The following is a 57,671-nucleotide window of genomic DNA, read 5'->3' on the forward strand; positions in this document are numbered from 1 at the left end:
TGTTGTCGCCCGTTGACTTCGAAGCCAGACAGCAGAAACTGAAAGAGGCAGGTGTCTAGAAAACGTGGGGCATCTCAATGGAGAGACTAAAAAAATCACAAAAGACGATGGTTACTTCCCGAACTTAGTGTCAGTTGCCTTTAGCGTTTTTGACCCTTTCGACCTCCCAAAAGACGGAGATGATACCCATTACACATATATCGGCTTAACGGATTATGCGGATGAGGGCGGTGCCATCATCAAATCCAAGGATCAGGTTTTAGAGGAATTCGCAGCAGGAATCGTTTTTTGCTTTGAGAATGACTTGAGACGAAATCGTTGGGTCCATGCGATCGAAACTCTTCACAGTGATGAGAATTTTTTCGATATGCAGCTTTTGTCATTGGTAGATTTGCGCGACAAGGAGCTAAAAGAACGTGCGCTATTTTTGATTGGTAAGATGAGTTCAGGGCACGCAGTCGTAATCCTGACGATGACTCTCTTAGTGGCTAAGGTCGAGGAGAGGACACTGGTGCTGTTTGACGAACCAGAGACGCATCTCCACCCACCTCTACTTTCTGCTCTGATGCGAAGCTTAAGCCAGCTTTTGCACACGCGTAATGCAGTCGCCATAATTGCGACCCACTCCCCCGTTGTTTTGCAAGAAATTCCTAGTTCTTGTGTTTGGAAGGTCTGCCGGCGTAAGCTCGTATCAGAGAAAAAGCGCCCAGATACAGAGACTTTCGGTGAAAATGTGGGTGTCTTAACCCGGGAAGTGTTTGGCCTTGAAGTTTTTCGATCAGGATTCCACACCGTACTTTCCGAACTAGTTGGGCAAGGTGGAACTTACGATGAAATTATTGAGATTTTGGGCGGCAGTCTGGGTTATGAGGCTCGAGGAATGCTCAAGGCGATGATTATTAATCGCGACGAAGAGTCTATTAAAGAATGAGAAAATTAGACGCGCCACCTTATGATTCGATTTATTTGTACGATAAGATAACTTCAAGTCTAGCAGACCAGACGCTTAAATCAAAATTTTTTAATAATCGTGCAGACGTCGTTAAGGCATACGAAAGGTTTGATGAAAGTTCGCAGACAAAAACTTGGTGCAAGCTTCCAAGAGCCGCTCGCGGTCAACCACATGCGATCGTTTTGGGATCACTCTCAAAAGGGGAGTTGGTGAGCTTATACGACGAGGGTGTTGTGAAATCCAAAGATAAACCAAGAAAAATCTATGATCAGATTAAATTGTCCGCCCATGAAGAATGCCCATATTGTGGCGGTATCGGTGAAATGGGTGAATTTGGTGAGTTAGGTACAACTGATCACTTTTTGCCGAAGGCATATTTTCCAACATACGCTGTTCTACCCCTAAATTTGGTTCCCGCATGCCAAGTCTGCAACAAAGGGATGGGAGGCAGTTTTCCAACGGATGAGAACTTTCAGCCACTGCATCCGTACTTAGATGACGATCATTTTTTTCTTGAGAAATGGACTTCGGCATCCATTCGTGAAGAAATTCCAATGGTCGTTGATTTTGAAGTGAGACCGCCAGCTGCTTGGTCCGAGAAGGATAAACAACGTGTCAAGGCGCACTTTTGTGCCTGCAAACTTGCGTCACGTTACCGCACTCGCGTATGGGAGGAACTCACTCCCTTAATATCTTATCGCAAGTCCACGCTGAGCAACTTAAACTCTAAGCAGTTTCAAGAGCACCTTTTAGTAATAGCGGATGAGCCGAACTTACCAGTCAATGGTTGGAAGCGGACGCTGTATTCTGGGTTGGCTGCTTCGCAGTGGTTCTGTGAGGTGGATTTTACCTGACGCTTCTTTTGAGAGTTGTTAATATTTGACGCGATCTTCTTGTGGTTAATCCCCCCTGCAGTACTGTGGTAATCCCCCCATTAAAAATGGGGGGATTACCATGGGCCGCAAGGGCTTTGGCGGGCCTGACGAAATAAAAAACAGCGCAGATTTCATGAAAAGCGGGGGCATTGCATGACACCATTTCTGGGCGAAGTGATCGGCACGATGGTTCTCATCCTGTTCGGCGGCGGGGTTGTGGGCGGGGTTGTGCTCCGTCATTCCAAGGCCGAAGGGGCGGGTTGGATCGTCATCACGGCCGGTTGGGGCATGGGGGTGGCGGTTGCCGTTTATATGGTGGGCGGTATGTCCGGCGCGCATATCAATCCGGCGGTCACACTGGGTTTGGCCGTCTCCAATGCTTTTCCCTGGGCCGATGTGCCGCTTTATATCGCCGGGCAGCTTTTGGGGGCCTTCATCGGCGCGGTGCTGGTGTGGCTGCATTATTATCCCCATTGGGCGGCAACGCCCGACCCCGAGGCCAAGCGCGCCGTTTTCGCCACCGCGCCCGCCATTGCCCATGGGCCCGCCAATCTGTTGAGCGAGGTGCTGGGCAGCTTCATTCTGGTGCTGGGCGTTTTGGCCATTGGTGCCAACACATTCACCGAAGGCATGTTTCCGCTGGTGGTCGGTCTGCTGGTTTTTGCCATTGGGCTGTCTATGGGCGGCACGACCGGCTATGCGATCAATCCGGCGCGCGATCTGGGGCCGCGCATCGCCCATGCCCTGCTGCCCATTCCCGGAAAAGGGCCATCGGACTGGCGCTATGCCTGGGTGCCGGCGGTTGGCCCCTGTATCGGGGGGCTTTTGGGGGGCATTTTCTATCGAACGGTGTTCGTTGCCCCCAATCCTCTGGCCATTGGGGGCTTTTTGGCGCTGCTGATCGTGATCGTGGGGTTTTTCGCGCTGCAATCGCGCAAAGAACGCGCGCCCAAGCCGGAATAAGGCCGCTACGGCTTTTAAACATCATGCAACCAATATTGACTTGATGGGGCTTCGATGGTCATCTGCTTTGATGACCGGATTATCCATGAATTTCAGTTTTTTGCCCATGAGCGCTGATCCCCGGGCCGCAGCCGCTGCCTTAGCCGTATTCGCAGCCGCATCGGGGGTGCGGGCCTGATGCTTGCCTATGCGATCCGCCGCTTATTGGCGACGATCCCGGTGATGGTGATCGTTGCCATCATCGTGTTTTCCCTGCTCTATCTCACCCCGGGGGATCCCGCAGCGGTTCTGGCCGGTGAACAGGCAACGGCGGACGATATCGCCCGCCTGCGGCTGGCTCTGGGCCTTGATGATCCTTTTCTCGTGCGCTTTGGTCATTGGGTGGCGGGCGTATTGCGCGGCGATCTGGGCACCTCTGTTTTTTCCAATCGGCCGGTGCTGGATCTGATCGTGCAAAGGCTGGAGCCGACCGTGGCCCTGACGGCGGCATCGCTGTTCATCGCTGTTTTGATCGCCGTGCCTTTGGGGGTGGTGGCTGCCTGGCAATCCGGGCGCATTATCGATCGTTTGGCGATGGGCTTTGCGGTGCTGGGCTTTTCGATGCCGGTGTTCGTTTTGTCTTATCTTTTGATCATGCTGTTGTCTGTGGAATGGAATGTGCTGCCGGTGCAGGGCTATGTGCCGATCGCTTATGGATTTTGGCCCTGGGCGACGCATCTTTTGCTGCCGGCTTTGTCTTTGGGGATCGTCAATGCGGCCCTGATCGCCCGGATCACCCGGGCTTCGATGCTGGAAATTCTGGGTCAGGACTATATTCGCACGGCGCGGGCCAAGGGGTTGTCGGCCCCGGCGATCCTGATCCGCCATGCCCTTAAAAATGCTGCGGTGCCGATCATCACGGTGATCGGTATCAGCTTTGCCCTGCTCATCAGCGGGGTTGTCGTCACCGAAACGGTGTTCAATATTCCGGGCATGGGGCGCTTGGTGGTGGATGCCATTCTGCGCCGCGATTATCCGGTGATCCAGGGGATCATCCTGATTTTTTCCATGGCCTATGTTCTGATCAATCTGCTGGTTGATCTCAGCTATGGCCTGTTTGATCCACGGATCAGATATTGAGCCCGCGCCAATCCTTTGGGCGTTTGTGGCGCCGTCATCCCACCCTGATCATCGGGGGGCTTTTGCTGCTGCTGATGGGTTTGGCAGCGGTGGCCGCCCCTGTTCTGGGAACCATCGATCCCCAGAGGATTGCACCTTTCGATCGCCTTCGCCCCCCCGATGGGCAATTCTGGTTCGGCGGTGATCTGATCGGCCGGGATGTTTACAGCCGCACGGTTTATGGGGCGCGGATATCGCTGGCGGTGGGATTGGGGGTAGCGCTGTTCAGCATCGTCCTTGGGTTGGCTGTTGGTCTGCTGAGCGGTTTTGTGCGGCTGATCGATCAGATTCTGATGCGGGTGATGGATGGGATCATGGCGATTCCATCGATTCTTCTGGCGGTAGCCCTGATCGCCCTGACCGGTGCCAGCCTCACCAATGTCATCATCGCCATCACGGTGGCCGAAGTGCCCCGGGTGGCCCGGCTGGCGCGCAGTGTTGTGCTGTCATTGAAAGAACAGCCGTTTCTGGAAGCCGCAGTCACCGCTGGCACGCCTTTTCTGGCGATCCTGTGGCGTCATGTGCTGCCCAATATGCTGGCTCCCCTTTTGGTGCAGGGCACCTATATTTTTGCTTCAGCCGTGCTGACCGAGGCGATTTTGAGCTTCATCGGGGCGGGCACGCCGCCCGCCATCCCAAGCTGGGGCAATATCATCGCTGAAGGCCGAACGGTTTTTCATATCGCGCCCCATCTGGTTCTGCTGCCGGGGCTGGCCCTGTCGATCACCGTGTTGGCGGTCAATCTCGTTGGGGATGGCCTGCGCGATCATCTCGACCCCCGATTTGTGAGCCGCCTATGAACGCCGCTGTTCCTTTGCCCGCCGCGCCTTTGCTTGAATTGCGTGATCTGGATGTGTCCTTCCGCACCGAGGGCGGATGGCTGCAGGCGGTACAGGGCCTGTCATTCACCCTTGGGGCCGGTGAGACTTTAGCCATCGTAGGGGAATCGGGATCGGGCAAAAGTGTCAGCGCCCTATCGGTCATGCGCCTGATCCCCGATCCGCCGGGAAAAATTACCGGCGGCGATATTCTTTATCAGGGGCAATCCCTGCTTGGCTTCTCCGAACGCCAGATGCGGCAGCTGCGCGGGAATGATATTTCGATGATCTTTCAAGAGCCGATGACCAGCCTTAATCCCGTGCTCAGCATCGGCCAGCAGATTGGCGAGGCCATCAGGCTGCATCAGGGGGCCGATCGGCCCGAAGCCCGGGCGCGGGCGCTGGATATGCTGCGGCTGGTGCAGATCCCCGAAGCCGAAAAGCGCCTTGATGCTTATCCCCATGCGCTGTCTGGGGGCATGCGCCAGCGGGTGATGATTGCCATGGCTCTTGCTTGTGGGCCCCGCATTCTGATCGCCGATGAGCCGACAACAGCGCTGGATGTGACCATTCAGGCGCAGGTGCTGGATCTGATGCGGGATCTGAAGGATCGCACCAAAGCCGCCATTTTGCTGATCACCCATGATCTGGGGGTGGTGGCTGAAATGGCGGAACGGGTGATCGTGATCTATGCCGGGCGCAAAGTGGAAGAAGGCCCGGTGCGCGATCTGCTGCGCTGTCCCCGGCATCCCTACACCCGTGGCTTATTGGGGGCGGTGCCCAGATTGGGGACGAGCCTGAAAGCGGAAAAAGCCGGCCGATTGCTTGAAATCCCCGGCACCGTGCCGCGATTGGATCAGCCGATCATCGGCTGTGCCTTCGCCCCGCGCTGTGCATATGCCGTGGATCGCTGCCATCGGGAAAGGCCCCCTCTTGAAGCCCGCGATCCCGGCCATCTGGCGGCGTGCTGGCGTGCCCATGAAATGGAGCCGCTCTGATGGCCGACGATCCCCTTTTGCGCATCGCTGGGCTGGTCAAACATTATGATCTGGGCGGTGGCTTTATAAAACGCCTGCTGGGGGAGCCACGGCAATGGGTGCGGGCCGTGGATGGCATCGATCTGACCATCAACCGGGGCGAGACTTTGGGGCTGGTGGGGGAAAGCGGCTGTGGTAAATCAACCGTGGGCCGCGCCATCCTGCGCCTGACCGAGCCCACAGCGGGGGCTATCAGCCTTGCCGGACAACCCATGGGCGAGGCGAACCGCCGCCAGTTGCGGGCCATGCGGCGGGATTTGCAGGTCGTGTTCCAGGATCCTTTTGCCTCGCTCAATCCCCGCCGCACCATTGCCCAGGCGGTGGCCGAGCCGATCAGCAATTATGGTCTGGCCAAAGGCCAGGCGCTCCGCGCTGAGGTCATCGGCCTATTGGAACGGGTGGGCCTGCGGGCCGATCAGGCGGATCGCTATCCCCATGAATTTTCGGGCGGCCAGCGCCAGCGGATCGGCATTGCCCGGGCACTGGCCACACGCCCCAGGCTGATCATTCTGGATGAGCCGGTCTCGGCCCTCGATGTTTCGGTACAGGCGCAGGTGATCAATCTGCTGATGGATCTGCAGGCGGACTTTGGCATGGCCTATCTGTTCATCGCCCATGATCTGGCGGTGGTCGAGCATATCAGCGATCGGGTGGCGGTGATGTATCTGGGGAGGATTGTTGAAATCGCCCCCAAGCGCCGCTTGTTTGCAGCGCCGCATCATCCCTATACCAAGGCCCTGCTTTCGGCGGTGCCATCGGCTGATCCCGATGCGGTTTCGCACAGGATCGTTTTGAAAGGCGATATCCCAAGCCCGGTGGCCCCGCCATCGGGATGCCGCTTTCGCACCCGCTGCCCGATGGCCGAGGCCATTTGCGCTGCCGAAGACCCGCCTTTGCGGCCCCAAGGGGAAGACCATCAGGCCGCCTGTCATTTCGCGGCAGCCGGGCCCCTGCCGTCCCCTTGAGGCACAGGCCGCGTTCAATAAACCCGAGGGCCTTTTTCAATATTCCAAAAAACCGTGGTGCCCGGCACGCTCAGCACCCCCGAAAGGCGGGGGCTATAGGCCACCGGCACATGCCATTGGCCGATGGGCACATAAGGAACCGATTGATAGGCGCGGATCTGGATCTGATCGGCCAGGCTTTGGCGCTGCTTTGGGCTTTGCACATAAGGAAAGCGATCGATCATCGCCTGCAGCACAGGATCATCGGGCCAGCCGGGCCAGGCCTGATCGCCATTGGCCTGCAAGGGGATATTGCCAACCGGATCGGCAATATCATTGCCCGGCCAATAGGTAAGGCCGATATGCCAGCCCCCATTTTCGGGGGCGGCGCGATTGGTGCGGCGGCTGCTCATGGCGCCAAAATCCATGGCCTGCAGATCCACCGTCATGCCGATGGATTTCAGCGCTTCGCCCAGCACCAAAGTGGCGATATTCATGAATTGGATATCCGTGGGGTGCAAAATCACGATGGGGCGGCCATCATAGCCCGCCGCAGCCATCAGGGCTTTGGCTTTTTCACGATCGTGGCCGATGCCGGGCGGCACTCCCGCTTGGGTGGATAAAGGCGATCCGCAGCCAAAAAAGCTGTGGCAGGTTTCGGTGATATCGGGATTGCCGAACATGGCCTGCAGAAAATCCGCCTGATTGACCAGATGAAACAGCGCCTGGCGGGCGCGCGGATCATCAAAGGGCGGATGCAGATGGTTCATCCGCAACATGCCTTGAGTGCCCAGGGGATCGGTGCGCTCGATCCGCAGCCCCTCGCGCGCGAGCATGGGCAGAAATTCAGGGGCCGGATTTTCCACGAAATCGATCTCGCCATTGGCCAAAGCCAGCACCGCCGATTGCGGATCACGAATATTGAGCCATTCAATGGTGCCCACCCGCGCGATTTTGCCCCCGGCCATGCCATTGGGCGGTTCGGCGCGCGGGATATAGGCATCATTGCGGCGATAAACGACCTTGCTGCCGGGGATCCATTCTTCGGCAACGAACCGATAAGGGCCTGATCCCATTACCTCATGCAAGGGCGTTGTGGCCGGGGTTTGCGCCAATCGGGCGGGCATGATCGCGGGGACCGGCCCGCCGGTTTTCGACAAGGCATGCAGCATCAGCCCATAAGGCCGATCCAGCTGCCATGAAACCGTGCGCGCATCGATGGCCTCGAAAGTTCGGGTGATGGCAAAGATCTGCCGCCCATAGGCATCGCGCATCCCCCAACGCTTGAGGGAGGCCACCACATCGGCCGCCGTAACGGGGCTGCCATCATGAAAGGCAAGGCCATCGCGCAGATGAAAGCGCCATGAAAGCCCATCATCGCTGACCGACCATGTATCGACCATTTGCGGCTGCGGGTTTTGATCCCGATCCCGACCAAAGAGAAAATCATGAGTGAGAATACTGTGTCTTTGCACGATCCCGATGGTAGTGACCACCGGATCAATGGATTGCAGATCGGCATAGGGCACGACCCGCAGGATATCGCTGTCATCGATGGGGGTGCAGCCCCCCAGCATCAGGCTGCCGGCCCAGACCCCTGTCAGGCCGAAGCCTGACAGGATGGTGCGTCGGTTTGGGTGGAAATCCATCTTAAAAGGCAACCGATGCGCCCAGAAAAAACTGGGTGCCAAAAGCATCGAAGCTATCGGGGAAGGTATTGGCCCGGCGCTGATTGGCCCCCAAAAGCGGCGGACCATTATCCAGCACATTATTCGCCCCACCCCAAAGACTGATCCGCTCGCTCAGATCATAGGTGAAGGATAGATCGAGATAATGTTCCGAGCCAAAGCGGGTGACGGCAGGGAGGACCGCCGGGGCCGCTTCACCCCGACGCAGGGGCAGATTGACGACATCAAGACCGGTGCCATCGATCCAGCGATGACGGGCCGAAAGACCGATCTTGCCGCTGGTCCATGTCACCCGCGAGGTGGTGCGGAATTCAGCCTTGGGCTCGCCGCAGGTGGGGCCGAAAAGGCCGAGGCAATCATCGACATTGTCTGGCAGATCGGCAATCGGGGTTTGTTTGAAACTGTCGATCCAGGTGCCGTTCAGGGAGAAATCAAAGCTGCTGTCATGGCCAAACAGGCCCCAGTTTGCGGCAAGGCTGTAGGTGACCTGAAGATCCACCCCCGATGTTTCAAGACGGCCGATATTGGCATTGGCGGCATTCACCAGAAACGGGCTTTGGATGATGCCATTCTCGGGATTGCGGGCGATGGCCTGACAGGCCGGGCTGTTGATATCGCGGATCTGATTGAAGCACAGATCAAGGATATTGTTCACCCCACCGGCAAAGGGCGAAATGGCATCTTTCACCTCGATATCGAAATAATCGAGGCTGATGCGCAGGCCGGGGGCGAAATCGGGGGTGAGGATCGCCCCGAAGGTGATGGTATCGGACCGTTCTTCCTCCAGATCGGGATTGCCCCCAAACAGGCCCGGGATTTCAGGATTGGGCCGCACCGCTGCATTGCCCACCAGATTGGCGGGAACCCCGCTCGCAATGCACAGATCGCGCAAAGCGGCATCAGTGGCAGCGGCGGCGGTGGCGCAGGGATCAGTGGCATTGACCGGGAATTGCCGCTGACCGCCAAAGGCTTCCCCCACATTGGGGGCGCGGATGGCGCGCTGGAACTGGCCGCCAAAAGCGATCTGGCCATTCACCCGCCAATCCACCCCGCCCAGATAGGTCCAGACCGCGCCAACATTATCCAGATCATAATCGGAATAGCGAACGGCGCTGTTCAAATCGAGGGATTCAATAAGGGGGGCATCGCGCAGAATGGGGATACGGGCTTCGGCAAACAGCTCCCAGACCTCGATGGAGCCGGCGGTGGCGGTGATGGGGTTGAAGCCCGCGACATCGCCGATTTCCAGCAATCGATCAGGATTGAAATTGACCGAGCTCGACCGCCATTCCGCGCCGAATGAGGTGCGGACCACCCCGGCGGGCATCTCAAAAAGATCGGCTGTGAGGTTGGCCGAGGCGACCTGTAATTCGGTGACATCGATATTCACCGAATCAACGGCAATGAAATCGATCCCCGCCTGGCTGATATTGGGGCCAAAAGGATTGACGATGGGCGCCCCATCCGGTCCGCCCGAGCCCGACAGCACGCCTTCGCGGAAGGCAGACAGCGAGACATTCCCGATTTGGGTCTGGGTGTTTTCCGTACGTGCGAAGGAATAATAGAGGTCATAATCGATATTTTTCAGAACGCTGTCGCCGAGATCGGGAAGATCACCCCTCAATCCCACCACAACCCGCCACGCATCACGATTATCCTCATTGCGGCGCGGCCCCACTTCTGAAAGCCGCCGATTGGGGTTCAAAGCCACCAGACCATCATTGGCCGCTGCCCCGGCTTCAAAGGAATCAACGATCGACAAAACATTTCGCAGTTCAGGGCTCAGGAAGGGATTATCCACCTCAAAGGGCATGGACGCATTGATGAAGCTGGAAGCAAAGCCCACAGTGGTGCGATTATTGCTGAAATGGCCTTCCAGATAGCCGGTGGCATGATCGTTGAGATCATAATGGGCCATGCTGTTGATCGACCAGCGTTCCTGCGGCACTTGCAGGAAATTGTCGGCGGAATAATCAAACAGATCATCGGGTCTTGCGAAGGGGCGCACGGATTGGCCCTGATTGCCGGGAATGAAGCCATCGGCCCCCAGGCCCGATAGATTGGCAGCGGCCAGAGCCTCGGCCAATCCCGGCCTTGCCGCCAGCGCCGCATCCGTGAACGGAAGCCCCGAAAACCGGCCATTGGGAACGAAGGAACTGCCGCCCACGCCCAATTCCCGCTGGGCCTGTCCGGGGATGGTGACATCGCCCAGAACCCCATCGGAAAAGCTGCGTTCATCGGTCAGGATGGGGTCACGCTTGAAATAATTGACCGAAATCACCGCATTGCCCCGGCCATCGGCAAAATTGCCCCCGGCCGTAAGGGTAATGTCATTGGTGAAGCCATCGCCCCGGCTGTTGAGATTGCCCTGAGCGCGGGCTTCGATCCCCTCGAAATCATCCCGCAGGATGAAATTGACGACCCCGGCGATGGCATCCGAGCCATAAACCGCAGAAGAACCGCCCGTCACCACTTCGGTGCGTTCGATGAGGGCCGTGGGGATGGCATTGATATTGGTGACCTGACTGCCATCGAAAAAGACGAACCGCCGACCATTGACCAGAACCAGATTGCGGGTGGCCCCAAGGCCCCGCAGATCAAGAGTTGCCGCCCCGGTGCCGGTGGCGCTGGCCAGCGAATTCGATGCGGCCGTGGTCGCGGGCACGAATTGCGGCATGGTATTGAGCAGATCTTCGGCATTGAGCGCGCCGGCGAGCTTGTAATTCTGCTCGGTCACGGCGGCAATGGGGACCGATGCGGAGCGCGCGGATCGTGCCAATCGCGAGCCGGTGACGACGATTTCCTCGATCACGGTTTCTTCGCCGGTTGTTTCATTGGCTTGGGTCTGGGCATAAACCGTGCCAGAGCCTGTGGCGCTTACAATTGCAATTGCAAGCGCTGATGCGGATGTTTTCAGCATGTCATCATGTCCCCTTGTGCTGGATGGCTGCTTTTTCCAGCCAATGCGCTGTTCTCACCTGATTGACTTTTCTGCTCCCCGCAGATCCGTTCCGGCAGGTTTTTTTATCCTGAGCCGGTCATTTGGTTAATTGTTATAGATATCTAACTGAGTCAACTCAATATCAGACCATATGAAAAAAACAACAATTCATGGGAAAATTAAAAATCATGGGATCATTTAAAATCGGGCGGTGGTTTAATGTCATAGGGAAATCACAGATCCATGCGTTATATGGGTGCTTTGGGCCTGCATTTCAGCCTGTCGCCACGATAAATACAATAATATTAGTGAAACAGACGCAATAAAGATACTCAAGGCAAGGCACAATGGATCAGATCGAAGCATATTTATGGGCCACACCCAATTCCCGCCGGGTGACGATCCTGTTTGAGGAACTGGGTCTATCTTATCATATCCATGCGGTGAATATTCGGACGGGCGCGCAGTTTGCCCCTGAAATTCTGGCGCTCAACCCTTATGGCAAGCTGCCGATCGTCACCTGGATAGAGCCGGAATATGAGGCAGATCAGAAGGCTGGCCAGCGCCATGTCTTATGGGAATCCGGGGCGATCCTGATCCGCTTTGCTGAACGGTTCGGGCGCTTTTTGCCAGATGATGCGATGGCGCGTGATGCGGTCATGCAATGGCTGATGGTCGCCCTCACATCGGTGGGGCCGATGTCGGGTCAAGCCCATCACTGGACAGAACTGGCCGATGAAAAGCCTTTGGCCGCGATCCGGCATCATCAGGGCCTTGTGGCTCGGGTCTATCGGATGCTTGATGCTCATCTGGCGGATCGGCCCTATCTGGCAGCGGATTATTCGCTGGCGGATATCGCGGCTTTTCCGTGGATCGATGAAAGCGCATGGACGGGTTTGCGGCTCGCTGATTTTCCCCATCTTTTTACCTGGCATCAGCGGATCGGCGCCCGCCCGGCAGTGCAGCGGGCTATGCGCCTGCCCAAAGGGGCGCGGCTTGGCTGATCCGGGATGGGGGCGCGGCTTTTTTTGCTGCTTCCGCTCGCCTTGCGGCTCACATGAAGCGTGCTCAGGGCTTTATCGTCTGCTGCTTCCGCTCGCCTTGCGGCTCACATGAAGCGTGCTCAGGGCTGTTTTTGCGTCTTGCGTCCCGGGCCATAGCCCCTTATTCGCTATAGGGTGCTGTTTTTACCAAGCCGTCGAGAGGTGACATGACCATTTATCTGCATCATGGCGATGTGCCAAACGATATTGATTTCGGATCATCTGTTGCCATTGATACCGAAACCATGGGGCTGAAGCCGCATCGGGATCGTTTGTGTCTGGTGCAGCTTTCGGCCGGTGATGGAACCGCGCATCTGGTGAAATTTGATGGTCGGGGCTATGATGCACCCCGCTTGAGCGCCCTTTTGGCGGATCAGGCGGTCACCAAGCTGTTTCATTTTGGCCGCTTTGATCTGGCGGTTTTATATCATGCTTTAGGGGTGATGGCGGGCCCGGTTTATTGCACGAAAATCGCATCAAGATTGATCCGCACCTATACGGATCGCCATGGCCTGAAAGACCTGTGCCGCGAGCTTTTGGGGGTCGAGATTTCAAAAATTCAGCAAAGTTCGGATTGGGGGGCGGCAGAATTGAACGAGGCGCAGCAGGCCTATGCGGCTTCGGATGTTTTGCATCTTCATGCCTTGCGCGCGGCGCTCGATCCCCTGTTGGAACGCGAAGGGCGGATGGAGATTGCCCGCGCCGCATTCACTTTTCTGCCTACCCGCGCCCGGATCGATCTTTTGGCCGGAGAGGATTATGATCTCTTTGCCCATTCATGATCAACCCGGCCATGATCAGTCTGGCCCAAAATCTGATGATCAGGCGGCCGATGGCCGACGGTCGCGGGGGCGGGGCGGTCGGCGCTTGAAGCCGGATGGGGTGCGCCCCTATCGCCCGATCACCGCCTATGATCGCTATGTGCGGCTGATGAAGCCGCTGCTGATCTTTGTGGCCGTGCTGAGCGCGGGATTAAGCTTTTTATGGCCGCTGTTTGTGGATGAAAAATCCTCCTTTGTGTTCAATCGTGAAACCATGCCGCGCGGTGATCAGGAAGTGCGGGTGGTGGGGGCTACCTATCGCGGGACCGATGAACATAACCGTCTGTTTTTCATCAGCGCCCGGGAAGCCGTGCAATCCAGCCCCGATGCCCCCCGGGTCGCATTACAGGAATTGCGGGCCCAGATGACTTTGGAAGAAGGCCGCACCGCGGAAGTGGTGGCGGAAAGCGGGATCTATGATACCGCCTCCCAAAGCATCGAGGTGCCGGGCCTGATGCATATGGAAACCAGCGATGGCTATCGTCTCGATAGTTTTGGCGCGCGGCTTGATCTGGAAAAAAAGATCATCAGCAGTGATCGCCCGGTCGAGGGCACAGGGCCCCTTGGCAGCTTGCGGGCGGATAGCTTCACCCTCGATATCGATCAGCGGCTGATGAAATTGGATGGCAATATGCGGATGCGCACGGTGCCTGCGGCGCGCTCTGGTCAAAGCGCGGGTGATGCCCCATCCTCAGCAGATCCATCGTCACCAAATAGGAAGGATAACAGATGAACCATTGGCCTTCTTTGGCGCTTTGGGCGCCTATCGGGCGTGGCATGCGGGCCCCGGCTTTGCGTTTGGCCCCGGCTTTGCGTTTGGCTCTGGGTTTGTTTGTGGGTTTGTCTCTTTTTCTTTTTGTCGCCTCCGGGCCTGGCTCGGCGGCCATGGCGCAGGGTCTTTCGGCCTTAAAGGATCATGATATCGATCAGCCTATCGAATGGTCGGCGGATCGCTCGGAAATTCTCGGGCGCGAAGATGTCGCCCTGTTGATCGGTAATGTGCAGGTGGATCAGGGCTCTCTGAATCTGACATCTGAACGGATGCATGTGTTTTTCAAAAGCATCGATGGGCAAAATACCCCTGAAATGGAGCGGTTGGATGTAACCGGGGATGTTAAAATCACCAGCCCAAGCGAGGTGGCAACCGCGGAATGGGGGGTTTATGATATCCCCAATCGCACCATCACTTTGGGCGGTGGCGTGGTTTTGCTGCGGGGGGAAACCCGGCTGGCGGGAGAGCGGCTTCTGATCGATCTCAGAACAGGGGTGACCAAGCTTGATGGTGAAAATCAGCCGGGCGATGATGCCGGTGCCCGGGTGCGCGGGCGTTTTGTTTTGCCGGAAAACGATAAGGAACGCGGGACTGCGGGGGAAAACAAGCCCGGGCCAGAGCCGCAAGACAATGGAGGCGATCGCTGAAATGTGAGGATGGAGGCTGGCGACGGAGGGCGAACCAGCCTTCCGGGAAAATCTATGCAGGAAATGCGCCAGTTTTTACATTCAAGCCTTTTTTCCGGGGCGCGGCTCATCATTTATTAAGCATATCCCAGACATGATCGTGATCTTATGACCTTGCAAGAGATGGATAAACTTTCACCCGAAATCACCGAAGCCGCGGGTTCCGCCCTGCCGGAAAGCGGGCTGGTGGCGCGTGGGATCGGCAAAAGTTTTGGCGGTCGGCTGATTTTGCGGGATTTATCCCTGCATGTGCAGCGTGGCGAGGTGGTGGGCCTGCTTGGGCCCAATGGTGCCGGGAAAACCACCTGTTTTTATACGCTCGTGGGGCTTGTGGCCGGGGATCATGGCTCGATTCTCTTGGATGGCCGCGATATTTCAAAGCTGCCGATGTATCGCCGCGCCCGCCTTGGGATCGGCTATCTGCCGCAGGAAGCTTCGATCTTTCGGGGGATGACGGTCGAAGAAAATATTCTTGCGGTGCTGGAAGTGAACGAGCCTTCGCGCAAAAGACGCGATCAAAAGCTCGAAGAACTGCTCGATGAATTTTCCATTGCTCATTTGCGGCATTCCCCTTCGCTCGCCTTGTCCGGAGGGGAGCGGCGGCGTTGTGAAATTGCCCGCGCTTTGGCGTCTGAGCCGTCATTCGTGTTGCTTGATGAGCCTTTCGCCGGGATCGATCCCATCGCCATTGCCGATATTCGCTCGCTCACCGCGCATCTGAAGGATCGCGGGATCGGGGTTTTGATCACCGATCATAATGTGCGTGAAACCCTGGATATCATTGATCGCGCTTATATCATTCATGATGGCCGGGTGCTGATGGAAGGCAATGCCGAGGAAATATTGGCCAGCCCTGATGTGCGGCGTATTTATCTGGGGGAGGCTTTCAGTCTGTAGCTCATGGCCCTGACCCCGCGTCTCGATCTGCGACAAAGCCAGCAACTGGTGCTGACGCCTCAGCTTCAGCAGGCGATCAAGCTTTTGCAGATGGCCAATCTGGAATTATCCGGCTTTATCGAGCAGGAAATGGAACGCAATCCCCTGCTGGACCTGGCCACTCCCGAAATAAGTGGCACGGCCTCGGGCAATGAGGGGGCCGATGCTGCGGACGGAGACGCCCGGGCCGATCTATCGGGCTATGATCGTGATGATGGGGTTTATGGTGCCGATGCGGGCTTAGCCGGAGATGGCGTGGTGGCGGCCAATGATGCGCCCCTTGATGCCGATTTTTCGCTTAATGTTTTTGATGATGCCCCCCATGATGCTCCATATGATGCGGCTGGCGGTTCGGGCCAGCTTGGGCTTTCGGGCGGCGGCCAGACGGGTTCGGGCGGCTCTCTCGGCCATGATGATGGCTTTGAACAACGGACCAGCGCCGGGATCGATCTTAAAACCCACCTCACCAGCCAGATGCAAATGCTTTTATCCGATCCAGCCGATCGGCTGATCGCTGCCGAATTGATCGATATGATTGATGATGCGGGCTATCTGGTGGGGGATATCAGCGATCTTCCCGAACGATTGGGCAGCAGCCCGGAGGCGGTGGCGGATATTCTCAATCGTCTCAAAAACCTTGAGCCCACGGGTGTTTTTGCCAGCGATCTGGCGGAATGCCTGCGCCTGCAATTGATTGAACGGGATCGCTATGATCCTGCCATGGCCGCTTTGCTCCAAAATCTGTCGCTTCTGGCGCGGCACGATCTGGCGGCTTTGAAGCGTTTATGCGGCGTGGATGATGAAGATCTGGCCGAGATGATCGCCGAGATCAGGGAACTGGACCCCAAGCCGGGCCTGGCATTTGGCAGTGAAGAGGCGCAGCCGGTGGTGCCCGATGTGTTCATCAGACGGACCCATGATGGCCAATGGACTGTGGAGCTTAATAGCGACACCTTGCCCCGGGTTCTGGTCAATCAGCATTATTTCACCCAGTTGAGCAGCCGAAAAGGCAGCAAGGATGACAAGCAGTTTCTTTCGGATTGTTTATCCAGCGCCAATTGGCTGGTGAAGGCGCTGGATCAGCGGGCGCGGACGATCCTGAAGGTTTCCACCGAGATTTTGCGGCAGCAGGAAGGCTTTTTTACCCATGGTGTCCGGCATCTGAAGCCGCTCACCTTGCGCGATATTGCCGAAATCATCGATATGCATGAAAGCACCGTGAGCCGGGTGACCTCTGGCAAATATATGGCGACGAATCGCGGGGTGTTTGAATTAAAATATTTTTTCACCTCGGCGATCCAGTCTTCGGAAGGTGGCGATGCCTATTCCTCGGAATCGGTGCGTGATCGCATCCGCCAATTGATCGATGCCGAAGATGCCAAAAAGATTTTATCCGATGATCGGCTGGTCGAAATCCTAAAGGCCGAAGGGATCGATATTGCCCGGCGAACGGTGGCAAAATACCGGGAATCCCTGCGTATTCCTTCCAGTGTGCAGCGCCGCCGGGAAAAGCGGATGAGCGCCTGATCCCGGCTTTTTTGATAAGCCATCGCCGCAGTGTTTGCAGAATTGATCGCGGATGTGATTGCAGCCCCCATGGGGGTTTGTGCTAATATAGCCATGTCGTCGCATTTTATGTCTCAACCACCAGCGACAGATGCTTCTTTGGTTCAATCAAACGGATGGAAAGGCTGACAGGATGCAGATCAATGTTTCCGGGCGGAAAATTAATGTTGGTGATGCACTGAAAACCTATATCGATACTCGCCTTGAGGCGATGGTCGAGAAATATTTCAGTCGCTCGATCGAAGCCCATGTCACCCTTTCGAAAAACGGGCCTTTTTTCCATTTCGATTGTTCCTTGCATGTGCGCCATGGCATTCATATGCAAAGCAGCGCTGAAGCCGATGATGCCCATGCGGCTTTTGATCTGGCGCTGGATAAACTGGAAAAGCAGTTGCGTCGGCATAAACGACGCCTTAAAGATCGCCATACATCCGGTCGCGCCGGGATGGAAGAAGAAGTGGCGCTGATCGCTCAGGCTTATGTTTTGCAGCCTGATGAAGAAGATGCCGATGATGCGGCAGATTTGAATGGCGCCCATGGTGATGGCGATTTGGCAGATGATCAGCCGGTGATCGTGGCGGAAACGCGCACCGAAATTCCCCATGTCTCGGTTGGGGATGCGGTGATGCTGATGGATTTGTCCGATCAGCCGGCGTTGATGTTTCGCAATCGCAAAAATGGCCAGTTCAATGTTGTCTATCGCAGGCCGGATGGCAATATCGGTTGGGTTGATCCCGCTGAAACGAAGATTTAAGGATGCGCAGGCCTTTTTAAGGGCTGCACTCAGTGTTCAGACACAGGTTGGAGCGGGATGGAAATCGACGATCTGATCGGGCCCGCAAGCATTTTGCCGGGGCTCAAATCCAGAAGCAAAAGGCAGGTTCTGCAAGACTTGTCTGCACATGCGGCCGAGCTTATCGGAATGCCGGAGCGAACGATCTTCGACATTCTGACCGAGCGCGAGCGTTTGGGCACTACCGGTGTGGGCCAGGGCGTGGCGATTCCCCATGGGAAAGTGCCGGGTCTTGATAAGGTGTTTGGGCTGTTTGCGCGCACCAACGAGCCTATCGATTTTGAATCCATGGATGATCGGCCGGTTGATCTTTATTTTCTGCTGCTTGCCCCCGAAGGGGCAGGGGCCGATCATCTCAAGGCTTTGGCGCGGGTTTCCCGTTTGTTTCGGGATAAGGCCCTGTGTGAAAAATTACGTGGGGCGGAGGGCGGCGATGCCCTTCATGCCCTGCTTTTGCGCAAGGCGGCGGCGGCCTGATCATCGGCTGTCCGATGTTTGGGCTGATGTTTGGATCAAGGCCTGCCGTTCTTCCTGAAGATAGGCATTGAGCCCGGCCACCGCCTGTTCCAGCCTTTGCAGGCTGCTTTCGATATCCCGGCCGGGCACATCATCGCCATTATTCTGGCCGGCATAAAGGGTGACGCGGGCCGTATCGGTGGTGCGCCACAGGGCGGAAAGCCGGCTTTCCACTTGGCTCAAGCGTGAAAGCGCGACTTGGGCCGTGCGATAGCTCATGCCTTGTAATTGTGTATTCTCCTCAATTCTTATCGCTTGTTTGGCCTCTTCATAATAGCGGCGATTTTGGGCAGCGTCCCCGAGCAGGGCCTCAAGACGGGTCGGCAGTTCTGCAAGCACGGCCTTGGCTTCAAGGGGGCTTTGGCTTTGGCCGACAGGTGAAGGCGGTGGCATGGCAATGGTGGGCAGCAGGGTTACTTCGCTTGCGGGGGGATCTCCCGCCAATCGCGGCCAAGATCCCTCATTGGCAGAACAGCCAGCCACAAACAGCATGGCCATGAGCGGGATGCCCTTTTTTGTGGCGCTTATACGTCTGAAGCTTTTGGCGATGGTTATGATGCGCATGCGGATATCCCCTGATGAAAAGCGGCCATATCCTTATCGTGCCACAGAACTGTGATTTCTGTGAATAAAGGGCTTGCCAGCCTTCATGGATGTTTATATGGTCCGCCACCTCACCGCAATGCTGTGCGGCTGAAAATTGATGATGATCACGCGCTCGTAGCTCAGCTGGATAGAGCACCAGACTACGAATCTGGGGGTCGGGAGTTCGAATCTCTCCGAGCGCGCCATTTTCCCCCCATAAAATAATTCCTTTGGCGCTTTTAAGCAGCTTCTGTGGGCATCGGCTTTTCATCCGCGCTTGCGGATAAAATTATTTTATCATCGAACGCGGATATTGCTTTTTTATCCGCGTTCGCGTATATTGAATGGTGGAGGAACACCATGCCGATACGCGATCCCCAACAGCTCGGCGCAGCGCTTCAACGGGAGCGAAAGCGTCAGGGCCTGACCCAGACACAGCTCGCCGAAAAAGCCGGACTGCGTCAGCAGACGATTTCAGCCGTTGAGGGTGGCAAGCCGCGCTCCGAGCTTCAGGTTATCTTCGACATCATGGCCGCCCTTGGGCTTGAGGTGGCGCTCAGCCCGCGCGACGGCAAGACATCTCCAAGTCTTGAGGACTTGTTCTGATGGGCCGGAAACGCAAATCCGGCGTGCTCACCGTCGCGCTGAACGGGCGTGTTGTGGGCAGGCTTGGGCGCGCCGCCGATGGTGCGACGCGCTTCGGCTACGTCCAGGACTGGCTCGATTGGGAGTATGCAATCCCGGTCTCCCGCTCTATGCCGCTCGTAGACCGGCCCTTTACCGGCCTTGCCGTCAGGGCGGTCTTCGACAATTTGCTTCCCGACGATGATCGCATCCGGGCACGGATCGCGGCCAGAGTGGGTGCCGACGGGACCGATGCTTTCTCGATGCTCGCCGCGCTTGGCCGCGATTGCGTTGGCGCGCTTCAGTTTCTCCCGGAAGACATGCCGCCCGCACCGCCCGGCCCGCCGGAAGGCGAGCCCATCAGCGCAGAGGCAATCGCCGAGCGCATTCGCTCGCTCAGCGTCGCGCCTCTTGGCATGCGTGGCGGCGATGATAGCTTTCGGATTTCGCTGGCGGGCGCACAGGACAAAACCGCCCTTCTTTATCATGAGGGCAAGTGGATGATGCCGACCGGCACCACCCCGACCACCCATATCCTGAAGCCCCAGATCGGGAGGGTCCAAACCCCCGGTGGTGAGGTGGACCTCTCCGAAAGCGTGCAGAACGAGCATGTCTCTATGGCGCTTTGCAGCGCGCTCGGGCTGGCCGTGGCCCCGACTGAAATCCTTCAGCTTGACGATGATCTTCTTGTTCTCAGCATTGAGCGCTTTGATCGCCGCCTTGACGGCAAAGGGCGTCTCCTGCGGCTTCCTCAGGAAGATTTATGTCAGGCGCTCGGCATCCTGCCGACCGGCAAATATGAAAGCGACGGCGGCCCCGGCATCGAAAACTGCCTCGCCCTCTTGAAATCGAGCGATCACCCGGACGCCGACCGGCGCGCGTTCATGAAGGCCCAGATCATCTTTTGGCTGATCGGTGCGACCGACGGCCACGCGAAGAATTTTTCCCTGTTTCTGGAACCACAGGGGCGCTTCAGGATGACACCGCTCTACGACATTCTCTCGACCCAGTGGCAGCATGACTGCCGCCAGATATCCCGCAATGCATTCCGGCTTGCGATGGCGATCGGCGACAAGCGACGGTATAAGGTGACGGAAATTGCGCCACGCCATTTTGCGCAAACCGCAAAGCGCGCAGGCTTCCCGCTCGACGTGCTGCATGAGGCGATGGGCGAGATCGTGAGCGCGCTTCCACGTGCCTCAGAAGCCTTGACAGATCAATTGGACGCCCGTGTGTCAGCCGCCATGGCAGAGGCTATCTTGGCCGCCGCAAACACGAGAGCGCAGCAGATCGCAGCGTATTTGAATGGCTGATATCAGCCATGCTCTGTCATGCTCTGTGTATGGAGTCGGTGTGACAAGGGAACAGATCGGCGGTAATACCGGTTCCATGCCAGCGGCTTTTACGCATGGCTCATAAGCTCTCCGCCATGCGGTGGCTAGTGATGTGACCCGAGGCGGGTGTTGAGCGATTGCCGTTCATCGGTCGTCAACTGTTCATTCCGTTCGAGATACCAGAGCACCGAATTCCCCATGCTATCCACCGCCCCGCTATCGGCACCCGCTTCCAACAACAGCTCGATCAGCCCGGGCGATGCGTTTTCTGCCGCATAGATCAGCGGCGTGCGCCCATCTCGTTCCAGCTGATAGCATTCGTTCCGATCAACCGATGTGCGGGCAGAAGGGTCCGCCCCTTCAGAGAGAAGAAATTGCGTTGTCGGGAGATCGTTTCTTTGGGCCGCGTACATCAAGGGGGTTTTTTGGAACCAGTTGGTCGGTGCATTCACGTCGGCCCCGAGTGACAGGGCGAGTTCCATGAGGGGCCCATCCCCCAGTGCGGCGAGGAACAGTTCGTTCAGGTTTTCCATGCGCTTGTCTTTTGGTCGCCGGAAGCCTGCCTGTGAAATCGCCTGTTCCAGCCGCTCCAAGAGTTGGCGCACCCGCTCCGCCCCTTGCCGGGTGTAGGTGGCGGCCAGAACGGCATCGTGCCAAATACTATAGTCCCAAAGACCGTCGTCACTAAGCGGTTTGCCTGTTTCAGGCTCGGGTGAAAGCGCGAGCAGCGCATCAATGGCGGCGGCGGCAATATCCTTGGGGGCGCTTTCCCCAGTGATGTTGAAAGGGCCGTGCGCATCATCAATGACAGCCGTCAGGTGAAATGGATCGGACGAATGATTATAGATTAACCGGTCGGCGAGAAACCGGTAGCCCTGTTCCGCAAGGCGCTTTGCCTCGTCATCGCTTGAGGTGAAAAAGTGCCGGTAATAAGCCGTCATCTGCTGTATAAATCCAGCCCGACTTGCCTTATATGCCTCATAAATCGACCAGCTTGTCGGGTCGTCCAAACCCCATGCCAGAAATCGCACCTCCCGCGCGGCGTCGGCCTTGGCGGTTGCGATAACGGGTCTGCGCTCGAAAGCGGCCGCCATGGCATGAGGCCGATGAAACAGTGTCAGAAGGGGCAGTTCGAGGGGGTCGGCGGTCCACCCCATCGTGCCCCGGCATCGGTATTGGGGCACCCCATAGATCGGTTTCATTGCATGGAAGAAAGCCGATTGCGCGATAAAGGCTTCAACGCTGTCTATGCTTGGCAAAAGATCGATGCTGCAGACGGTTTCCGGCTTTCTGTCGTTGCTCAGCCGCAGGAGCGAGGCGCTTGTGGGGTGCGCAAGGTCATGGTGCGGCGCAGATGCGGTGTAAAGAGCGCCGTTGTGTTTGAAGATAGTGACGACATCGCTTGGGCCATAGCTGGCCAGCGCCTTTGGGGTCTCTCCGAGCGCGGCCACACTCGCCGCCGATAGCATATCCGAGCGGGGGTCAAGAAGCCGAAAGGGGCGATCAGATTGTTCGGCTTCATGCGCCGCCCATGCCTTGCGATAGGCATCCGCATCCTCCACCAGAAAAAGCCGCGCGCCGATATATCTCCAGCCCATTTCTGCGCCTTCAATGTGAAGGGTCTCGAAATTTCCGTCATCATCGATATCGATCGGCGCGAAATAGGATCGATCATATAATCCGCCATATCTGCCATAGGCGCGGGCATGGGTCTGCCTTTCGGGCGGAAAGCGGATGATCTCCGTTTCGGGAAAGGCCGGTTGAAGATCAAGCCAGGTTTCACCTATCGGCTTTTCCGATTGAAAAACATCGACCCACGCCGATGAGAAGGCGCGGCACAGCTCTTGATCCCTATTCTCAATCGGTGTTGGGGTGAAGGGCGAGACGGCAGGCATTTCTTCTTGCGCAAGGGCACTGAAAGCAAGGCCATTGAACGCAAGAGATGCGGCAATGAAGGCGAGAAAAAGGGACAATCGTCTCATCAGCCAAACTCCGGATATTTGTATAACTTAAGGAGAATAATGGAATAAAAACGACCATGTTGGGTAGTAAATTTAAAACATCTTAAAAACAGGCTCGGGCAGCGATTTTGCGAGGCGAGCGAGATGATCCCGGCATGGCCAGCCCGCCCCACAACAGGGGGAGCATTTGGATCTCGCGCTCATCCTTGCTTATATTGCGAGGGTGTGACGCCATTTTGCGCCTTGAAAGCACGTGTGAAGCTGCGAAAATCTGCGTAATTCAGTAAGTCTGCGATCTCGGCAAGATCATACCCAAGATGCAGCAGGATTTTTGCCCGGTCATCGAGCGCCCGCTGTTTCAGGCTGCGAAAATCCACACCCTCATTCGCAAGTCTGCGGCGCAGGGTTGCAACGCTCATTCCCAGCGCCCGCGCGATCAGGGATTGCTCGCTTATGCCATGTTCAAATTGTGCGCGAACCCGGTCGGTTATCGACATCCGCGTCGGCTGTTTCGGGCCACGCGCTTCGATCAGATCGACAATCTTGCGATAGACGGCATTTTCCGCAGGCAATCCGGTCGGACTGCCCGTCACAGATAGGCTGGCAGCAGAAACATCATAGCTCAGGGCATAGGTGCGCGCGTTCCATCGGATCGGAACACCAAGAAATTCCAGATGTGCCCTGTGTCCCTCGGGCCGTGGACGCCGCGTCCAGACCTTGCGCAGCTTGCCGTCCAACGCGTCGCCAGCGAGCAGCATGAGCGTGCAGTGCAGGAAAACCAGCACGCATTCCAGAAAGATATGGATATAGCCCTGTTCATCCTGCCGCATATAGGGAAAGCCGCGATCATCGATCAGATAGGTGATGCTGTCGGCATCTTCGCGCACGCCATTATAATGGCCGCCATGCAGCATGTTATAGGCCTGTGCCACTCGCTTCATCGCGGCGCGCAGTTCACCTTCGCCTGCCGCGCCCGACCAGACGAAATGCGTTGATCCCGGCATCAGCGAGCGCTGCGACAGCCTGCAGGTTTCGTCCCCGATTTCCAGCGATACCTGTTCCAGAACACGGAAATAATCAGCCAGATTGATCTCGTCTTCTGGCCCGGCACGTTCCAGATTTTGTGGCAGGCCCAGATCACGCATGATCCGCGCGACAATATCGCCCGATGCCGCTGTCATGATAGAGAGCGATTTCAGCGTCATGATCGGCACGGCATAACCACCGTCGAAGCCTAAGGTTCGGGCCATCTGATCCTCCCTTGCTGACGTAGTTTCGACGACATGAGCGAAATTGTACACCCTGTTTGATCCGGGCTGTCCTCGTCGCCGCCATATCCACCGGTTTATGATGTGTTTAATCACAGACGACCCTTCCGAGGGTCGCGCACATGAATGAGGGGAGGATGATATGAGATACAGCCCGGCGCAAGGCCATCTGGGCCACTGTGTTTTATCCGTGACGGGGTTGGCCTGCGCTGCCATAGCGCTTTTCCCGGTGATGGCAGAGGCGCAAGAGCAGGCGGGCTCTTCCGCGCGGCAGCCGGTTCTTGAGGAAATCATTGTCACTGCCCGGCGGCGTTCGGAAACGCTTCAGGACGTGCCGGGGGCGGTTTCCGCGTTTTCTGAAAATCTGATCGCGAACTTGCAGGCTGATGATCTCAGCGGTCTGCAATATGCCGTGCCCAATCTGTATCTCGAAGAAGGCGATGCATCGAATGCCGTTATTTTTCTGCGCGGTGTGGGGCAGAATGATTCCCTTGCTTTCGTCGAATCGGGCGTTGCAGTTTATGTGGATGATGTTTTCATTTCCCGAACGCAGGCCGCTTTTCTTGATCTGTTCGATGTGGAACGGGTGGAGGTTTTGCGCGGACCTCAGGGCACACTCTATGGCCGCAATTCACCCGGCGGTGCCATCAAGTTCATTTCCACCGTCCCGCCCGAAAGCTTTGAGGCCGATTTCGAGATCGGCGGCGGCCGTTTCGAATTTCTGACCCTGAAGGGCCGGGTTGGCGGCCCGATCATCAAGGACAAGCTGCATGCCAAGCTGGCGGTGGCGCTGACCAATCATGACGGGATCAACCGCAACAGTTTTACCGGGCGGCGTGACGGTGATACCGAATCCCTTGCCTGGCGCGGGGCGCTGACCTTCACGCCTCATGACGATCTGACCCTTAGCCTGACGACCGATGGCAAGCTGGATCGCCCCGATACATCGAAAAGCCCCATTCGCGAAACGCCCCTGCTGGCTTTTCCGGATTTCTTCAATGCACCGGACCAATCTGTCATTCTGCCGCCTAATGACGATCCCTTCGTGGTCGATACCAATGCCAACGGGTTGAATGATCTGACCAGTTTTGGCTTTACCTTGAAAGCCGACTGGCAGATTTCCGAAAGCTGGTCTCTGGAATCCATTTCGGCTTATCGGGAGATGGATTTCGATCTGACCCTCGATACCGATGGCTCACCCCTGCCGGTGCTGGATGTGTCATTGTTTCAAGATCAGTGGCAGGTCAGTCAGGAGTTTCGGGCCAGCTATGACAATGGCAGGGGCTTTACCTTCACCGGCGGCGTTTTTTACTTCCATGATTCTGACCTCACCTTATCGGGTTTTGATGCGCAGGCAGGGGCGCTGCCGGCTTTCGGATTGCCGCTGGCCCTGTTTGCCCCCAATAGCCAGCTCGCCGATACCGATCAGCGGACCGATTCCATCGCCGTATTTGGCCATTCCACCATCGATCTGAGCGACAGCCTCAGTTTGGAACTGGGATTGCGCTATACCTATGATGAAAAAAGCTCCCGCCGACGGTTCGAGCTGTTTGCGCCGGATATTCGGGTCGCGCAGGATTTTCCACCTTTCCTCGCGGGCGTTGGCACGCCGCTCAACACCATTTCGGGCAAGGAGGATTGGGATGCGCTGACACCGAAGATCGCCTTGTCCTATGCGCCAAGGGATGGGCTGCTCACTTACGCTTCGGTTTCACGCGGCTTCAAAAGCGGTGGATTTGACGGGCGGGGTTCGACGGAGTTCCAGTTCCAGCCCTTTTCTCCTGAGACAGTCTGGACCTTTGAGGGAGGTGTGAAGTCAAGCTGGCTGGAAAATCGGCTGGCTATGAACGCCACCTATTTTTACAGCCGTTATCGCGATTTGCAGGTGACGTCTTTCGGGCGGGATGCCGAGACCGGCTTTTTCCAGAGCCTGTTCAGCAACGCAGCCGCGGCCCGCATTCAGGGCGTGGAGTTTGAACTCGCGGCCAGACCCATGGATCGTCTTTCCATCAATGCCACAGTTGGCTTTCTGGATGCCGAATATAAAGAGTTCATCACATTGGTGAATGGTGTGCCGGAAGATGTCAGTGATCGTGACCTGATCAACTCACCGAAATGGAATGCCAGTTTGGGGGCAACATGGGAACAGCCGGTTGGCAATGGCCTGCTCGGCGTTTTTCATCTGGATGCCGCCTATCGCGGTGATGTGGCCAATGAAATCACCGATTCACCGACGCTGCGTCAGGACGAATATATTCTGCTCAATGCCTTTATTTCGGTGAAAACCGATGACGACAGATGGGAACTGCGCGCGGGCGGCAAGAATATCACCGGTCGGGAAATCCGCGTGCAGGGCTTTAATCTGGCGGAATTTCCGGGCGTGGAAACAGCATTTTTCAGCAATCGCCGGAGCTGGGATCTGCGGCTGTTTTATCACTTTTAGGGGCCAATAGATGACTTTGGATGATGATGCCGCGGCTTTTTTGCGGGAAATGAACGCGGCAGCGGCGGATGGGCCGAGCTTTGCCGAGCTTGGTATCGTGGCCGCGCGCGAGATGAGCCATGCTTTGTTTACCGGTTTGGTGTCGTCCAGGGTGCCAGCCTGTCAGAGTGAGGATCTGTCCCTGATGGGGCGCGATGGTCCGATCGGCGCCCGCTTTTATCGGCCTGCCGGTCCTGTGGCAACCGAGCGGGCGATTCCACTCGTCGTGTTTTTTCATGGTGGCGGCTGGGCGATGGGTGATCTTGACAGCTATCATGAACTGGCTGGTGATCTGTGCGACCGCAGCGGCGTTGCGCTGCTTTCGGTGGATTATCGCCTTGCGCCGGAGCACCCTTTTCCCGCCGGGCTTCATGATTGTATCGATAGCCTGCGTTGGGTGGTGCGCCATGCATCAATGCTTGGTATCGACCCGGCCCGGCTTGGGGTGATGGGCGATAGCGCCGGTGGCAATCTTGCCGCTGTGGTGGCGCATCGGCTGCATGGCGGTGGCGAATTGGCGCTCAGGGCGCAATATCTGATCTATCCAATGCTGGATATCAGCCGCCCGCATGAGGCCTATCCATCGCGCATGGATTGGGGCGGCGGCGGCTATCTTCTGGATCGGGATGCCATCGATACCACAGCGGATTGGTATGTGCCCGATGCCACCATCAGCCGCGCCGATCCGGCTCTTTCTCCCCTTTTTATCGAGGATGTGTCCGGTCTGCCGCCTACTTTTCTGATCGCTGCCGGGCATGATCCTTTGCGTTCCGAGAATGAAATTTTCGTCGCGCGCCTCAAACATGCCGGGGTGAAGACCCATGATCGCTGCTTTGAAGGGGCGATCCATGCCTTCCTCTCTTTCCATCAATTCAAGGCGGCTCAAGCGGCCCGTAGCTGGCTGGGAGAGGCGATGGCGCAATTGATCGATGATGAATTTTAGGTTCAGCCGGTTGCGCCTGTCAGCCTGAAAGCCCACGGGCATGGTGGATCAGGTGATCATCGATGAAGCTGGCTTGAGCGATTAAATATCGCCGCGGCGATAGGCTAATGACCTCTATCTATTGTGTTTTTTAAAAAATTTAAAACTTTTTGAAAACAGGATCGGGAGCGATTTTGCAAGGCGCGCGAGGTGAGCGAAATTGTACAGCCTGTTTGATCCGGGCTGTATTCGGTGCCGCCACATCCACCGGTCTATGATGTGCTTAATCACAGGCGGTTCTGATTGCGTATTTTATTCTTGCACCGCATAGAACAAAATGCGAACATGATATAAAGCTTTTAAAATCCGCTGGGACGATTTATGACAGAATGTCAATAAATGACACGGAGATATTGGCCATGAATGCTCCCACCGGCACGCATTTTTCCGCATTGATGAGCCATGCCGGCCTAGGCATCAGGGATGTAGCCGCGCTGCTGAGCATGAGCGAGCGATCCGTGCGACGCTATATGAAAGGTGAGGGCAAGCGGATCGATCCGCTTAAGCTTGAAAAATTGAGCAATATTGCGAATGCGCGGGGCTTTCAAGATCGCTCCTGTGGCTTTCGTTTCATTGATCTTTTTGCGGGCATAGGCGGAATTAGAATTCCGTTTGAAGAAATCGGTGGGCGCTGTGTATTTACGGCTGAATGGGATCGTTTCAGCCAAGAGACGTATAAGGCCAATTTTCCTGAACGGGCAGACAGCGAACATATTTGTGCGGGGGATGTGCGGCCATTTGCGGATAGTCCACAAAAAATTCCTAAGCATGATGTGCTGCTGGCTGGCTTTCCCTGCCAGCCTTTTTCTATTGCCGGGGTCAGCAAAAAAAATGCCTTGGGTCGTCCGCATGGCTTTCTTTGTGATACGCAGGGCACCCTTTTTTATGATCTCGCGAAAATCATTGCCTATCATCGCCCACCGGCATTCTTGCTGGAAAATGTAAAGAATCTGGAACGCCATGATGGCGGCAAGACATTTGCCACGATCATGAATGTTCTGGAAAATGAGTTGGGTTATCGCGTCTTTCATCGGGTTATCAGTTCGGCACCGTGGGTGCCACAAAAACGCGAGCGCATCTTTATTGTTGGGTTTAAAGATCAGCGGATGACTTTCGATTTCGACAGGCTTGCTATCCCCGAAGGAAATGGGCCCAAACTTGGTGCCATTTTGGATAAAGATGTTGATCCAAAATATACCTTGACCGAGAATCTGTGGACTTATCTTCAGGGCTATAAGGAAAAACATCGCAGCGCTGGGAATGGTTTTGGCTATTCACTTTTTGGCCCGAAGGATGTGGCGCGCACTTTGTCTGCCCGTTATTACAAGGATGGGTCGGAAATTCTGATCGCGCAGGAAAACAAACGTCCGCGTCGCTTGACGCCGCGAGAATGTGCCCGTCTCATGGGGTTTGAGAAGCCGGGCAAGGCAGATTGGCAGATTCCCGTTTCTGATACACAGGCCTATCGTCAGTTTGGCAATGCCGTTGTCGTGCCGGTCGTGCGGGCGGTTGCGCAATTGATGCAGCCCAGTATTTTTAATGCCATGGTGCTGGATGGGCGCGAGGTTCCGAGCAGTTTTCAAGGACAACTGCCCCTGCCAGAGCCTTTGATAGCGGCAGAATAATCCCCATTAATCAAAAGAATTTATAGGCCAAGCCAGATGATTGGAGGCATTCGTTTAAATGTGCCGCACCGATTGATAAAAATCTTTAACATACTACTTATAGAAAAGTTGTGGTAAAGGCATATAATCATCGGATTTTTCCATAAGTTGTATAAATCCGCTTTTTGTGACTGAGCTCTGATGATAGATTAAGGGAGAACAGACACGATGAAACGTGGGCAATTGGCTGACTATTTCGAAGGCGTGGGGGTGAAGCGGCTTTCGGCGGTGGATGCCGAGCCAAAGACTTCAAACCAGCATGAAATCGGCACGACCCAAAAGATGCGTCATGATTTTCTTGGCACAGAAGATCAGAAGACATTCGATGTGATCTATGTCTGGCTCGGCGAAGATCAGGATGGCATGACAATCGAAGGCTGGGCAACTCACTATGATGCGCGGCGAAACAAGCCCAGGGCGGGGGAATGGCGGCTTTACTACCCTTCCAATCCGGTCACCGAGATGATGCAGAGCGGAGATACTCTTTTTCTTGCAAAGGCCAGACAAAAAAATCGGCACCAAAACCAGCGCGATCTTTTGTGGTTCATTGTGGTGCCCGAGGGATCGACCAACGAGCAGCAGCTTTTCTGGCTGTTTGGTCTGCATCCCGGGGATCAGTCCTTCGTTTCCCGGGAATTTACTGACGCAGAGCCGGAGCTGGATTTCGCTGCCCGATATATCCTCGATGAGGTGGGGATCGAATTTGAAGAGCCGGAAGCCAACTCGCTTGACAGTATCATTGAAAAATTTGGTACCACCTTTCCGAAAACGTCTGAGTTTTCCCAGCTTGCCCGGCTAACCCTTCCTGAAGTTCGAGCTGAGGACGATCCTGATGGGGCCTTATTGGCATGGCTTGATCATGAAGAAGCGTTGTTTCGTCGCCTAGAACGGCGTGTCGTGGCTGAGCGCCTTGCGCAGGGCTTTGTCACGGCGGAGACTATTGATGTGGACGGGTTTCTCAGTTTTTCTTTGGGGGTGCAAAATCGTAGAAAATCACGTATGGGCCATTCCTTGGAACACCACATCGCTGCGGTGCTTGATGCTTATGGTATCGCCTATGTTCGGGGTGCAAAAACCGAACATAATCACAAGCCGGATTTTCTTTTCCCCAGCTTAGCGGCTTATCAGGCTGCCGCCTGTGATGAAGAAGGTTTGGTTATGCTGGCGGCGAAATCCAGCTGCAAAGATCGGTGGCGACAGGTTCTAACAGAAGCTGAGAAAATCCCGCGAAAGCACCTTCTCACTTTGCAGCCCAGCATAACAAAATCGCAAACGGATCAAATGCTGGCTGCACAACTTCACTTGGTAGTGCCAAAGGCGGTCCAAGTCACATACAGCCCGAGCCAGCATGACAGCCTCTTATCGGTGAAGGATTTTATCAATTTCATTCAAGCCCGGCAGAAAGCGGCGATCAGCTAATATTATAGTTAAGCTCCCATCAGGCTGCGGGCATGGTGGATCAGGTGATCATCGATGAAGCTGGCGATGAAATAATAGCTGTGATCATAGCCATCCAGTCGGCGCAAGGTCAGCGCCTGGCCTGCCTCGGTACAGGCCTGCTCAAACAGATGAGGCTGTAACTGGCTGTCGAGAAAATCATCAGCCAGCCCTTGATCGATCAGAATATGGGCCGTGCTTTTATAGGTGCCCACAAGGGCGCAGGCATCATAAGCGCGCCATTTCTCGCGATCCGCCCCCAGATAGGCGGTGAACGCCTTTTCCCCCCATGGCACCTGCGCGGGGGCGACGATGGGGGCAAAGGCAGAGACGGTTTTAAACAGATCGGGATGCCGGAAATGCAGCACCAGCGCCCCATGGCCGCCCATGGAATGGCCCGCAATGCCCATTTTGCCGCTGCCTTCCTGCGCTGATCCCAGCCCCAGTTCTTGTGCCAGCAAAGCCGGTAATTCCCGGGCGATATAGCGCTCCATCCGATAATGCCGGTCCCACGGCTTTTGGGTGGCATCCACATAAAAGCCCGCGCCCAAGCCCAGATCATAAGCGGCATCGGGCGCATCGGGCACAGCATCGCCGCGCGGGCTGGTATCGGGGGCCACAAGGATCATGCCCAGTTCCGCCGCCTTGCGCTGCGCCCCGGCTTTGGTGATGAAATTCTGCTCAGTGCAGGTCAGCCCCGAAAGCCAGATCAGGATCGGGGCGGTGGCGGCATCCACATCGGGCGGCACATAAAGGCCAAAGCGCATCTCGGTCCGGCAGGCCTCGCTTTCATGGAGATAAATGCGCTGATGGCCTTCAAACATCTTGTGATCGGAGAGAATCTGCATGTCAGCCTAACCCTTTGGCATCAATAAACAATGACGGAGCGGATGCTGTCGCCGCTGCGCATCAGATCAAAGGCGGTGTTGATCTCATCGAGCGGCATTTTATGGGTCACCAGATCATCGAGATTGATCCGCCCATCGAGATACATATCGACGATTTTCGGCACATCGGTGCGGCCCCGCGCCCCGCCGAAAGCCGAGCCGCGCCACACCCGCCCGGTCACAAGCTGGAAGGGCCGGGTGGAAATTTCCTCGCCCGCCCCGGCCACGCCGATGATCACGCTTTCGCCCCAGCCCTTGTGGCAGCATTCAAGGGCGGCGCGCATGGTGGCGGGCTTGCCGATACATTCAAAGCTGTAATCCGCCCCGCCGCCGGTCAATTCCACCAGATGGCCTACCAGATCGCCTTTGACCTCTTTGGGATTGACGAATTCGGTCATGCCGAATTGCTGCGCCAGCGCCTTTTTGGCGGGGTTGATATCCACCCCGATGATGCGTTTCGCCCCCACCATTTTCAGCCCCTGAATAACATTCAAGCCAATGCCCCCAAGGCCGAAAACGACGGCGGTGCTATCGGGCTCAACCTTGGCGGTATAGATCACCGCGCCAATGCCGGTGGTAACCCCACAGCCGATGGTGCAGACCTTATCAAAGGGCGCATCTTTGGAGATTTTGGCCAGGGCGATGTCTGGCAGCACGGTATAGTTGGCAAAGGTGGATGTGCCCATATAATGCAGGATCGGCTTGCCCTTATAGGAAAAGCGCGAGGTGCCATCGGGCATCAGCCCTTGCCCTTGGGTGCTGCGAATGGCCTGGCACAGATTGGTTTTGGGATTGAGGCAATAATCGCATTCCCGGCATTCCGGGGTATAAAGCGGGATCACATGATCGCCGGGCTTGAGACTCGTGACCCCGGGGCCGGTTTCTACCACTATCCCTGCGCCTTCGTGGCCCAAAATGGCCGGAAAGGCCCCTTCAGGGTCGGCCCCCGACAGGGTGAACTGATCGGTATGGCACACCCCGGTGGCTTTGATTTCCACCAGCACCTCACCCCTTTTGGGGCCTTCAAGCTGAACGGTTTCGATCTCCAAAGGCTTGCCGGCTTCAAAGGCGATTGCGGCCCTTACATCCATGGTCATTCTCTCCGTTTTTCATAGTCATGACAGGGGCTGATATCAGAATTGACTAAAATCGGGGCGCCGCTTCTGCGCAAAGGCCATAAAGGCTTCCCGCGCTTCGGGGGAGACGAGACGTTCGGCAAACAAGGCCCCCTCGCGGTCCATCTGCGCGGCGATCAACGCCCCATCGCGCATCAGCCTTTTGGTCAAAGCCAAAGCGCCGGGGGCTTTCTGGCTTAGCATATGGGCCTTTTCCCGCGCCGTGACAAGCACATGCGCCGCATCAAGGGCTTCATTGGCCAGCCCCAGTTCGGCGGCCTCGGCCCCCTCCATCACGGCACCACAGGCAAACATGGCATAGGCCCGGCGGGGGCCGATGATCTGGGGCAGCAAAAGGCTCGATGCGGCTTCCGGCACCAGCGCCAGATCCACAAAAGGCACCGAAAGCCGCGCATCTTTGGCCACATAAACAAGATCGCAATGTAAAAGCAAGGTGAGGCCGATGCCCACGGCCAACCCCTCGACAGCCGCAATCACAGGCTTTTCATAATGCGCCAAAATCCGCAAAAGCCGCATCACCTGCATATCTTTGGCATCTCGCTGGCCGGTGGCGATCAGGCTGAAATCATGAATATCATTGCCCGATGTGAAAACCCCGCCTTCGCCGCGAAAAAGCACGGCCCTGATCCCCTCATCATCGGCGGCGGCTTCAAGCTGATCGGCAATCTGGCGATACATGGCATCGGTCAGGGCGTTTTTCTTGGGCACGCGGTTGAAGGCGATTTCGAGGATGGTGGCATTTCGGGTGATAAGAATGTCTTCCGGGCTATCGGGCATCGGCTCTGGTCCCTTGATCAATTGGGCTTGAAGATCGCCATGTTTGGGCGGATTTTTGTGCTAAAGTGCTTGGCGTCCAACTATAACCTATGAACGAAGCAGAAAGGAATGTCGCTATGCCCGTCAAGAGAAGGAACGGCAAATCTCGCTTATCCTGCCTGATTGCGGGGGCTTTTATAATGGTCTCGGCTTTCCCTGCCATAGCACAAAAGGGCCAATCCAACGAAGCCCAACAAGAGATGCGCTCCCAACCCGAAAAGATGAAGGCCAATATGGCGGACATGCGCAAGGCGATGAATGCCCGCCACAAGGAAGAGCGTAAAACCATGAAGGGCGCATCGACAGATGAGCGCAAGGCGATGGAAGAACGGCATCAGCGCGAACGGGCCGAGATGATGGACAAGGCCGATCTCTCGGACAAGGCGGATAAGGCGGATAAGGCGGAAAAAGCTGGCAAGGCAAAAAAATCCAAAGTCGAAAAAGAGAAGGCTGAAAAAGACATGCCTGAAAAAGAGAGGGGCGCTAAAAAAATTGAACCGCCCAAATTCAGGAATTAGGCTATCAAAGCGTTGGTCCCCTGGCCCGGGCCATAGTGAATGACAAGGACCTTATCTGGGGGATAGTGATGAGCAGGAAAACGACGGCACTGATGGCGCTCGATCAGGGGACAACCTCGAGCCGGGCCATGATCTTTGACAAGGCGGGGCAGGTGGTGGCCGCCGATCAGATGGAGTTTGAGCAGCATTATCCGGCCGAGGGCTGGGTGGAGCATGATCCCGACGATCTGTGGTCGAGCAGCCTGAAGGTGGCGCGCCGGGCTTATGAACAGGCACAGGCGCGGGGCTATGAGGTGGCGGCCATCGGGATCACCAATCAGCGGGAAACCACGATCATCTGGGATCGCCAAAGCGGCAAGCCGATCCATAAGGCCATCGTGTGGCAGGATCGCCGCACCGCCCAAAGATGCCGCGATCTGAAGGCTGATGGGGTGGAAGAGATGTTCCGCGCCCGCACGGGGCTGTTGCTCGATCCCTATTTTTCGGTCAGCAAAATCGCCTGGCTGCTCGATCATGTGGATGGGGCGCGCAGGGCGGCAGAAAATGGCGATCTGGCCTTCGGCACGGTGGATAGCTTTTTGCTGTGGAATCTGACCGGCGGCAGAGAACATGCCACCGATGTGACCAATGCCGCCCGCACCGGGCTTTTGAATCTGGAAACCCTGGAATGGGATGAAGACCTGCTGCGGCTGTTTCGGATTCCGGCAGCGATCCTGCCCCGGATCAAGGATTGCGCCGATGATTTCGGGACCAGCGATCCCGCCCTTTTTGGAGCGTCTATCCCTATCTGCGGCGTGGCCGGGGATCAACAGGCAGCCAGCATTGGCCAGTGTTGTTTCGCCCCCGGATCGATCAAAAGCACCTATGGCACCGGCTGTTTCGTTCTGATGAATGCGGGCAGCCGTCCGCCGGTTTCACATAATCGGCTGCTGTCCACGGTTGCCTATCGCTTGAAAGGGCAAACCGCCTATGCCCTTGAAGGCTCGATCTTCATTGCCGGGGCGGCGGTGCAATGGCTGCGTGATGGCCTGAAGATCATCGACAGTGCTGCGGAAAGCGAAGCTTTGGCTTCAGGCCTTGCGGATAATTCCGGGGTGTATCTGGTACCCGCCTTCACCGGCCTTGGGGCGCCGCATTGGGATCCCGATGCCCGGGGCGCGCTTTTGGGGCTGACCCGGGCCACCGGTCCGGCGCAGATCGCCCGGGCGGCATTGGAAGCGGTGTGCTATCAAACCCATGATCTGTTGGCGGCCATGGAAAGCGATGGCCTTGCCCCGCAATCCCTGCGGGTGGATGGGGGCATGGTGGGCAATGATTGGGCCATGCAGTTTCTGGCCGATATTTTAAATATCACCGTCGAGCGGCCTGCCGTGCGGGAAACCACGGCTTTGGGGGCGGCCTATCTGGCTGGCCTGCAATGCGGGATTTATGAAAATCTGGCCGACATCGAACAGAATTGGGCTTTGGAACATCGCTTTACCCCAAAGATGGAGCCCGAGGCCCGCAAGGGGCTGATCCATGGCTGGCAAAATGCGGTGGACCGGGTAAAAACCTGCTGAGCGCGGCATTTTGGGGCCATGGCGGTTTTCTTTTGCGCCTGCCTCTTGCCCGATCCGCTTAAATCTATAGAAAGCAGGGAAACGGGCAGCATTCGATGCCGCCCATGATGATGGGCCAAATCGCAAGAGGATATCATGGCAGGGCATTCCAAATTTAAAAATATCATGCATCGCAAAGGCGCCCAGGATGCAAAGCGGGCCAAAATCTTTGCCAAGCTGGGGCGGGAAATCACCGTGGCGGCCAAGATGGGCCTGCCCGATCCCGATATGAACCCGCGTTTGCGCACGGCCATTCTGGCCGCCAAAACCCAATCCATGCCGAAAGATCGGATCGAGCGGGCCATTGCCTCATCCCAGGGTGGCGATGCGGAAAATTATGATGAATTGCGCTATGAAGGCTTTGGCCCCGGCGGCATCGCTTTGATCGTTGATGTGCTCACGGATAATAAAAATCGTTCAGCCTCCGATCTGCGCACTATTTTTTCCAAGAATGGCGGCAATCTGGGGGAAACCGGTTCGGCGAATTTCATGTTCGATCGGGTGGGCGCGATCAGCTTCAAGGCCGCAGTGGGATCGCCCGATGATCTGTTTGAAGCGGCGGTGGAAGCCGGTGCCGACAATGTGGAGAGCGATGACGACATCCATGAGGTGCTGACATCCCCCGAAGAGCTGCACGCCGTCGCCAAACAGCTTGAGGATCGCTTCGGCGCGCCGGAAAGCGCCAGGCTCATCTGGAAAGCAAAAGACCTGATCCCGGTATCGCAAGAGGATGCGGAAAAGCTTTTGAAGCTCCTTGATGCCCTTGATGATAATGATGATGTGCAGGAAGTGTTCGGCAATTACGAGATTTCCGATGACATCATGGCCAAGCTGGATGCGGCCTGATGCTCTGGCCATTGGGTTTGGGGTTTTCGGGGATGCGCCGGGATTGACCTGCAGAATGGGAGCATGATGCGGCTTTTAGGATTGGACCCGGGCCTTCGCCTTACCGGCTGGGGGATCATCGAAAGCGAGGGCACGGCCTTGCGCCATGTGGCCAATGGCGTGGTGCGCACCGATGCGGCCCGATCTTTGGCCGAACGATTGGTGGAATTGCATGATGGTTTGATGGCGGTGCTGGAAACATGGTCCCCCCATGAAGCGGCTGTTGAGGAAACCTTTGTCAATAAAAACCCACTATCGACCCTGAAGCTGGGGCAGGCGCGCGGCGTGGCTTTGCTGGTGCCCGCCCTGAAGGGGCTGGTGGTGGCGGAATATGCCCCCAATCATATCAAGAAATCGGTGGTGGGCGCGGGCCATGCCGCCAAAGAACAGATCCATGCCATGGTCACCGTTTTATTGCCGGGCGTTGCCATCTCAGGCGCCGATGCCGCCGATGCCTTGGCGGTGGCCATCTGCCATGCCCATCAGCGGGGCGGGGTGGCCATGCGCGCGGCGGAATGTGCGGCAGCGGCAGGGGAGCCGGGCGCGGTTCAAGGCGGGGCAGCCAGCCATAGCCGCATCGGGAGACGGCGATGATCGCGAAACTCAAAGGCCTTCTCGATCAAACGGGCAGCGATTGGCTGGTGATCGATGTGGGGGGTGTGGGCTATCTGGTCTTTGCCTCGGGTCGCACCCTTTCGGCCTTGCCCCGCTTAGGCGAGCCTTTGGCGCTGGTGGTGGAAACCCATGTGCGGGAAGATCATATTCATCTTTATGGTTTTTCCGATACCCATGAACGGGATATGTTTCGCCTGCTGATTTCGGTTTCCGGGGTGGGGGCGAAGGTGGCTTTGGCCATTTTATCGGTGATGGAGCCTCAGACGCTGGCCCATGCCATTGCCGCTCAGGATAAAGTGGCGGTGGCCCGGGCGCAGGGTGTGGGGCCGCGCCTTGCCCAAAGGGTGGTGACGGAATTAAAAGATAAAGTGGCGGGCGTGGCCTTTGCGGCGGTCACCGGGCTTTCGCCTGCCGATGGTGCGCAGGGTGGCTCGGCACTGATGGCAGGCCAAGGCTCGGCCGGTTCGGATGGTGGTTCGGGTGGAAGCGGGCCGGGGCGCGCCCCGGATGAGCGGGCCGCGCTGCTCGAAGATGCGATCAGCGCGCTGGTTAATCTGGGCTATGGGCGATCCGATGCTTTTGCTGCCCTTTCAGTGGTGGCGCAACAGGGCGATGAAACCCTCAGTTTACAAGGGTTGATCCGCGCGGGCCTGAAGGAACTGGCCCGATGACGGATCGGATCGTGACCCCCATGGAAAATGAGGCGGATGCCGGCAGCGGCGATCTGCGGCCCCAAAGGCTCGATGATTTCATCGGTCAGCGGCAGGCGCGGGAAAATCTGCGGGTGTTTATCGAAGCCGCCCGCACCCGGGCCGATGCCCTTGATCATGTGTTGCTATATGGCCCCCCCGGCCTTGGCAAAACCACTTTGGCCCAGATCGTGGCACGGGAATTGGGGGTCGGCTTTCGTGCCACATCCGGCCCGGTGATTGCCCGCGCCGGTGATCTCGCGGCGCTGCTCACCAATCTGGAAGCGCGCGATGTTTTGTTCATCGATGAGATCCATCGCCTTAATCCTGCCGTGGAAGAGATTTTATATCCTGCTATGGAAGATTATCAGCTTGATCTGATCATTGGCGAAGGTCCGGCGGCGCGATCGGTGAAGATCGATCTGCCGCCCTTTACCCTTGTGGGAGCCACCACCCGCATGGGGCTTTTGACCAATCCCTTGCGCGATCGCTTTGGCATTCCCACGCGCCTTGATTTTTATGATGTGGATGATCTGATCAAGGTGGTGCGGCGCGGGGCCCGGATTCTTGATCTGGCGCTCGATGAGGATGGTGCCCGGGAAATCGCCGCCCGATCACGGGGCACCCCCCGGATCGCCGGACGGCTTTTGCGCCGGGTGCGCGATTTTGCTTTGGTGGCGGGCCATGAACGGGTGGGGCGATTGGCGGCGGATGCGGCCCTCACCCGGCTCGAGGTGGATTCCTTCGGTCTGGATGCCATGGATCATCGCTATCTGCGTTTGATCGGGGTGTCTTATGGTGGCGGCCCGGTGGGGGTGGAAACACTGGCGGCGGCGCTGTCGGAGCCGCGCGATGCCATCGAGGATATTATCGAGCCCTATCTCATCCAGCGTGGGCTGGTGCAGCGCACCCCACGCGGGCGGATGCTGATGCCTGCGGCCTATGGCCATCTGGGGCTGACCCCACCCAGAGGTGGCCCGGCTGCCGGGATGGATCTTTTTTCAACCGATGAGCCAGACGCATGAGCGCCCCCGGCCCCGAAAGCGGATATCTGGATGCGGGTGCGCATTATCTGCCGCTCAGGGTTTATTATGAGGATACCGATGCCGGGGGGATCGTGTATCACGCCAATTATCTGCGCTATTTTGAACGGGCGCGCGGAGAAATGTTACGCCTGCTGGGGATTGATCATATTGCCGCTTGGGCAGGGCCAAGGGATGGGCCAAGGGATGGGCCAAGGGATGGGCCGGCGCATGGGCCGCGCATGGGCTTTGCAGTGCGCCATGTTTCCCTGGATTATCTGCGCCCGGCCCGGCTCGATGATGCCCTGCTGGTGCGCAGCACGGTGTTGCATGTGGGGGCGGCCTATGTTGATGCTGGGCAAAGCATCTGGCGTGCGGATGCGCAGTTGGTCTCGGCGCGTCTGCGGGTGGCTTTGGTCAATGATCAGGGTTTGCCCTGCCGCTTGCCGAAAGCGTGGCGGCGGATATTGAAAACTTTGGAAGGCGTGAGCCCATCCAAAGAGGCTTCAGGCTTTTAAAAGGAGTGGATATGGACGGACAGGTTGAAGAAGTGATGCTGGCGGGAAGTCGCGCCGACTTCTCTGTCTGGGGGATGTTTTCACAGGCCGATATTGTTGTGCAATCGGTGATGCTGGCGCTTATTTTGGCATCGCTTTGGAGCTGGACGGTTATATTTTCCACCTGGCTGCGGCTGCGCAAGGTCAATCGGGCGGCCGATGCCTTCGAAGATCGCTTCTGGTCGGGGGCTTCGCCCGAAGACCTTTATGAGGACCTGAAAAACCGCATCAGCCATCCTTTGGCGATGGTTTTTGTGGCGGCCATGCGCGAATGGCAGCGCTCCACCAAAAGCCCGGGCCGGGGCTTTGTGGAGCGGATGAGCGTGGAAGATCGGGTGGGGAAAGTGATCCGGGTCTCGATCTCAAGGGAGATGGAGCGGCTGGAAGGCCAGGTCGGTTTTCTGGCAACTTTGGGATCAGCCGCGCCCTTCATCGGATTGTTTGGAACCGTGTGGGGGATCATGAACAGCTTTCAATCCATCGCGCTCACCTCCAATACCAGTTTGGCGGTGGTGGCACCGGGCATTGCCGAAGCCCTGCTGGCCACGGCCCTTGGCCTTGTGGCGGCCATCCCTGCGGTGATTGCCTATAATAAACATGCCACCGATCTTTCGCGGTTTGCCGGGCGGCTCGAAGGCTTTTCGGATGAATTTTCAGCCATTTTATCCCGCCAGCTTGATGAACGGAGCGCCTGATGGCCGGAATGCAATTTCAGATGCGGAGCAAGGATCAGCGCGGGGTGACCCGCTATCGCCCCATGGCGGAAATCAATGTCACCCCCTTTGTGGATGTGATGCTGGTTTTGCTGATCGTGTTCATGGTCACCGCCCCCCTGTTGCAAACCGGGGTGCCGGTGGATCTGCCCAAAGCCGAAGCCCCGCAGCTTCAGCATGACAGCACACCGCTGACGATTTCACTGGATCAAACTGGTGCCATATTTATCGAGGATACTGAAATTACCCTGAATGAATTGGTGCCTCGCCTTGCGGCCATTGCCGAAACGCGGGACCTTCTGGAAACGCGGATCTATGTGCGGGGCGCCCGGCAATTGAATTATGGCCGGGTGATGGAGGTGATGTCGGCGGTGAATGGTGCGGGATTCACCAAGGTCGCGCTGGTTGCCGATCGTCCGGAATAGTCCGAGAATAGCTCAGGAACAGGCACAGCCATGCAAAAGATCTGTTTATATCAGGCCGGCCAGCATCAAATCATGCTTCATTGCAGGCGTTTGACCGGCCGGGCGCCAAGCGGATCAGGGGGGGCATATGCAATCTTATGCCATAGAGCGGCGTGAAAAAATTCTATGGTGAAGGCTTGGCGCTTTCGGCGCTGGTGCATCTGGGTTTGCTGGCGGTAATCATTTTTGGCCTGCCGCGCTTTTCCCGTCCACCGCCCGATATGGCTGAAATCGTGCCGGTGAGCTTTGTGGAAATTGCCGATGTCACCCGCACCGATGCGCCCCAGCCCGAACCCGAGCCGGAACCCGAACCCGCGCCCCAGCCCGAACCCGAGCAGGCCTTTGCCGCCAATGAGCCCGCCCCGGCCCCGGCTCCGGTGGATGCCGTGCCCTTACCGCAGGAAAAACCCGCGCCCGAGCCGGACTCAAAGCCCGAGATCAAGCCTGCGCCCGAGCCGAAACCAACGCCGCCCCGCGCCCGGATCGATGTGGCCCCAAGGGCAAAGCCGCGCCCGCCTTCGCGCTTTGATGCCTCAAAGGTGGCGGCTTTAATCGATCGCTCGATCAAGGAAGAAGCACCGCCACCGCAGCCGCAAAAAGACGATGCGGAAACGCAAAAAGAGGCGGAGCGGCAAAAAAGCATCACGGCCCTGTCGGATCGGGTGGCCACCGCAACCTTGCAAGCCGCGATCAGGCAAAGGGTGCAGGAATGCTGGTATCTGCCCAGCGGCGGTAAGGATGTGGCCGATATGCAGGTCAGTATTCGGATTTATCTGCGTCAGGATGGCCAATTGCTGCGGCCGCCGCAGTTCATCGATGCCGGGGATATGAGTGGACCGGGGCGGGAATTTTACCGGATTTTTGCGGAAAGCGCCCGCCGGGCCGTGCAGAATTGCGAGCCTTATGAAAATCTGCCGCTGGCGCAATATGATCTATGGCGTCAGATCGATTTCACCTTTGATGCCGCCGATATGCTGGGGGGCTGAGATGGGATGGCTTTTGACGATGGCTTTAAAGGAGACGGTGGCGTGAGGTTGATGATGAAGCAAGGGATTGTGGCGATTTTCAAAGGGCTTTTGGGCCTTGTCGTCTTTTTGGGTTTGATCGGCCCGGCGCTGGCGAACCTGAAGGTGGATGTCAATCGCGGTACGGTTGATCCTTTGCCCATTGCCGTGCCTGATTTCATTCCCCGGCGGGCGCTTGCCACCCCGGCCGGTTCGATGCAGGAAATCGGTGCCAATGTGGCGGCGGTGATTGCCGCTGATCTGCGCCGGTCGGGATTGTTCCGCCCCCTTGATCCGGCGGCCTTTATTTCAGAACCGCAATCGGCCGATGTGCGGCCACGCTTTGCCAATTGGCGGGCGATTGCCAGCCAGGCTTTGGTGACCGGGCAGGTGGATCAGCGCAGCGATGGGCTTTTGGTGGCGGAATTCCGGCTGTGGGATGTGTTGGCCGAAGCCCAGCTCACGGGCCTGCGCTATACCGCCCAGCCCGGCGATTGGCGGCGGATTGCCCACAAGATCGCCGATGCCATCTATGAAAGGCTGACTGGCGAGGCCGGTTATTTCGATAGCCGGGTGGTGTATATCGCTGAAAGCGGGAATAAGCTCAATCGTCGCAAGCGCTTGGCGATCATGGATCAGGATGGCCATAATCATATGTTCCTGAGCAATGGGGATGATCTGGTGCTCACCCCGCGCTTTTCCCCCAATCGGCAGGAAATCACCTATCTTGCCTATTATAATAATCAGCCAAGGGTGTATCTTTATAATCTTGATACCGGCAAGCATGAGGTTTTGGGCGATTTCCCCAACATGACCTTTGCGCCCCGCTTTTCCCCCGATGGCAATCGGGTGATCCTGTCGCTGGCGGAAAACGGCAATTCCGATATTTATGAAATGGATCTGCGCACGCGGGGTGTGCGGCGGCTGACCACCCATCCCGCCATCGATACCTCGCCATCCTATTCCCCGGATGGCAGCCATATCGTGTTTAATTCCAGCCGGGGCGGCAGCCAGCAGATTTATGTGATGCGCAGCGATGGGTCGCAGGTCGAGCGCATTTCTTTCGGCAATGGTCGCTATGCCACGCCGGTTTGGTCGCCGCGCGGCGATCTGATCGCGTTCACCAAAATCGGTGATTCGAAATTTCGGATCGGGGTGATGCGCCCGGATGGCAGCGGCGAGCGGGTGCTCACCAACAGCTATCAGGATGAAGGGCCCACATGGTCGCCCAATGGCCGGGTTCTGACGTTTTTCAGATTATCACAGGAATCCGGTGAAACCACCTTATGGTCGGTGGATTTGACCGGCTATAATGAACGGCAGGTTCCCACGCCTTTAGAGGCATCAGACCCCGCCTGGTCCCCCATTCTTGACAAATAAGCGCAAACTGGGAAAAATTGCTTTTATTTTTGAGTGATTAGAGCCCTTGAATGTCACCCTTGCGGGGGATATAACGGTGCAGTATGAGATCGCCGTTCTGTTATGCGCGGGTTGGTGGGCTGCCCCGTGCCATAGTGATCTTAAGTAGCTCGGGCCTCAGCTTAGATATGACGGAGACCACGTAAAATGATCGCCAAAACTTTTGGTCTGCAGGCGCTGACGGTTGCCTCGGCCGCGCTTTTTCTTGCTGCATGTGCCAGCACCAATCCGGCCGATGATGAAGCAACGGCCAGAGCCGCTGCCGATGCGGCAGCGCAATCCCAACCGCAGGCGGTGCCCGCCCCCGTGGTGGAAGAAGAGCAGATCATCGATCCTTTTGGTGATGCCACGCAATCTTCTTTGGAAAATTATGCGGGCGACCGGGTCTTTTTTGCTTTCGATAGCTCGGAACTGAGCCCCACCGCCCGCCAAACGCTGCAGCGTCAGGCGGAATGGCTGCAAAAGCATCGTTCGGTTAAAGCCACGGTGGAAGGCCATGCCGATGAGCGCGGCACCCGGGAATATAACCTTGCCCTTGGCGAACGCCGGGCGGCAGCGGCTAAAAATTATCTCGTTGCCTTAGGCATCGCGCCCGATCGTCTGGATACCATCAGCTATGGCAAGGAACGCCCGGCTGTTTTGGGTAGCGGCGAAAATGTATGGCGGCAAAATCGGCGCTCTGTGCTGACAGTCGGACGCTCCGGCGCCTGATCTTTTGCGTCTTCAGCAGGCGAGACACCTAAACACTGCGTGTTCATCCCTCTGCGGATGATGGGTTTGCGGTCGATCTTGCTGGCCTGATCATGAAGGAAGCGCCCTGTGCCTCGCTTTTGCCAAACAAATATGGTTTGGCTGTGGGGTGCGGGGCGCTTTTATCGTTTTTCATGATGCGATTTTTGGCGCTGTTTTTTGCTTCGCCTGCACTGAATATCGGAGTTTGGATTGTGCCTCAGGTCTTTGTTTTCAAACAGGTTATGAATGGTTTCAATGGCCGGTCGATGCCCTTCTTGGCTATGGGGCTGTTGATGCTGTTGATGGTTCTTTTTGCGATTCCTTTTATGGTTCCTGGGGCTGCGCAGGCGCAATCGCGGGCAGAGATCAATCAGAAAATCGAAAATCTTGAAAAGCAGCTTCAGGCGGTCCAGCGCCGGGTTTTCAATGGCGATGGCACCTATTTCCCGCAAAATGAAAACGCCCCGGCAGCGGTCGCAACCGAGTCGTTGGATGGTGGGTTACCTTCCGGCGGCGCTCAGGGATCGCCTTTATTGGCGTCTATGTCGGTGCAGATCAATGAATTAGAGCGGCAATTATTGGCCTTGACCGGCCAGATCGAGGAATTGCAGTTTGAAAACCGTCGTCTCACCGACCGCCTTGATCGCTTTGAAAAAGATACCGCTTTGCGGCTTCAGATGCTGGAAGGAACAGCGGGTGCGGGCTTGCCCGCCAATGCCGGGGCGCCGCAAGGCGCGGCCGCATCGGCGAATGGGCCAAGGGGTTTGATCGCAACCCCCACCCCTGAAGATGCACAGTCGCTTTTGAATCAACCGGCAGGAACGGCGGCGGATTTGCAGGCCCAGAATACCCAATCACCTCCATCTCAATCTCCTCAGGCGCGCTATGATGCGGCTTATGATTTGTTGCGGCGGGGTCAGTTCGAGCCAGCGGAAAAGGCGTTTCAGGGCTTTCTTGGGGCGCATCGCGATCATGCGCTGGCAGGCAATGCCCAATATTGGCTGGGTGAAAGCTTTTATGTGCGCGGGGATTATGGCCGCGCGGCTCAGGCTTTTCTCACCGGCTATCAGGATTATGGCACCAGTTCCAAAGCCCCCGATAGCCTTTTGAAGCTGGGGATGACCCTGGCCGCCCTGGGGCAGACATCGGATGCCTGCGCGGCTTTTGATGAACTGGATCAGCGCTATCCCGATGCGGAAAAGCGGATCAAAAATCTGATGGCCAGCGAGCGTAGCCGTTTATCCTGTTCCTGATCGGGGGATGTGATGGCCCTTGATCTGCCCCTTTCCGATGCCGAATTTGCGGGCCTGATGGCGGGCTTTGAGGCTGATCGCGCCTTATCGCAGCCGATGCGGCAGGGCGTGGCGGTGGGGCTTTCGGGGGGCGCTGACAGCATGGCCCTGATGGCCCTGATGGCACGCTGGGCGGCGGCGCGCGCGATCCCCGTGCGGGCCATGAGCGTGGATCATGGCTTGCGGCACGGTTCCGCAGGCGAGCTTCACATCGTGGCCGAGCAGATGGCGGCCCTTGGCATTCCCCATGATATTTTGCCATGGCGTGGCGAAAAACCCACCCGCGCCGTGCAGGCAAACGCCCGGGCTGCACGTTATCGGCTTTTGGAAGGCCACTGCCGCCGGTTGGGCATCGGGGCGCTTTTTCTGGCCCATCATCGAGATGATCAGGCGGAAACTTTTCTGCTGCGCCTGGCGCGGGGCTCGGGGGTGCGGGGGTTGGCGGCGATGGCTCCGGTGGCCCCGCCCCTCAGCCCCCCGCATGAAGAGGCCACTCAGGCGAATAGCCCTTGGCGCTATCGTCCTTTGCTGGCGGTGCCCAAAGCCCGATTGGTTGCCACCTGTGTTGATCGCGGGCTGGCATGGATCGAAGATCCGAGCAACCACAATCCGGCTTTTGATCGCACGGCGGCGCGATCTTTGCTGGCCAGCCATCCCCTGCCGGGGTTGAACGCCGCCCGGTTGGCCGATACGGCATTTCATCTGCGCCGGGCCGATGCGGCACTGGCTTTTTACACGGCGCGGCTCGCCCGAACCTGCGTGAAACCTGCGGCGGCGGGCCATGTGATTCTGGCCACAGGGCGGCTTGATGAGGCCCCGGACGAGATTATTTTGCGGCTTTTATCCGATCTGCTGGTTCATGTGGGGGGATTGATCCATCCCCCACGTCTGAGGCCGCTTGAAAGCCTGTGGGCGCAGATCAGGGCGGGCAAATTTGCGGGCCAAACCCTTGCGGGTTGCCTTTTGGCGCCCATCAAAGGGGGGACGCCCGAAACTGCGGGTGATGTGCTGATCTGTCGCGAGCCTGCGGCCTGTGCCCCGGCTCTTGATTTGCAGCCGGGCGAGCAGGCTTTATGGGATGGCCGGTTTCAGGTGGCTTTGGCGCAAAATGCGGCCCGGGGTCGGGTGATGGCCATCGGCGCGCGGGGTTGGCAGCAGATCAGGCCTTTTGTGATGGATGGAGAGGGGGATCGCCTGCCCCATCCGGTGCGCCTTGGTCTGCCGGGGCTGTGGCGCGAAGATCGGTTGGTGGCGGCGCCTTTTCTTGATTTCCCGGATGCGCAAGGGGGGCGCGCGCAAGGGAGGTTTGAGGCGCGCTTATCACGACCTTTCCGGGTGCTTTCACTTTAAACGGGGCCTCTCTGTGGCCACAAAGCCGTGCTCAATTGGTGGGGATCAGCATGCCTTGGGGCCTTGTGCACCCTTGCAGATGGCCCGGAAGCGCTTATCTGTTGGAATCTGGCGTCAAAGAATGTTTATATAGGCTGTTTAAATCAGGCGGCGTGTCAAAGCTGATGGCCATAGTCTGGCATGGGCCGCCGCGACAAGGAAGGAACTGGCGTGAGCAATTTTGCCCGCAATGCGCTTTTGTGGCTCGTGATCATCATTGTGCTGGTGGCGGTTTTCAATTTGTTTCAGGGCCCAACAGGAACCGGCGCGCCGCAATTGGCTTATTCCGATTTCCTGTCACGGGTGGAGCAGGGGCAGGTGCAATCTGTTACCATTCAGGGCAATAATATCAGCGGTCAATCGCGCGATGGCGGGCAATTTACCAGCTATATGCCCGATGATGCCTCGCTGATCCCCACATTGAAGCAAAATGGGGTGCGCTTCACCGCCAAGGAAGAAGAATCGAATGCCGTTCTGGGCACCTTGCTGGCGTGGTTCCCGATGCTTTTGCTGATTGCCGTGTGGATCTTTTTCATGCGTCAGATGCAATCGGGGGGTCGTGGCGGGGCCATGGGCTTCGGAAAATCCCGGGCGCGTCTGCTCACCGAAAAAACCGGCCGTGTCACCTTTGATGATGTGGCAGGCATCGACGAAGCCAAAGAAGAACTGGAAGAAATTGTCGAATTTTTGCGCGATCCCCAGAAATTTCAGCGCTTGGGCGGGCGCATCCCCAAAGGGGCGCTGCTGGTTGGCCCACCGGGAACCGGGAAAACCCTGCTTGCCCGCGCCATCGCTGGCGAGGCCAATGTGCCCTTCTTCACCATTTCCGGTTCCGATTTTGTGGAAATGTTTGTGGGTGTGGGTGCCAGCCGCGTGCGCGATATGTTTGAACAGGCAAAGAAAAATGCGCCGTGCATCATCTTCATCGATGAAATCGATGCGGTGGGGCGGCATCGGGGGGCCGGCCTTGGGGGCGGCAATGACGAACGCGAGCAAACCCTCAATCAGCTTCTGGTGGAAATGGATGGCTTTGAAGCCAATGAAGGCATCATTCTGGTCGCCGCCACCAATCGCCCCGATGTGCTTGATCCGGCCTTGCTCCGCCCCGGTCGCTTTGATCGGCAGGTGGTGGTGCCCAATCCCGATGTGATCGGCCGGGAAAAAATCCTGTCCGTGCATCTGAAAAAAGTGCCGATGGCACCGGATGTGAAGGCGCGGATCATTGCCCGGGGCACGCCCGGTTTTTCAGGGGCGGATCTGGCCAATCTGGTGAATGAAGCCGCCCTTTTGGCCGCCCGCAAAGGTAAGCGGCTGGTTTCCATGCAGGAACTGGAAGAAGCCAAAGACAAGGTGATGATGGGGGCCGAGCGGCGCTCCATGGTGATGACCGATGATGAAAAGAAGCTGACCGCCTATCATGAAGGGGGCCATGCTTTGGTGGCCTTGCACTGCCCGGTATCCGATCCCGTGCATAAAGCCACGATCATTCCGCGCGGGCGGGCTTTGGGCATGGTGATGCGCCTGCCCGAACGCGATGAATACAGCCAATCGCGGCAGAAAATGCATGAAAATCTTGCTATTGCCATGGGCGGGCGGGTTGCTGAAGAATTGATCTTTGGCCATGATGCGGTGACCTCGGGGGCATCGGGCGATATTCAGATGGCCACCCGGTTGGCCCGGGCGATGGTCACCAAATACGGCTTTTCCGAAAAGCTGGGGCCGCTTTTATATTCTGAAAATGAAGAAGAAGTGTTCCTTGGCCATTCCGTAGCCCGGCAGCAGAATATTTCTGAATCCACGGCGCAGGAAATCGACAAGGAAGTGCGGCGCTTTGTTGAAGAAGCCCATGAACGGGCGCGCAGCATTCTGACCGATCATCTTGAGGATCTGCACACGGTTGCCAATGCCTTGCTGGAATATGAAACCCTTTCCGGCGATGAAATCAAAGCCTTGCTGCGGGGCGAATCCATTGATCGGCCTTCGATGGATGAAGAACCGCCAGCACCCACCGCCCCGGCGGGCGGGGGCACCGTGCCAAAGGCCGGGCGTCCGGGTTTTGGGCCGGGGCCGGAACCCCAGCCTCAGGGGTGATTCTGGCGCAACAGGGCTGAGCTGAAGTTTTCGGGGGGTGAGGTTCGCAAAGCGCCGCACCCCTTGATCTTATCAAGTGGCCGGGGCCACGCCTGTTCATGCATGGGATTTAAAAAGGCGTGGTATGATAAAAGCGCGGGCGATGGGAATGCACTATGGCGGGGCGTGAAGACCCAAAGCAGGTCAGGCCTGATTTTTTACTGAAACCCCTTGCCCCGGCCCTCGATGCGGGGTCGCCGTCTCTGGCTTTGGCGGGGGGGCCTTTACGCTTCACCCATCTCTCCATCACCCCCTTTTCCGCCCATGCAGCCCCATCCATGGTGCTGTCAGCAGCCGAACTTGGCCCTTATCGCGAAAGGCTCGATGGGCCTCAGCGTGCATCCTTTGATCATCGGCTGGGTTTGCTGACCACAGCCCGGCCACCCATGCCTTTGGCGGGGCGGGCCTTTCCTTTGGCTTTTCATCGCCCCTTGATCATGGGGATCATCAATGTCACCCCCGATAGCTTTTCGGATGGGGGGAAATTCTATCATGTGGATCAGGCCATCGCGCAGGCCCATGCCCTGATGGCAGCGGGGGCCGATATTCTCGATATCGGGGGGGAAAGCACCCGCCCCGGGGCAAAGCCGGTATGGCCCGAAGAAGAGCGCAGACGGATCATCCCGGTCATCGAGGGACTGGCAGGCAGCGGTGCCCTGATTTCGGTGGATACGCGGCGCGCCGAGGTGATGGCGGCGGCTTTGCAGGCGGGGGCGCAGATCATCAATGATGTTTCGGCCCTGAGTTATGATGATCAAAGCCTTGATCTGGTGCGGGAAGCCGATGTGCCGGTGATCTTGATGCATGCTTTGGGCGAGCCCGCAACGATGCAGGATGATCCTCGCTATGGCGATGTGCTTTTCGATGTGTATCGCTGGCTGGATGCCCGCATAAAGCTGTGTATCGATCATGGGATCAATGCCGGCCGGTTGCTCATCGATCCCGGGATCGGCTTTGGCAAATCACTGCGGCATAATCTTGATCTGATCAATGGATTGGCGGCCTTTCATGCATTGGGGGTGCCGCTTTTGCTCGGCGTTTCACGGAAAAGGTTCATCGGGGCTCTATCGCGCGAAGAACCGGCGGATCAGCGTCTGCCCGGCTCCCTTGCGGCGGGGCTTATGGGCTGGAGCCGGGGTGTTCATATCCTGCGGGTGCATGATGTGGTGGAAACCGCACAAGCCCTGCGGGTCTATCAAGGGCTTTCAGATAGCGCCTTGCTTGGGATTGCGATGCAATCCGGGATAAAGGATCAACAGGGTCAGGAACCTGATAGCTTTCAGGGAAACGGAACAGGCACGCGATGAGCAGAACATATTTCGGGACGGATGGGATCAGGGGCACGGTCAATATTGTGCCGATGACCGCAGATATCGCCATGCGGGTGGGGATCGCGGCCGGGCGCATTTTTCGCCGTGGCGATCATCGGCATCGGGTGGTGATTGGCAAGGATACCAGGCTTTCGGGCTATATGTTCGAGCCTGCCTTGACAGCGGGCTTCGTTGCCACCGGGATGGATGTGATTTTGGTGGGGCCCATGCCCACGCCTGCGGTGGCCATGCTCACCCGATCCCTGCGGGCCGATCTGGGGGTGATGATTTCGGCATCGCATAATCCGCATCAGGATAATGGGATCAAGCTGTTTGGCCCCGATGGGTTCAAGCTGTCTGATCGCATGGAACAGGATATCGAACGCCTGATGGCCAATGGGCTGGATGAAGGATTGGTGGCCCCGGAAAAGCTGGGCCGGGCCAGCCGTTTGGCCGATGCGGAAGGGCGCTATATCGAATTTGCCAAGGCAACCCTGCCTGCGGGCCTCACCCTTGATGGGATGAAGGTGGTGATCGATTGCGCCCATGGGGCGGCTTATAAGGTAGCCCCCACGGTTTTATGGGAATTGGGGGCCGAGGTGATCCCCATCGGGGTGAAGCCCAATGGCTTTAATATCAATGATGCCTGTGGCTCCACTGCCCCCGAACGCATGGCAAAAGCGGTGATCGAGGAAGGGGCCGATCTGGGCATTGCCCTTGATGGTGATGCGGATCGGCTGATTTTGGCTGATGAAACGGGCCGGATCGTGGATGGCGATCAGTTGATGGCTTTGATCGCCACAAGCTGGCAGGAACGCAATCTGCTCAAGGGGGGCGGGTTGGTGGCCACCAGCATGTCGAATCTGGGGCTGGAACGCTATCTGGCCGAGAAGGGGCTGAGCCTTGCACGCACCGATGTGGGGGATCGCTATGTGGTGGCTCATATGCGCCGCCATGGCTTTAATCTGGGGGGCGAACAATCGGGCCATATCGTGATGTCGGATTATACCACCACCGGGGATGGCCTGATTGCCGGATTGCAGATTTTATCCAATCTGGTTTCAACAGGGCGAAAAGCCAGCGAAGCCACGACCTGCTTTGAAACCGTGCCCCAGTGCCTCAAAAGCGTGCGGTTTCAAGTGCCCCATCCTTTGGATCATGAAGACATCCGGGCCGCCATCGATCAGGGGCGGCTGCGGCTGGGCAATGCCGGGCGGCTGGTGATCCGGAAATCGGGCACCGAACCTTTGGTGCGGGTGATGGCCGAAGGCGATGATCCGGCTTTGGTGCATCGCGTGGTGGATGATATCTGCCAATCGGTGGAAAGCGCGGTTTGATATGCGGGGCCGGGTTCTGGTGATTGCCGGATCGGATAGTGGCGGCGGAGCCGGGATTCAGGCGGATATCAAAACGATCACCATGCTGGGGGGCTATGCGGCCACCGCGATCACTGCCATCACCGTGCAAAATACCCTGGGCGTCAGCGCCATTCATCCGGTGCCCATTGCGATCATTACCCAGCAGATCTGTGCTGTTTTGGATGATATCGGGGCCGATTGCATCAAAATCGGGATGCTGGGGGATGAACAGACCATCCATGCCGTGGCCGATTGCTTACAGCATAAAGCGCCGGGCATCCCCATGGTGCTCGACCCGGTGATGATCGCCAAAGGCGGGGCGGCGCTTTTGCCCCCGGCGGCTATTGATGCTTTGATCGGGGCTATGGTGCCCAAGGCTCATCTGATCACCCCCAATGCGCCGGAATTGGCAGCGCTGGTGGGGCAAGAGATTGAAAACGCAGCCGACATGGAAACCGCCGCCCGCCGCTTTGCCCGGCAGTCTGGCTGCGCGGTGCTGGCAAAAGGCGGCCATCTGCCCGGTGATGATCTGGTCGATCTGCTGGTGGATGGGGATAAAGCCCGGTTTTTCAGGGCCAGAAGGATTAAAAGCCGCCACACCCATGGCACCGGCTGCACCCTGGCATCGGCCATTGCCACTGGCCTTGCCCAAGGGATGGCTTTAGACGATGCCATCAGCCGTGCCCATGGCTATGTGCAGGGGGCCATCCTGAAGGCACCGGGCTATGGGGCGGGGCATGGCCCGCTTAATCATAGCTATCGGCTGGACTGATCTTCGCCGGACGCAGCCTTCACGGCGCGCAGTTTCTTGCGCCGATTGCTGGCGACAAGATTGAAAACCTCGACGGTGAGCGAGAAGAAGATCGCGAAATAAAGATAACCGCGCGGAATATGGAAATGCAGGCCATCGGCAACCAAGGCCACTCCCACCAGCAATAAAAAGCTTAAAGCCAGCATTTTGGTGGTGGGATGCTTGTGGATGAAGGCGGCCACCGGCTCGGCGGCAAACAGCATCACCAATATGGCAAACACAACCGCCGCCACCATCACCGGCAGTTCGCTGGTCATGCCCACGGCGGTGATCACGCTATCCAATGAAAAAACAGCATCCAAAATCATGATCTGGGTGATGGCGGCGGCCATACCCAAAGCCACTTTGGCCGCACCATGATCATCGCGTCCCTCAACCTCGGAATGAATTTCCCGCGTTCCCTTATAGAGCAGGAACAGGCCGCCCGCGCCCAGAATAACATCGCGCCACGACAGGGTGAAATCGGCAATATTTAAAAGCGGCGCGGTGAGCCCGATAATCCATGACAGCATGAATAAAAGGGCAATGCGCATCAGCAAAGCCCCGGCAAGGCCGATCCGGCGGGCCTTTTTTGCCTGTTCGGGTGGCAGTTTTTCCGTAACGACCGACAGGAAAACCAGATTATCGATGCCTAAAACGATTTCCAGCAAAGAGAGTGTGAGAAAGCTGGCCCAGATTTGGGGCGAGGCGAGATAATCCAAAATCATGAAAATCTTTCGTCAAAAGGAAAACTCTGCCATTTGTTTTATACCAGAGTGCGATGCACTTAACGCATCACATTCTGGCAAGCGCGACTGCGCGCCAAAGCTATGCGAGGATAGCCAAGCGAGCGGAGGCGAGCGCCGGCGCGTGAGGCGTTCATTGATCGGTTCCGATCAATATGTCTTCCTATAAGGGATAGAGCGGCTGTTAGGAAGGTGGAATAATGGCGGATGTGCAAGAGGGGCTGATCTGCGCCTATGATCTTGATGGGGCGGGCGGCGCTCGTTCTTTGGGCTGGGCCGGGATCGATCAGCCCCCGCTGAATGCGCCGCAGGCCCTGCGCTGGGTGCATCTGGAACGCACCCATCCCACAGCGCAGATATGGCTTCATGAAAAAAGCGGCCTTGATGAAACCGCCATCCGGGCCTTGCTGGCGGAAGAAACGCGGCCACGCTGCACCCGGTTCGATGATGGGGTTTTGCTCAATCTGCGCGGCGTCAATCTCGATCCCGATGCTGAAGGGGATAATCTGGTCGCCATTCGCCTGTGGATCACGCCGGAGCGGATCATTTCCGCCCGGCTTTACAAGATTGCGGCCATTGCCGATATCCGCCAAAGCCTTGATGCGGGGCAGGGGCCGAAAACGGTGGGGCAGTTCATCGCCCGGCTTGCCGCCCGGCTCACCGAACGCATGGAGCCAACGCTCGAGCAATTGCAGGATGAACTGAGCCTGTTGGAAGAGCGGATGCTGGAGCAGGCGGCCAGCCCCATGCGCAAGGAACTGGGGGCCTTGCGCCGCCGGGCCATTGGCTTGCGCCGCTATATCGGTTCTCAGCGCGAGGCTCTGGCGGAATTGGGGGCGGCGCGGCCGGATTGGCTCGATGAAGATGATCGCGTGCGATTGAATGAACAGGTGGACCGGGTGACCCGCTATATGGAAGATCTGGATATGATCCGCGAGCGGGCTTTTGTGTTGCAGGATGAGCTTTATTCGCAATTATCGGATCGGATGAACCGCATCGTTTATATGCTCACCGTGATCACCGGGATTTTTCTGCCGATCAGCTTTCTTACCGGGCTTTTCGGGGTCAATATCGGCGGGATGCCCGGTGTTGAAAGCTCGGAGGCCTTTTTCTTTTTCGTCTTTGGCATGGCGGGGCTGGTGATCGTCGAGCTCTTGATTTTCCGGTTTTTGAAATGGATCTGAACGCTTTGGATTGGCAGATCAGGCGGGCCTTCGGGCCAAGCGATATGGCCATGGCGCACAGGCTTTTCGCCGCTTATCTGCGGGAGCTTGATCTCGATCTGTCTTTTCAGGATATTGATCGCGAATTGGAAACACTCCCCGGCCCCTATGCCGAGCCCCAAGGCACGATCCTGCTGGCTGATATTGATTTGCAGGCGGTGGGGATTGTGGCCCTGAAAGCCCTGCCCGCTTTGGGTGATGGGGTGTGCGAGATGAAACGCCTGTTCATCGGGCCATCCCGGCGCGGCCTTGGCTTATCGGCGGCTTTATGCCGGGCGCTGGAAGATGAGGCGCGGGCGCGAGGCTATCGGCTGATGAAGCTGGATACGCTGGCTAGGCTGGATGCTGCCAACAGGCTTTATCGAAAATTGGGCTATCAGCCCTGCGCGCCCTATAATCACAATCCTTTCGATGATGTGCGCTATTTTGAAAAAATCCTGTGATCCGATGCGCTTTATTGGGGGTCTTCAAAGGGCATCAATTCATTGATCATATGGGCCACCAGCGGCATCGCATCATGGCGGCTCATGCCATGCTGCAAGCGGGCATCATAAAGCAAAGACAGCAGGATTTTGTCGGCATCGGTCATTTCGCTCACATGATCGGCCTCGCAAAATAGCGATGGCTGATAATTGCAGGCATCATTGGGCAGGCCCATCATCTGCACCAGTTCTTCGATCAGGCAATGGCCTTGCAGGGGGGCAGAAATATCGGTACCGATCATGATCACGCCGCCTTCCACTTTCTGTTCGCTGGCTAGCGAAACCCCAAGACAGGCGCTTTTATTGATGAAATTCTGATAGCGTTCATCCTCGCGATCCCGAGCGGGAAGGGCAGCAAAATCCCGGCGGGGAAAATATCCCAGCCGCAGATTGGCGCTGGCGGGTTCGGGGCTGCGCTTGATCTCAACCCCGGTGATGGCGCTGATTTCGCCCAAAATCTGTTCGATCTGATCAACAGGGGGGATCATATCGGTTTCATCGGACGCAAAGATTGCGAAATCGAGTGATTGGCCCCAGCGTTTCACCGTCGGATTTTCATATCCGTTTTCCGCCCCAAAGACCACATCATCAAATTGCCGTAAAAGCTGCGATGGGGAAACGCCATCCATCGCCGCCTTGGCCGGCAAGGCGGAAAAAGCCATTCCAAAAGATAAGATGATCAGCGGGAAAAAACGGGAAGGCATTGTTTTTCCTTGTTTATGGGACCAAGGACATCAGTATATCGATACAAGATTAACATCCGCTGACCGGAAATGCTGTGGTGTCAGAAATGCCCATGGGCCCTCTCATCAAGGGGCGCTCCTTTCTCATAAAGCCGGTGCCTGATGATTGGATGATGCCCTAAAGGCTCAAAAACAGGCTCAGCGAGATATTGTGATTGGTCTGGTCATCCCCTGCTCGCCCAAGACGGTTATTGAGATATCCCATTTCCAGACGCAGCTTGTTTTTGATATGCCACGCTCCGCCCGCAAACAGACGGTTTTGGTCGAATCCGTCACGCTGTCCCCAATCGGTGGCGTTCAGCCCCAGAAACAACTCGTTCCAGGCGACGGCGGAGATCGTTTCGGTGAGGGGCCGTGCCCAGCGCAGGAATTGGCGCAGGCGAAAACCCGTATCCGCGCCGTCTTCGCGAAATCGCTGTTCAAATCGCGTGCGGTTTGAGAGTGCGCCGCCAAAAACTGTGCCGAGCGGGAATGTTGCCTGCTGCCAGATCCGGTTTTCGCCGATATTGGGGCCATCAAGATGGCTTGTGATCCGCCCATAGCCGAGCCAGAGGGCAGAATTTTCGCCCACGCGCCAGCCGATACCGGGACGGGCGATGGTCGTCCCAAGCTCGCTGCTGTCATCGCGAAAACGGGCATGGCCATCAAACCAGAGCAAAAGGCGGGCATTTGGCTTGATCGGTCCGCTGATGGCGACAGCCGACCAGCCTTGGCTATCGCCAGCCCTTGCGGGCGAGGCGGCCAATGCCGCGATCAGGCTTAAGATAAAAATGCGTGCGCAAAACTGTGCTCTGCCCATGAATGACCACCTAACGGATATTAGAGGAAGTTCGTGCCGCTCTTGGAAGGCAATGGGGCCAGTTTTTGCGGATCAGACTGAGATTGTAAAGAGATCGAAGATAAAAAAGGGGCAAGCAAGGATGCTTGCTTGCCCCGTATTTTTAAATGGTGCGGCTGGTCTTCAGAATTTTGTCCGTAGGGTCAGCCCATAGGTGCGCGGGTCGCCGAGCTGGCCGACAAACAGTCCGGAATTGCCGCCCACAGCGCTCAGAAACTCGAAATGGTCCTTGTCGAAGGCATTGCGAACCCATGCAAAAACCTCCCACGGGCCATCGGATCGAAAGCCGCCACGGAAATTGACGAGGGTGCGTTCATCGACGACGAGGAATTCCGATGGCGAAGCGCTCGATGAGAAGGAGGATTGATAGCTCGCATCGATGCCGAGATAGGCCTCGCCATTGAAGGTGGCGATGCGCGCGGGCACATGATATTCACCGCCAAAGGATGTTGCCCATTTTGAAATCCCGGGCAGGTCCTGTCCTGAAACATCGCAAAAGGCCGGTCCGCCGGTCAGTTCAAGAGGGCAGGGCGCATCGACGAAGGATACATATTCCCCATCAGTAAACGCGGTGTTGACATAAAAATCAACATTTGGGCCAAGCCGTCCGGCGATATCAAGTTCAATGCCGCGCACCCGCACCTTCTCGGCATTGGCGAGGAAGCCGCGCAGCACGCCGACCTCGGCATTGACGACCTGAGACTGGAAATCTTCGATATTGGTGCGGTAGACGGTCAGGTTGGCCGTCAGGGCACCGTTGAACAGGGTCGATTTCAGCCCCGCCTCGATATGCCGGACATCCTCAGGGTCGATTTCCGCCACCTCGGTTGCGGGCAGGCCATCAAGCCCAGCGGGCAAGCCGCCGATATTGAAGCCCCCCGATTTAAAACTGCGTGCCCAGGTAACAAAGGCAAACAGATCGTCGGTGAGTTCGTAGTTTGCGCTGATCTGGCCCGAGACATTGAAATCATCGAAATCGACATCGAAGGACTGCGGACGCAAGACCGAAAGCTGGCGCGCGATCAGCACTGGATCATCGGTTTGCAGACCGCCGCTGACCGTCCTGCGGAATTCGCCGGTCTTAGAATCGAAATTGAGGCGCAGGCCGGGGGTGAAGCTCAGCCGGTCGGTGGCGCGCCAGGTTGCCTGAGTGAAGGCGGCGATGCTTGTGGTGTCGAGGCTGATGTCGGAATCCTGACGCAGGCCATCGAGCAGCTCGGGCGTGTTGCCGGCAGCCGGAGCGAGAAGGAAGCGCGTGGCGGCAGCCCCCTGTTCCTGGGTGCCGAGCGAATCGATCGACTGACGGAAGAAAAACAGGCCGGCAACATAATCGATATTGCTGCCAAGTGTCGATGCATAGCGGAATTCCTGGGTCCATTGGCGCTGTTCCGAGGGATTTTGCGACAGCGTCGTGACCGGCAGGCCGATGAAATCGCGGTCGTTTGAAGGATCCCAATCCCAGAAACGCC

General features: G+C 57.3%; 53 protein-coding genes and 1 tRNA gene (1 of these 54 running past the window's edge). 42 read left to right on the top strand and 12 right to left on the bottom strand.

The genetic code is table 11. From position 1 onward, the window contains the following. Window positions 1–64 precede the first annotated feature (64 nt). The 7 genes from QK300_RS06750 to QK300_RS06780 all read left to right on the top strand — a co-directional run bounded on the left by QK300_RS06750 (window position 65) and on the right by QK300_RS06780 (window position 6,768). On the top strand, window positions 65–931 hold the full coding sequence (locus QK300_RS06750; RefSeq protein WP_281300945.1) for an AAA family ATPase: 867 nt from the start codon (window positions 65–67) through the stop codon (window positions 929–931). After that, complete coding sequence (locus QK300_RS06755) at window positions 928–1,806, top strand: hypothetical protein (protein ID WP_281300946.1); 879 nt, start codon at window positions 928–930, stop codon at window positions 1,804–1,806. Before QK300_RS06750 ends, QK300_RS06755 begins: the two co-directional genes overlap by 4 nt. A 174-nt stretch (window positions 1,807–1,980) precedes the next feature. After that, window positions 1,981–2,790: an MIP/aquaporin family protein gene (locus QK300_RS06760; RefSeq protein ID WP_281300947.1), complete on the top strand. Its 810-nt coding sequence runs from the start codon at window positions 1,981–1,983 to the stop codon at window positions 2,788–2,790. 177 nt (window positions 2,791–2,967) lie between these two features. Beyond that, window positions 2,968–3,909, top strand: a complete 942-nt coding sequence (locus QK300_RS06765; protein WP_042084028.1) for an ABC transporter permease — start codon at window positions 2,968–2,970, stop codon at window positions 3,907–3,909. After that, window positions 3,903–4,748: an ABC transporter permease gene (locus QK300_RS06770; RefSeq protein WP_348651844.1), complete on the top strand. Its 846-nt coding sequence runs from the start codon at window positions 3,903–3,905 to the stop codon at window positions 4,746–4,748. Before QK300_RS06765 ends, QK300_RS06770 begins: the two co-directional genes overlap by 7 nt. Then, window positions 4,745–5,764: an ABC transporter ATP-binding protein gene (locus QK300_RS06775; protein ID WP_281300949.1), complete on the top strand. Its 1,020-nt coding sequence runs from the start codon at window positions 4,745–4,747 to the stop codon at window positions 5,762–5,764. The genes QK300_RS06770 and QK300_RS06775 overlap by 4 nt, the downstream gene beginning before the upstream one ends. After that, complete coding sequence (locus tag QK300_RS06780; protein WP_281300950.1) at window positions 5,764–6,768, top strand: oligopeptide/dipeptide ABC transporter ATP-binding protein; 1,005 nt, start codon at window positions 5,764–5,766, stop codon at window positions 6,766–6,768. Before QK300_RS06775 ends, QK300_RS06780 begins: the two co-directional genes overlap by 1 nt. A 14-nt stretch (window positions 6,769–6,782) precedes the next feature. Here QK300_RS06780 and QK300_RS06785 read toward each other — a convergent pair whose 3' ends face one another. After that, window positions 6,783–8,396 (bottom strand): ABC transporter substrate-binding protein, encoded by a 1,614-nt coding sequence (locus QK300_RS06785; RefSeq protein WP_281300951.1) that lies wholly within the window; start codon window positions 8,394–8,396, stop codon window positions 6,783–6,785. Between the two features lies 1 nt (window position 8,397). After that, window positions 8,398–11,355 carry a TonB-dependent receptor gene (locus QK300_RS06790; RefSeq protein WP_281300952.1) on the bottom strand — a complete coding sequence of 986 codons (2,958 nt, stop codon included), beginning with the start codon at window positions 11,353–11,355 and terminating at the stop codon, window positions 8,398–8,400. Window positions 11,356–11,723: 368 nt separating this feature from the next. Here QK300_RS06790 and QK300_RS06795 point away from each other — a divergent pair, with 368 nt between their 5' ends. From QK300_RS06795 to ptsN, 8 genes are all read left to right on the top strand, one after another. Then, window positions 11,724–12,380: a glutathione binding-like protein gene (locus tag QK300_RS06795; protein WP_281300953.1), complete on the top strand. Its 657-nt coding sequence runs from the start codon at window positions 11,724–11,726 to the stop codon at window positions 12,378–12,380. 206 nt (window positions 12,381–12,586) lie between these two features. Continuing rightward, window positions 12,587–13,201 carry a hypothetical protein gene (locus QK300_RS06800; RefSeq protein ID WP_281300954.1) on the top strand — a complete coding sequence of 205 codons (615 nt, stop codon included), beginning with the start codon at window positions 12,587–12,589 and terminating at the stop codon, window positions 13,199–13,201. Continuing rightward, window positions 13,179–13,973 carry an LPS export ABC transporter periplasmic protein LptC gene (lptC, locus tag QK300_RS06805; protein WP_281300955.1) on the top strand — a complete coding sequence of 265 codons (795 nt, stop codon included), beginning with the start codon at window positions 13,179–13,181 and terminating at the stop codon, window positions 13,971–13,973. The genes QK300_RS06800 and lptC overlap by 23 nt, the downstream gene beginning before the upstream one ends. Beyond that, window positions 13,970–14,659 (top strand): LptA/OstA family protein, encoded by a 690-nt coding sequence (locus QK300_RS06810; protein ID WP_281300956.1) that lies wholly within the window; start codon window positions 13,970–13,972, stop codon window positions 14,657–14,659. Before lptC ends, QK300_RS06810 begins: the two co-directional genes overlap by 4 nt. Before the next feature lie 162 nt (window positions 14,660–14,821). Beyond that, window positions 14,822–15,595 carry an LPS export ABC transporter ATP-binding protein gene (gene lptB / locus QK300_RS06815; protein ID WP_281300957.1) on the top strand — a complete coding sequence of 258 codons (774 nt, stop codon included), beginning with the start codon at window positions 14,822–14,824 and terminating at the stop codon, window positions 15,593–15,595. Between the two features lie 3 nt (window positions 15,596–15,598). Then, window positions 15,599–17,161 carry an RNA polymerase factor sigma-54 gene (rpoN, locus tag QK300_RS06820; protein ID WP_281300958.1) on the top strand — a complete coding sequence of 521 codons (1,563 nt, stop codon included), beginning with the start codon at window positions 15,599–15,601 and terminating at the stop codon, window positions 17,159–17,161. A gap of 172 nt (window positions 17,162–17,333) precedes the next feature. Next, complete coding sequence (raiA, locus tag QK300_RS06825; RefSeq protein WP_281300959.1) at window positions 17,334–17,954, top strand: ribosome-associated translation inhibitor RaiA; 621 nt, start codon at window positions 17,334–17,336, stop codon at window positions 17,952–17,954. Between the two features lie 57 nt (window positions 17,955–18,011). Continuing rightward, window positions 18,012–18,470 (top strand): PTS IIA-like nitrogen regulatory protein PtsN, encoded by a 459-nt coding sequence (gene ptsN, locus QK300_RS06830; RefSeq protein ID WP_281300960.1) that lies wholly within the window; start codon window positions 18,012–18,014, stop codon window positions 18,468–18,470. Here ptsN and QK300_RS06835 read toward each other — a convergent pair whose 3' ends face one another. Next, a complete protein-coding gene (locus tag QK300_RS06835; protein WP_281300961.1) occupies window positions 18,471–19,007 on the bottom strand; it encodes a hypothetical protein in 537 nt (178 codons plus the stop codon). A gap of 216 nt (window positions 19,008–19,223) precedes the next feature. Here QK300_RS06835 and QK300_RS06840 point away from each other — a divergent pair. The 3 genes from QK300_RS06840 to QK300_RS06850 all read left to right on the top strand — a co-directional run bounded on the left by QK300_RS06840 (window position 19,224) and on the right by QK300_RS06850 (window position 21,031). Beyond that, window positions 19,224–19,300: transfer RNA gene (locus QK300_RS06840), tRNA-Arg, on the top strand. A 46-nt stretch (window positions 19,301–19,346) separates the two neighbouring features. Then, complete coding sequence (locus QK300_RS06845; RefSeq protein WP_281300962.1) at window positions 19,347–19,700, top strand: helix-turn-helix domain-containing protein; 354 nt, start codon at window positions 19,347–19,349, stop codon at window positions 19,698–19,700. After that, window positions 19,700–21,031 carry a HipA domain-containing protein gene (locus QK300_RS06850; protein WP_281300963.1) on the top strand — a complete coding sequence of 444 codons (1,332 nt, stop codon included), beginning with the start codon at window positions 19,700–19,702 and terminating at the stop codon, window positions 21,029–21,031. Before QK300_RS06845 ends, QK300_RS06850 begins: the two co-directional genes overlap by 1 nt. Window positions 21,032–21,156: 125 nt before the next feature. Here the strand turns inward: QK300_RS06850 and QK300_RS06855 are convergent, their stop codons facing one another. Together QK300_RS06855 and QK300_RS06860 are read right to left on the bottom strand one after the other, a co-directional pair. Further along, window positions 21,157–22,650: an ankyrin repeat domain-containing protein gene (locus tag QK300_RS06855; RefSeq protein ID WP_281300964.1), complete on the bottom strand. Its 1,494-nt coding sequence runs from the start codon at window positions 22,648–22,650 to the stop codon at window positions 21,157–21,159. Between the two features lie 563 nt (window positions 22,651–23,213). Further along, entirely contained in the window at window positions 23,214–24,263 is a 1,050-nt protein-coding gene (locus QK300_RS06860) for an AraC family transcriptional regulator (protein ID WP_281300965.1), read from the bottom strand. Between the two features lie 160 nt (window positions 24,264–24,423). On the opposite strand from QK300_RS06860, the gene QK300_RS06865 reads away from it, so the two are divergent. From QK300_RS06865 to QK300_RS06880, 4 genes are all read left to right on the top strand, one after another. Then, complete coding sequence (locus QK300_RS06865; RefSeq protein WP_281300966.1) at window positions 24,424–26,724, top strand: TonB-dependent receptor; 2,301 nt, start codon at window positions 24,424–24,426, stop codon at window positions 26,722–26,724. 10 nt (window positions 26,725–26,734) lie between these two features. Beyond that, entirely contained in the window at window positions 26,735–27,706 is a 972-nt protein-coding gene (locus QK300_RS06870) for an alpha/beta hydrolase (protein WP_281300967.1), read from the top strand. A 398-nt stretch (window positions 27,707–28,104) separates the two neighbouring features. Then, complete coding sequence (gene dcm / locus QK300_RS06875; protein ID WP_348651843.1) at window positions 28,105–29,370, top strand: DNA (cytosine-5-)-methyltransferase; 1,266 nt, start codon at window positions 28,105–28,107, stop codon at window positions 29,368–29,370. Window positions 29,371–29,577: 207 nt separating this feature from the next. After that, entirely contained in the window at window positions 29,578–30,828 is a 1,251-nt protein-coding gene (locus QK300_RS06880) for a type II restriction endonuclease (protein WP_281302279.1), read from the top strand. Between the two features lie 8 nt (window positions 30,829–30,836). Here the strand turns inward: QK300_RS06880 and fghA are convergent, their stop codons facing one another. The 3 genes from fghA to QK300_RS06895 are packed head-to-tail and all read right to left on the bottom strand — an operon-like array spanning window position 30,837 to window position 33,646. After that, entirely contained in the window at window positions 30,837–31,694 is an 858-nt protein-coding gene (gene fghA, locus QK300_RS06885) for an S-formylglutathione hydrolase (RefSeq protein WP_281300970.1), read from the bottom strand. A 20-nt stretch (window positions 31,695–31,714) separates the two neighbouring features. After that, a complete protein-coding gene (locus QK300_RS06890) occupies window positions 31,715–32,824 on the bottom strand; it encodes an S-(hydroxymethyl)glutathione dehydrogenase/class III alcohol dehydrogenase (protein ID WP_281301082.1) in 1,110 nt (369 codons plus the stop codon). A gap of 42 nt (window positions 32,825–32,866) precedes the next feature. After that, the gene (locus QK300_RS06895; RefSeq protein ID WP_042083988.1) at window positions 32,867–33,646 is read right to left on the bottom strand and encodes an enoyl-CoA hydratase-related protein; all 780 of its coding nucleotides are present in this window, start codon (window positions 33,644–33,646) and stop codon (window positions 32,867–32,869) included. An 89-nt stretch (window positions 33,647–33,735) separates the two neighbouring features. Here QK300_RS06895 and QK300_RS06900 point away from each other — a divergent pair, with 89 nt between their 5' ends. From QK300_RS06900 to thiD, 18 genes are all read left to right on the top strand, one after another. After that, window positions 33,736–34,203 carry a hypothetical protein gene (locus QK300_RS06900; protein ID WP_281300971.1) on the top strand — a complete coding sequence of 156 codons (468 nt, stop codon included), beginning with the start codon at window positions 33,736–33,738 and terminating at the stop codon, window positions 34,201–34,203. Window positions 34,204–34,271: 68 nt separating this feature from the next. Next, window positions 34,272–35,762, top strand: a complete 1,491-nt coding sequence (gene glpK, locus QK300_RS06905) for a glycerol kinase GlpK (protein WP_281300972.1) — start codon at window positions 34,272–34,274, stop codon at window positions 35,760–35,762. A 135-nt stretch (window positions 35,763–35,897) separates the two neighbouring features. Continuing rightward, the gene (locus QK300_RS06910; RefSeq protein WP_281300973.1) at window positions 35,898–36,647 is read left to right on the top strand and encodes a YebC/PmpR family DNA-binding transcriptional regulator; all 750 of its coding nucleotides are present in this window, start codon (window positions 35,898–35,900) and stop codon (window positions 36,645–36,647) included. A 66-nt stretch (window positions 36,648–36,713) separates the two neighbouring features. Next, window positions 36,714–37,280, top strand: coding sequence for a crossover junction endodeoxyribonuclease RuvC (gene ruvC, locus QK300_RS06915; RefSeq protein WP_348651845.1), 567 nt, complete (start codon window positions 36,714–36,716; stop codon window positions 37,278–37,280). Then, window positions 37,277–37,972 (top strand): Holliday junction branch migration protein RuvA, encoded by a 696-nt coding sequence (gene ruvA, locus QK300_RS06920; RefSeq protein ID WP_281300975.1) that lies wholly within the window; start codon window positions 37,277–37,279, stop codon window positions 37,970–37,972. Before ruvC ends, ruvA begins: the two co-directional genes overlap by 4 nt. After that, complete coding sequence (gene ruvB, locus QK300_RS06925; protein WP_281300976.1) at window positions 37,969–39,015, top strand: Holliday junction branch migration DNA helicase RuvB; 1,047 nt, start codon at window positions 37,969–37,971, stop codon at window positions 39,013–39,015. Before ruvA ends, ruvB begins: the two co-directional genes overlap by 4 nt. Next, complete coding sequence (locus QK300_RS06930) at window positions 39,012–39,530, top strand: hotdog domain-containing protein (protein ID WP_281300977.1); 519 nt, start codon at window positions 39,012–39,014, stop codon at window positions 39,528–39,530. Before ruvB ends, QK300_RS06930 begins: the two co-directional genes overlap by 4 nt. A gap of 11 nt (window positions 39,531–39,541) precedes the next feature. Continuing rightward, window positions 39,542–40,264 (top strand): protein TolQ, encoded by a 723-nt coding sequence (gene tolQ, locus QK300_RS06935; protein ID WP_042083970.1) that lies wholly within the window; start codon window positions 39,542–39,544, stop codon window positions 40,262–40,264. Beyond that, complete coding sequence (gene tolR / locus QK300_RS06940) at window positions 40,264–40,707, top strand: protein TolR (RefSeq protein WP_281300978.1); 444 nt, start codon at window positions 40,264–40,266, stop codon at window positions 40,705–40,707. The genes tolQ and tolR overlap by 1 nt, the downstream gene beginning before the upstream one ends. Window positions 40,708–40,859: 152 nt before the next feature. Further along, on the top strand, window positions 40,860–41,732 hold the full coding sequence (locus QK300_RS06945; protein ID WP_281300979.1) for a hypothetical protein: 873 nt from the start codon (window positions 40,860–40,862) through the stop codon (window positions 41,730–41,732). Window positions 41,733–41,786: 54 nt separating this feature from the next. Beyond that, the gene (tolB, locus tag QK300_RS06950) at window positions 41,787–43,130 is read left to right on the top strand and encodes a Tol-Pal system beta propeller repeat protein TolB (RefSeq protein WP_281320828.1); all 1,344 of its coding nucleotides are present in this window, start codon (window positions 41,787–41,789) and stop codon (window positions 43,128–43,130) included. Between the two features lie 186 nt (window positions 43,131–43,316). After that, a complete protein-coding gene (gene pal, locus QK300_RS06955; protein WP_281300980.1) occupies window positions 43,317–43,880 on the top strand; it encodes a peptidoglycan-associated lipoprotein Pal in 564 nt (187 codons plus the stop codon). 314 nt (window positions 43,881–44,194) lie between these two features. After that, window positions 44,195–45,154 carry a tol-pal system protein YbgF gene (gene ybgF, locus QK300_RS06960; RefSeq protein ID WP_281300981.1) on the top strand — a complete coding sequence of 320 codons (960 nt, stop codon included), beginning with the start codon at window positions 44,195–44,197 and terminating at the stop codon, window positions 45,152–45,154. Window positions 45,155–45,166: 12 nt separating this feature from the next. Beyond that, entirely contained in the window at window positions 45,167–46,543 is a 1,377-nt protein-coding gene (gene tilS, locus QK300_RS06965; RefSeq protein ID WP_281300982.1) for a tRNA lysidine(34) synthetase TilS, read from the top strand. Between the two features lie 210 nt (window positions 46,544–46,753). Beyond that, window positions 46,754–48,673, top strand: coding sequence for an ATP-dependent zinc metalloprotease FtsH (gene ftsH, locus QK300_RS06970; protein WP_281300983.1), 1,920 nt, complete (start codon window positions 46,754–46,756; stop codon window positions 48,671–48,673). Between the two features lie 155 nt (window positions 48,674–48,828). Then, on the top strand, window positions 48,829–50,019 hold the full coding sequence (folP, locus tag QK300_RS06975) for a dihydropteroate synthase (protein WP_281300984.1): 1,191 nt from the start codon (window positions 48,829–48,831) through the stop codon (window positions 50,017–50,019). Then, window positions 50,016–51,359 carry a phosphoglucosamine mutase gene (gene glmM, locus QK300_RS06980; protein WP_281300985.1) on the top strand — a complete coding sequence of 448 codons (1,344 nt, stop codon included), beginning with the start codon at window positions 50,016–50,018 and terminating at the stop codon, window positions 51,357–51,359. The genes folP and glmM overlap by 4 nt, the downstream gene beginning before the upstream one ends. A 1-nt stretch (window position 51,360) precedes the next feature. Next, window positions 51,361–52,152 carry a bifunctional hydroxymethylpyrimidine kinase/phosphomethylpyrimidine kinase gene (gene thiD, locus QK300_RS06985; RefSeq protein WP_281300986.1) on the top strand — a complete coding sequence of 264 codons (792 nt, stop codon included), beginning with the start codon at window positions 51,361–51,363 and terminating at the stop codon, window positions 52,150–52,152. Here the strand turns inward: thiD and QK300_RS06990 are convergent. After that, window positions 52,137–52,895 (bottom strand): TerC family protein, encoded by a 759-nt coding sequence (locus tag QK300_RS06990; RefSeq protein ID WP_348651846.1) that lies wholly within the window; start codon window positions 52,893–52,895, stop codon window positions 52,137–52,139. The genes thiD and QK300_RS06990 overlap by 16 nt on opposite strands. A gap of 221 nt (window positions 52,896–53,116) precedes the next feature. On the opposite strand from QK300_RS06990, the gene QK300_RS06995 reads away from it, so the two are divergent. After that, window positions 53,117–54,100 carry a zinc transporter ZntB gene (locus QK300_RS06995; protein WP_281300988.1) on the top strand — a complete coding sequence of 328 codons (984 nt, stop codon included), beginning with the start codon at window positions 53,117–53,119 and terminating at the stop codon, window positions 54,098–54,100. Next, window positions 54,091–54,582 (top strand): GNAT family N-acetyltransferase, encoded by a 492-nt coding sequence (locus tag QK300_RS07000; RefSeq protein WP_281300989.1) that lies wholly within the window; start codon window positions 54,091–54,093, stop codon window positions 54,580–54,582. The genes QK300_RS06995 and QK300_RS07000 overlap by 10 nt, the downstream gene beginning before the upstream one ends. Before the next feature lie 11 nt (window positions 54,583–54,593). Here QK300_RS07000 and QK300_RS07005 read toward each other — a convergent pair whose 3' ends face one another. From QK300_RS07005 to QK300_RS07015, 3 genes are all read right to left on the bottom strand, one after another. Then, complete coding sequence (locus tag QK300_RS07005) at window positions 54,594–55,325, bottom strand: DUF2927 domain-containing protein (RefSeq protein ID WP_281300990.1); 732 nt, start codon at window positions 55,323–55,325, stop codon at window positions 54,594–54,596. 157 nt (window positions 55,326–55,482) lie between these two features. Further along, the gene (locus QK300_RS07010; RefSeq protein WP_281300991.1) at window positions 55,483–56,163 is read right to left on the bottom strand and encodes a DUF2490 domain-containing protein; all 681 of its coding nucleotides are present in this window, start codon (window positions 56,161–56,163) and stop codon (window positions 55,483–55,485) included. Window positions 56,164–56,325: 162 nt separating this feature from the next. After that, window positions 56,326–57,671, bottom strand: the 3' portion of a protein-coding gene (locus tag QK300_RS07015; protein WP_281302280.1) for a TonB-dependent receptor. It continues 445 nt past the right edge of the window; 1,346 of the gene's 1,791 nt are visible here — the last part of the coding sequence; the start codon falls outside the window, past its right edge; the stop codon is at window positions 56,326–56,328.

Source organism: Iodidimonas sp. MBR-22 (genome assembly GCF_029946565.1).
Lineage (GTDB): Bacteria > Pseudomonadota > Alphaproteobacteria > Sphingomonadales > Rhodothalassiaceae > Iodidimonas > Iodidimonas nitroreducens.

Excerpts from the sequence above, each read along its gene's own strand:
- QK300_RS06870 (WP_281300967.1), top strand. The coding sequence starts at position 26,735 with ATGACTTTGGATGATGATGCCGCGGCTTTTTTGCGGGAAATGAACGCG.
- QK300_RS06880 (WP_281302279.1), top strand. The coding sequence starts at position 29,578 with ATGAAACGTGGGCAATTGGCTGACTATTTCGAAGGCGTGGGGGTGAAG.
- QK300_RS06860 (WP_281300965.1), bottom strand. The coding sequence starts at position 24,263 with ATGGCCCGAACCTTAGGCTTCGACGGTGGTTATGCCGTGCCGATCATG.
- QK300_RS06895 (WP_042083988.1), bottom strand. The coding sequence starts at position 33,646 with ATGCCCGATAGCCCGGAAGACATTCTTATCACCCGAAATGCCACCATC.
- QK300_RS06850 (WP_281300963.1), top strand. The coding sequence starts at position 19,700 with ATGGGCCGGAAACGCAAATCCGGCGTGCTCACCGTCGCGCTGAACGGG.
- QK300_RS06855 (WP_281300964.1), bottom strand. The coding sequence starts at position 22,650 with ATGGGCTGGAGATATATCGGCGCGCGGCTTTTTCTGGTGGAGGATGCG.
- raiA (WP_281300959.1), top strand. The coding sequence starts at position 17,334 with ATGCAGATCAATGTTTCCGGGCGGAAAATTAATGTTGGTGATGCACTG.
- QK300_RS06775 (WP_281300949.1), top strand. The coding sequence starts at position 4,745 with ATGAACGCCGCTGTTCCTTTGCCCGCCGCGCCTTTGCTTGAATTGCGT.
- thiD (WP_281300986.1), top strand. The coding sequence starts at position 51,361 with ATGCGGGGCCGGGTTCTGGTGATTGCCGGATCGGATAGTGGCGGCGGA.
- QK300_RS06890 (WP_281301082.1), bottom strand. The coding sequence starts at position 32,824 with ATGGATGTAAGGGCCGCAATCGCCTTTGAAGCCGGCAAGCCTTTGGAG.
- QK300_RS06910 (WP_281300973.1), top strand. The coding sequence starts at position 35,898 with ATGGCAGGGCATTCCAAATTTAAAAATATCATGCATCGCAAAGGCGCC.
- pal (WP_281300980.1), top strand. The coding sequence starts at position 43,317 with ATGATCGCCAAAACTTTTGGTCTGCAGGCGCTGACGGTTGCCTCGGCC.
- QK300_RS06755 (WP_281300946.1), top strand. The coding sequence starts at position 928 with ATGAGAAAATTAGACGCGCCACCTTATGATTCGATTTATTTGTACGAT.
- QK300_RS07010 (WP_281300991.1), bottom strand. The coding sequence starts at position 56,163 with ATGGGCAGAGCACAGTTTTGCGCACGCATTTTTATCTTAAGCCTGATC.
- QK300_RS06785 (WP_281300951.1), bottom strand. The coding sequence starts at position 8,396 with ATGGATTTCCACCCAAACCGACGCACCATCCTGTCAGGCTTCGGCCTG.
- QK300_RS06800 (WP_281300954.1), top strand. The coding sequence starts at position 12,587 with ATGACCATTTATCTGCATCATGGCGATGTGCCAAACGATATTGATTTC.
- ruvA (WP_281300975.1), top strand. The coding sequence starts at position 37,277 with ATGATCGCGAAACTCAAAGGCCTTCTCGATCAAACGGGCAGCGATTGG.
- lptB (WP_281300957.1), top strand. The coding sequence starts at position 14,822 with ATGGATAAACTTTCACCCGAAATCACCGAAGCCGCGGGTTCCGCCCTG.
- glmM (WP_281300985.1), top strand. The coding sequence starts at position 50,016 with ATGAGCAGAACATATTTCGGGACGGATGGGATCAGGGGCACGGTCAAT.
- tolB (WP_281320828.1), top strand. The coding sequence starts at position 41,787 with ATGAAGCAAGGGATTGTGGCGATTTTCAAAGGGCTTTTGGGCCTTGTC.
- QK300_RS06900 (WP_281300971.1), top strand. The coding sequence starts at position 33,736 with ATGAACGAAGCAGAAAGGAATGTCGCTATGCCCGTCAAGAGAAGGAAC.
- dcm (WP_348651843.1), top strand. The coding sequence starts at position 28,105 with ATGAATGCTCCCACCGGCACGCATTTTTCCGCATTGATGAGCCATGCC.
- ruvB (WP_281300976.1), top strand. The coding sequence starts at position 37,969 with ATGACGGATCGGATCGTGACCCCCATGGAAAATGAGGCGGATGCCGGC.
- glpK (WP_281300972.1), top strand. The coding sequence starts at position 34,272 with ATGAGCAGGAAAACGACGGCACTGATGGCGCTCGATCAGGGGACAACC.
- folP (WP_281300984.1), top strand. The coding sequence starts at position 48,829 with ATGGCGGGGCGTGAAGACCCAAAGCAGGTCAGGCCTGATTTTTTACTG.
- ybgF (WP_281300981.1), top strand. The coding sequence starts at position 44,195 with ATGCTGTTGATGGTTCTTTTTGCGATTCCTTTTATGGTTCCTGGGGCT.
- rpoN (WP_281300958.1), top strand. The coding sequence starts at position 15,599 with ATGGCCCTGACCCCGCGTCTCGATCTGCGACAAAGCCAGCAACTGGTG.
- QK300_RS06865 (WP_281300966.1), top strand. The coding sequence starts at position 24,424 with ATGAGATACAGCCCGGCGCAAGGCCATCTGGGCCACTGTGTTTTATCC.
- QK300_RS06930 (WP_281300977.1), top strand. The coding sequence starts at position 39,012 with ATGAGCGCCCCCGGCCCCGAAAGCGGATATCTGGATGCGGGTGCGCAT.
- ptsN (WP_281300960.1), top strand. The coding sequence starts at position 18,012 with ATGGAAATCGACGATCTGATCGGGCCCGCAAGCATTTTGCCGGGGCTC.
- lptC (WP_281300955.1), top strand. The coding sequence starts at position 13,179 with ATGATCTCTTTGCCCATTCATGATCAACCCGGCCATGATCAGTCTGGC.
- QK300_RS06795 (WP_281300953.1), top strand. The coding sequence starts at position 11,724 with ATGGATCAGATCGAAGCATATTTATGGGCCACACCCAATTCCCGCCGG.
- tilS (WP_281300982.1), top strand. The coding sequence starts at position 45,167 with ATGGCCCTTGATCTGCCCCTTTCCGATGCCGAATTTGCGGGCCTGATG.
- tolR (WP_281300978.1), top strand. The coding sequence starts at position 40,264 with ATGGCCGGAATGCAATTTCAGATGCGGAGCAAGGATCAGCGCGGGGTG.
- QK300_RS06810 (WP_281300956.1), top strand. The coding sequence starts at position 13,970 with ATGAACCATTGGCCTTCTTTGGCGCTTTGGGCGCCTATCGGGCGTGGC.
- QK300_RS06835 (WP_281300961.1), bottom strand. The coding sequence starts at position 19,007 with ATGGCCATGCTGTTTGTGGCTGGCTGTTCTGCCAATGAGGGATCTTGG.
- QK300_RS07005 (WP_281300990.1), bottom strand. The coding sequence starts at position 55,325 with ATGCCTTCCCGTTTTTTCCCGCTGATCATCTTATCTTTTGGAATGGCT.
- QK300_RS06760 (WP_281300947.1), top strand. The coding sequence starts at position 1,981 with ATGACACCATTTCTGGGCGAAGTGATCGGCACGATGGTTCTCATCCTG.
- fghA (WP_281300970.1), bottom strand. The coding sequence starts at position 31,694 with ATGCAGATTCTCTCCGATCACAAGATGTTTGAAGGCCATCAGCGCATT.
- ruvC (WP_348651845.1), top strand. The coding sequence starts at position 36,714 with ATGCGGCTTTTAGGATTGGACCCGGGCCTTCGCCTTACCGGCTGGGGG.
- tolQ (WP_042083970.1), top strand. The coding sequence starts at position 39,542 with ATGGACGGACAGGTTGAAGAAGTGATGCTGGCGGGAAGTCGCGCCGAC.
- QK300_RS06995 (WP_281300988.1), top strand. The coding sequence starts at position 53,117 with ATGGCGGATGTGCAAGAGGGGCTGATCTGCGCCTATGATCTTGATGGG.
- QK300_RS06780 (WP_281300950.1), top strand. The coding sequence starts at position 5,764 with ATGGCCGACGATCCCCTTTTGCGCATCGCTGGGCTGGTCAAACATTAT.
- QK300_RS07000 (WP_281300989.1), top strand. The coding sequence starts at position 54,091 with ATGGATCTGAACGCTTTGGATTGGCAGATCAGGCGGGCCTTCGGGCCA.
- QK300_RS06790 (WP_281300952.1), bottom strand. The coding sequence starts at position 11,355 with ATGCTGAAAACATCCGCATCAGCGCTTGCAATTGCAATTGTAAGCGCC.
- QK300_RS06765 (WP_042084028.1), top strand. The coding sequence starts at position 2,968 with ATGCTTGCCTATGCGATCCGCCGCTTATTGGCGACGATCCCGGTGATG.